Annotated in this window: 64 protein-coding genes (2 of these 64 only partly in view); 63 read left to right on the forward strand and 1 reads right to left on the reverse strand. The window is 42.4% G+C overall.

From position 1 onward, the window contains the following. The 8 genes from BLT18_RS00835 to rnc all read left to right on the forward strand — a co-directional run. On the forward strand, positions 1–284 hold the 3' portion of the coding sequence (locus tag BLT18_RS00835; protein WP_091270314.1) for a DegV family protein. 577 nt of this gene lie to the left of the window's left edge; only the last 284 of its 861 coding nucleotides appear in the window; its start codon lies off the left edge, out of view; the stop codon is at positions 282–284. Between the two features lie 152 nt (positions 285–436). Further along, on the forward strand, positions 437–2482 hold the full coding sequence (gene recG / locus BLT18_RS00840) for an ATP-dependent DNA helicase RecG (protein WP_091271114.1): 2046 nt from the start codon (positions 437–439) through the stop codon (positions 2480–2482). A 91-nt stretch (positions 2483–2573) separates the two neighbouring features. After that, positions 2574–3128 (forward strand): transcription factor FapR, encoded by a 555-nt coding sequence (gene fapR, locus BLT18_RS00845; RefSeq protein WP_091271116.1) that lies wholly within the window; start codon positions 2574–2576, stop codon positions 3126–3128. A 29-nt stretch (positions 3129–3157) separates the two neighbouring features. Further along, positions 3158–4147: a phosphate acyltransferase PlsX gene (gene plsX, locus BLT18_RS00850; protein ID WP_091270315.1), complete on the forward strand. Its 990-nt coding sequence runs from the start codon at positions 3158–3160 to the stop codon at positions 4145–4147. A gap of 3 nt (positions 4148–4150) precedes the next feature. Beyond that, complete coding sequence (fabD, locus tag BLT18_RS00855) at positions 4151–5098, forward strand: ACP S-malonyltransferase (RefSeq protein ID WP_091270317.1); 948 nt, start codon at positions 4151–4153, stop codon at positions 5096–5098. Beyond that, positions 5099–5842, forward strand: coding sequence for a 3-oxoacyl-[acyl-carrier-protein] reductase (fabG, locus tag BLT18_RS00860; protein ID WP_091270319.1), 744 nt, complete (start codon positions 5099–5101; stop codon positions 5840–5842). 102 nt (positions 5843–5944) lie between these two features. Further along, complete coding sequence (gene acpP / locus BLT18_RS00865; protein WP_091270321.1) at positions 5945–6178, forward strand: acyl carrier protein; 234 nt, start codon at positions 5945–5947, stop codon at positions 6176–6178. A gap of 148 nt (positions 6179–6326) precedes the next feature. Continuing rightward, positions 6327–7118, forward strand: coding sequence for a ribonuclease III (gene rnc, locus BLT18_RS00870; RefSeq protein ID WP_091270323.1), 792 nt, complete (start codon positions 6327–6329; stop codon positions 7116–7118). Positions 7119–7157: 39 nt separating this feature from the next. Here rnc and BLT18_RS00875 read toward each other — a convergent pair whose 3' ends face one another. Next, complete coding sequence (locus tag BLT18_RS00875; RefSeq protein ID WP_091270325.1) at positions 7158–7382, reverse strand: DUF1128 domain-containing protein; 225 nt, start codon at positions 7380–7382, stop codon at positions 7158–7160. A gap of 219 nt (positions 7383–7601) precedes the next feature. On the opposite strand from BLT18_RS00875, the gene smc reads away from it, so the two are divergent. The 55 genes from smc to BLT18_RS01150 form a co-directional block, all read left to right on the forward strand. Further along, a complete protein-coding gene (gene smc, locus BLT18_RS00880) occupies positions 7602–11174 on the forward strand; it encodes a chromosome segregation protein SMC (protein ID WP_175487319.1) in 3573 nt (1190 codons plus the stop codon). A gap of 20 nt (positions 11175–11194) precedes the next feature. After that, positions 11195–12220, forward strand: a complete 1026-nt coding sequence (ftsY, locus tag BLT18_RS00885; RefSeq protein WP_091270328.1) for a signal recognition particle-docking protein FtsY — start codon at positions 11195–11197, stop codon at positions 12218–12220. Between the two features lie 97 nt (positions 12221–12317). Beyond that, positions 12318–12662 (forward strand): putative DNA-binding protein, encoded by a 345-nt coding sequence (locus BLT18_RS00890; protein ID WP_091270329.1) that lies wholly within the window; start codon positions 12318–12320, stop codon positions 12660–12662. After that, positions 12662–14008, forward strand: coding sequence for a signal recognition particle protein (ffh, locus tag BLT18_RS00895; RefSeq protein WP_091270331.1), 1347 nt, complete (start codon positions 12662–12664; stop codon positions 14006–14008). Before BLT18_RS00890 ends, ffh begins: the two co-directional genes overlap by 1 nt. A gap of 95 nt (positions 14009–14103) precedes the next feature. Further along, positions 14104–14376: a 30S ribosomal protein S16 gene (gene rpsP / locus BLT18_RS00900; protein ID WP_091270333.1), complete on the forward strand. Its 273-nt coding sequence runs from the start codon at positions 14104–14106 to the stop codon at positions 14374–14376. A gap of 37 nt (positions 14377–14413) precedes the next feature. After that, the gene (locus tag BLT18_RS00905) at positions 14414–14644 is read left to right on the forward strand and encodes a KH domain-containing protein (RefSeq protein ID WP_091270335.1); all 231 of its coding nucleotides are present in this window, start codon (positions 14414–14416) and stop codon (positions 14642–14644) included. A gap of 280 nt (positions 14645–14924) precedes the next feature. Continuing rightward, the gene (locus BLT18_RS00910) at positions 14925–15338 is read left to right on the forward strand and encodes a YlqD family protein (RefSeq protein ID WP_091270337.1); all 414 of its coding nucleotides are present in this window, start codon (positions 14925–14927) and stop codon (positions 15336–15338) included. After that, a complete protein-coding gene (gene rimM / locus BLT18_RS00915) occupies positions 15322–15837 on the forward strand; it encodes a ribosome maturation factor RimM (RefSeq protein WP_139184699.1) in 516 nt (171 codons plus the stop codon). Before BLT18_RS00910 ends, rimM begins: the two co-directional genes overlap by 17 nt. Next, positions 15837–16520 (forward strand): tRNA (guanosine(37)-N1)-methyltransferase TrmD, encoded by a 684-nt coding sequence (gene trmD / locus BLT18_RS00920; RefSeq protein WP_091271118.1) that lies wholly within the window; start codon positions 15837–15839, stop codon positions 16518–16520. The genes rimM and trmD overlap by 1 nt, the downstream gene beginning before the upstream one ends. 156 nt (positions 16521–16676) lie before the next feature. After that, the gene (rplS, locus tag BLT18_RS00925; protein WP_091270341.1) at positions 16677–17021 is read left to right on the forward strand and encodes a 50S ribosomal protein L19; all 345 of its coding nucleotides are present in this window, start codon (positions 16677–16679) and stop codon (positions 17019–17021) included. Between the two features lie 178 nt (positions 17022–17199). Beyond that, positions 17200–17775, forward strand: a complete 576-nt coding sequence (gene lepB / locus BLT18_RS00930) for a signal peptidase I (protein WP_091270342.1) — start codon at positions 17200–17202, stop codon at positions 17773–17775. Then, positions 17772–18650 carry a ribosome biogenesis GTPase YlqF gene (gene ylqF, locus BLT18_RS00935; protein WP_091270344.1) on the forward strand — a complete coding sequence of 293 codons (879 nt, stop codon included), beginning with the start codon at positions 17772–17774 and terminating at the stop codon, positions 18648–18650. The genes lepB and ylqF overlap by 4 nt, the downstream gene beginning before the upstream one ends. Before the next feature lie 45 nt (positions 18651–18695). After that, positions 18696–19469, forward strand: a complete 774-nt coding sequence (locus BLT18_RS00940; protein ID WP_091270345.1) for a ribonuclease HII — start codon at positions 18696–18698, stop codon at positions 19467–19469. Between the two features lie 74 nt (positions 19470–19543). Further along, positions 19544–21358 carry a hypothetical protein gene (locus BLT18_RS00945; RefSeq protein ID WP_091270347.1) on the forward strand — a complete coding sequence of 605 codons (1815 nt, stop codon included), beginning with the start codon at positions 19544–19546 and terminating at the stop codon, positions 21356–21358. Beyond that, a complete protein-coding gene (locus tag BLT18_RS00950; RefSeq protein ID WP_091270349.1) occupies positions 21355–21657 on the forward strand; it encodes an EscU/YscU/HrcU family type III secretion system export apparatus switch protein in 303 nt (100 codons plus the stop codon). The genes BLT18_RS00945 and BLT18_RS00950 overlap by 4 nt, the downstream gene beginning before the upstream one ends. A gap of 16 nt (positions 21658–21673) precedes the next feature. Then, positions 21674–21850 carry a hypothetical protein gene (locus tag BLT18_RS18060; protein WP_175487320.1) on the forward strand — a complete coding sequence of 59 codons (177 nt, stop codon included), beginning with the start codon at positions 21674–21676 and terminating at the stop codon, positions 21848–21850. Positions 21851–22529: 679 nt separating this feature from the next. Then, positions 22530–23690, forward strand: a complete 1161-nt coding sequence (gene sucC / locus BLT18_RS00955) for an ADP-forming succinate--CoA ligase subunit beta (RefSeq protein ID WP_091270351.1) — start codon at positions 22530–22532, stop codon at positions 23688–23690. A 19-nt stretch (positions 23691–23709) separates the two neighbouring features. Then, the gene (gene sucD / locus BLT18_RS00960; protein ID WP_091270352.1) at positions 23710–24627 is read left to right on the forward strand and encodes a succinate--CoA ligase subunit alpha; all 918 of its coding nucleotides are present in this window, start codon (positions 23710–23712) and stop codon (positions 24625–24627) included. A 417-nt stretch (positions 24628–25044) separates the two neighbouring features. Continuing rightward, the gene (dprA, locus tag BLT18_RS00970; RefSeq protein ID WP_091270356.1) at positions 25045–25923 is read left to right on the forward strand and encodes a DNA-processing protein DprA; all 879 of its coding nucleotides are present in this window, start codon (positions 25045–25047) and stop codon (positions 25921–25923) included. Between the two features lie 275 nt (positions 25924–26198). Continuing rightward, positions 26199–28271: a type I DNA topoisomerase gene (gene topA, locus BLT18_RS00975; RefSeq protein WP_091270357.1), complete on the forward strand. Its 2073-nt coding sequence runs from the start codon at positions 26199–26201 to the stop codon at positions 28269–28271. Between the two features lie 81 nt (positions 28272–28352). Beyond that, positions 28353–29651, forward strand: a complete 1299-nt coding sequence (gene trmFO / locus BLT18_RS00980; protein WP_091270359.1) for an FADH(2)-oxidizing methylenetetrahydrofolate--tRNA-(uracil(54)-C(5))-methyltransferase TrmFO — start codon at positions 28353–28355, stop codon at positions 29649–29651. Between the two features lie 71 nt (positions 29652–29722). After that, complete coding sequence (locus BLT18_RS00985) at positions 29723–30640, forward strand: tyrosine recombinase XerC (protein WP_091270361.1); 918 nt, start codon at positions 29723–29725, stop codon at positions 30638–30640. 24 nt (positions 30641–30664) lie between these two features. Beyond that, positions 30665–31201, forward strand: coding sequence for an ATP-dependent protease subunit HslV (gene hslV / locus BLT18_RS00990; RefSeq protein WP_091271119.1), 537 nt, complete (start codon positions 30665–30667; stop codon positions 31199–31201). A 44-nt stretch (positions 31202–31245) separates the two neighbouring features. After that, the gene (hslU, locus tag BLT18_RS00995) at positions 31246–32637 is read left to right on the forward strand and encodes an ATP-dependent protease ATPase subunit HslU (RefSeq protein WP_091270363.1); all 1392 of its coding nucleotides are present in this window, start codon (positions 31246–31248) and stop codon (positions 32635–32637) included. A gap of 22 nt (positions 32638–32659) precedes the next feature. Next, entirely contained in the window at positions 32660–33436 is a 777-nt protein-coding gene (gene codY, locus BLT18_RS01000) for a GTP-sensing pleiotropic transcriptional regulator CodY (protein ID WP_091270365.1), read from the forward strand. 553 nt (positions 33437–33989) lie between these two features. Continuing rightward, entirely contained in the window at positions 33990–34385 is a 396-nt protein-coding gene (flgB, locus tag BLT18_RS01005) for a flagellar basal body rod protein FlgB (RefSeq protein WP_091270367.1), read from the forward strand. Between the two features lie 3 nt (positions 34386–34388). Further along, positions 34389–34856, forward strand: coding sequence for a flagellar basal body rod protein FlgC (flgC, locus tag BLT18_RS01010; RefSeq protein WP_091271121.1), 468 nt, complete (start codon positions 34389–34391; stop codon positions 34854–34856). Positions 34857–34874: 18 nt separating this feature from the next. After that, positions 34875–35183, forward strand: coding sequence for a flagellar hook-basal body complex protein FliE (gene fliE, locus BLT18_RS01015; protein ID WP_091270369.1), 309 nt, complete (start codon positions 34875–34877; stop codon positions 35181–35183). 42 nt (positions 35184–35225) lie between these two features. Further along, positions 35226–36815, forward strand: coding sequence for a flagellar basal-body MS-ring/collar protein FliF (fliF, locus tag BLT18_RS01020; RefSeq protein ID WP_091270371.1), 1590 nt, complete (start codon positions 35226–35228; stop codon positions 36813–36815). Positions 36816–36827: 12 nt separating this feature from the next. After that, positions 36828–37841: a flagellar motor switch protein FliG gene (gene fliG, locus BLT18_RS01025; RefSeq protein ID WP_091270372.1), complete on the forward strand. Its 1014-nt coding sequence runs from the start codon at positions 36828–36830 to the stop codon at positions 37839–37841. Next, on the forward strand, positions 37834–38643 hold the full coding sequence (fliH, locus tag BLT18_RS01030) for a flagellar assembly protein FliH (RefSeq protein ID WP_175487323.1): 810 nt from the start codon (positions 37834–37836) through the stop codon (positions 38641–38643). The genes fliG and fliH overlap by 8 nt, the downstream gene beginning before the upstream one ends. Then, positions 38630–39934 carry a flagellar protein export ATPase FliI gene (gene fliI / locus BLT18_RS01035; RefSeq protein ID WP_091270376.1) on the forward strand — a complete coding sequence of 435 codons (1305 nt, stop codon included), beginning with the start codon at positions 38630–38632 and terminating at the stop codon, positions 39932–39934. The genes fliH and fliI overlap by 14 nt, the downstream gene beginning before the upstream one ends. 11 nt (positions 39935–39945) lie before the next feature. Next, the gene (gene fliJ / locus BLT18_RS01040; RefSeq protein ID WP_091270377.1) at positions 39946–40389 is read left to right on the forward strand and encodes a flagellar export protein FliJ; all 444 of its coding nucleotides are present in this window, start codon (positions 39946–39948) and stop codon (positions 40387–40389) included. Between the two features lie 22 nt (positions 40390–40411). Next, a complete protein-coding gene (locus tag BLT18_RS01045) occupies positions 40412–40981 on the forward strand; it encodes a MotE family protein (RefSeq protein WP_091270382.1) in 570 nt (189 codons plus the stop codon). 10 nt (positions 40982–40991) lie between these two features. Then, positions 40992–42416, forward strand: a complete 1425-nt coding sequence (locus BLT18_RS01050) for a flagellar hook-length control protein FliK (protein ID WP_175487324.1) — start codon at positions 40992–40994, stop codon at positions 42414–42416. A gap of 9 nt (positions 42417–42425) precedes the next feature. After that, positions 42426–42938 carry a flagellar hook assembly protein FlgD gene (gene flgD / locus BLT18_RS01055; RefSeq protein ID WP_091270385.1) on the forward strand — a complete coding sequence of 171 codons (513 nt, stop codon included), beginning with the start codon at positions 42426–42428 and terminating at the stop codon, positions 42936–42938. A gap of 59 nt (positions 42939–42997) precedes the next feature. Further along, positions 42998–43792, forward strand: coding sequence for a flagellar basal body rod protein FlgG (gene flgG, locus BLT18_RS01060; protein WP_091270387.1), 795 nt, complete (start codon positions 42998–43000; stop codon positions 43790–43792). Positions 43793–43849: 57 nt separating this feature from the next. Next, complete coding sequence (locus tag BLT18_RS01065; RefSeq protein ID WP_091270389.1) at positions 43850–44065, forward strand: flagellar FlbD family protein; 216 nt, start codon at positions 43850–43852, stop codon at positions 44063–44065. Further along, positions 44065–44493, forward strand: coding sequence for a flagellar basal body-associated protein FliL (fliL, locus tag BLT18_RS01070; protein ID WP_091270390.1), 429 nt, complete (start codon positions 44065–44067; stop codon positions 44491–44493). The genes BLT18_RS01065 and fliL overlap by 1 nt, the downstream gene beginning before the upstream one ends. Positions 44494–44523: 30 nt before the next feature. Next, positions 44524–45516 (forward strand): flagellar motor switch protein FliM, encoded by a 993-nt coding sequence (fliM, locus tag BLT18_RS01075; protein WP_091270392.1) that lies wholly within the window; start codon positions 44524–44526, stop codon positions 45514–45516. Further along, positions 45509–46750 carry a flagellar motor switch phosphatase FliY gene (fliY, locus tag BLT18_RS01080; protein WP_091270394.1) on the forward strand — a complete coding sequence of 414 codons (1242 nt, stop codon included), beginning with the start codon at positions 45509–45511 and terminating at the stop codon, positions 46748–46750. The genes fliM and fliY overlap by 8 nt, the downstream gene beginning before the upstream one ends. A 25-nt stretch (positions 46751–46775) precedes the next feature. After that, entirely contained in the window at positions 46776–47138 is a 363-nt protein-coding gene (locus tag BLT18_RS01085) for a response regulator (RefSeq protein WP_091270396.1), read from the forward strand. 7 nt (positions 47139–47145) lie between these two features. Beyond that, the gene (locus tag BLT18_RS01090; RefSeq protein ID WP_175487325.1) at positions 47146–47820 is read left to right on the forward strand and encodes a flagellar biosynthetic protein FliO; all 675 of its coding nucleotides are present in this window, start codon (positions 47146–47148) and stop codon (positions 47818–47820) included. Beyond that, a complete protein-coding gene (gene fliP, locus BLT18_RS01095; RefSeq protein WP_091271122.1) occupies positions 47820–48500 on the forward strand; it encodes a flagellar type III secretion system pore protein FliP in 681 nt (226 codons plus the stop codon). The genes BLT18_RS01090 and fliP overlap by 1 nt, the downstream gene beginning before the upstream one ends. Positions 48501–48524: 24 nt before the next feature. Further along, the gene (gene fliQ / locus BLT18_RS01100) at positions 48525–48794 is read left to right on the forward strand and encodes a flagellar biosynthesis protein FliQ (protein WP_091270400.1); all 270 of its coding nucleotides are present in this window, start codon (positions 48525–48527) and stop codon (positions 48792–48794) included. Between the two features lie 6 nt (positions 48795–48800). Continuing rightward, entirely contained in the window at positions 48801–49580 is a 780-nt protein-coding gene (gene fliR / locus BLT18_RS01105; RefSeq protein ID WP_091270402.1) for a flagellar biosynthetic protein FliR, read from the forward strand. Position 49581: 1 nt separating this feature from the next. Then, positions 49582–50664 carry a flagellar biosynthesis protein FlhB gene (gene flhB, locus BLT18_RS01110; RefSeq protein WP_091270404.1) on the forward strand — a complete coding sequence of 361 codons (1083 nt, stop codon included), beginning with the start codon at positions 49582–49584 and terminating at the stop codon, positions 50662–50664. A gap of 32 nt (positions 50665–50696) precedes the next feature. Next, entirely contained in the window at positions 50697–52733 is a 2037-nt protein-coding gene (gene flhA, locus BLT18_RS01115) for a flagellar biosynthesis protein FlhA (RefSeq protein ID WP_091270406.1), read from the forward strand. Then, on the forward strand, positions 52730–53848 hold the full coding sequence (gene flhF / locus BLT18_RS01120; protein WP_091270408.1) for a flagellar biosynthesis protein FlhF: 1119 nt from the start codon (positions 52730–52732) through the stop codon (positions 53846–53848). Before flhA ends, flhF begins: the two co-directional genes overlap by 4 nt. Further along, complete coding sequence (locus BLT18_RS01125) at positions 53841–54719, forward strand: MinD/ParA family protein (protein WP_091270409.1); 879 nt, start codon at positions 53841–53843, stop codon at positions 54717–54719. The genes flhF and BLT18_RS01125 overlap by 8 nt, the downstream gene beginning before the upstream one ends. Then, positions 54716–55777, forward strand: a complete 1062-nt coding sequence (locus tag BLT18_RS01130; protein ID WP_091270411.1) for a protein-glutamate methylesterase/protein-glutamine glutaminase — start codon at positions 54716–54718, stop codon at positions 55775–55777. Before BLT18_RS01125 ends, BLT18_RS01130 begins: the two co-directional genes overlap by 4 nt. Before the next feature lie 25 nt (positions 55778–55802). Continuing rightward, the gene (locus BLT18_RS01135; RefSeq protein ID WP_091270413.1) at positions 55803–56438 is read left to right on the forward strand and encodes a chemotaxis protein CheC; all 636 of its coding nucleotides are present in this window, start codon (positions 55803–55805) and stop codon (positions 56436–56438) included. Next, complete coding sequence (locus BLT18_RS01140; protein ID WP_091270414.1) at positions 56435–56935, forward strand: chemotaxis protein CheD; 501 nt, start codon at positions 56435–56437, stop codon at positions 56933–56935. The genes BLT18_RS01135 and BLT18_RS01140 overlap by 4 nt, the downstream gene beginning before the upstream one ends. Further along, the gene (locus tag BLT18_RS01145; RefSeq protein WP_091270416.1) at positions 56935–57282 is read left to right on the forward strand and encodes a hypothetical protein; all 348 of its coding nucleotides are present in this window, start codon (positions 56935–56937) and stop codon (positions 57280–57282) included. Before BLT18_RS01140 ends, BLT18_RS01145 begins: the two co-directional genes overlap by 1 nt. Positions 57283–57295: 13 nt before the next feature. Continuing rightward, positions 57296–57671 carry the beginning of a FliA/WhiG family RNA polymerase sigma factor gene (locus tag BLT18_RS01150; RefSeq protein WP_091270417.1) on the forward strand. The gene runs 395 nt beyond the window's last position, so only the first 376 of its 771 coding nucleotides appear in the window; its start codon is at positions 57296–57298; its stop codon lies off the right edge, out of view.

Consider the following 57671-nt stretch of genomic DNA (forward strand, 5'->3'; position numbering starts at 1 on the left):
TGCTTAGTTTGTCAGAAGATGGCCAAGTGTACCCGTATTTTAAAGCCAGAGGACGAAAGAAAGCATTGGCAGCCATTCGTGAAGCTGTGAATGAGCAGTACGGCAGCAAGCCGGTTCACATTGGCATCTGCCACGCGAATGCCTTAGAAAGCGGAGAGGAATTGTTAGAAAAAACAACGTCCTCCCTTCAAGTAGAATCAACAACTATTACAGAAATCGGTGCAGTAATTGGTTCTCATGTGGGACCTGAATCGGTAGCGGTGACAGTTATGCCCGCAAAGTAAACATGGGGCTGTCCTAGATAATATTTATAGGACAGTCCCATGTTTCATGCAGTGTAAGTGTTTACCAGTTCAGTTAGCGGCAGGAGGATGAAAAATGGATACCGGAAGGAAAGAAGGATGGGACATGAAGGAGAGTACTCCGGTGAATGAAGGTGTCTAAAGAACTAAAAAAACCGATCTCCATGTTAAAAGGGGTAGGGGAAGAAAAAGAGAAAGATTTGCAGCAATTAGGAATTGAAACAGTATCTGATTTGCTGCAGCACTTTCCTTATCGATACGATAACCATGAAGTGGAACCGATAGAGCAGCTTCGGCATGATGATCATGTAACAATTGCAGGTACTATTCAAACAGAGCCGGCTATTCGTTTTTACGGCAAAAAAAAATCAAGAATGACAGTTCGTATTCTTGCTGACAATATCCTTATCACCGCGGTATTTTTCAATCGAGCATTTTTAAAAAACAGGCTGAAGCGCGGGGAAATGATTACGGTGTCGGGAAAGTGGAACAAACATAAGCTGACGATTACGGTGCAGGATTTTAAACAAGGAGAGCCCGATCCAACTCAGGAGCTTCAGCCGGTATATTCGGCAAGCGGCAGCGTGTCTGTCAAGCAGCTGCGCCGATACATGAAAACAGCTTTGAGCGAATACAGTGACCTTGTCCAAGAAATTCTTCCTCTGTCATTTCTGTCAGCTTATAAGCTGCCCAACCGAAAGCAAGCATTATCTGCGATTCATTTTCCCAGGAACAAGCAGCAGTTAAAGCATGCACGGCGGCGTTTTATTTATGAAGAATTTCTGCTATTTCAATTGAAAATGCAAGCTTTTAAACGGCAGGAACGTTACAGCGCTGGAGGTCACTATCATGTGTTTAGCGATGCAGAGTTAATAGAATTTATTAACGAGCTTCCATTTGTGTTAACCGGCGCCCAACGAAAAGCCGTCAAAGAAATCACCAATGATTTACAAGAGCCGCTTCGAATGAACAGGCTGCTGCAAGGGGATGTTGGTTCGGGGAAAACCGCTGTTGCTGCTATTGCTATGTACGCTGTTTATCTAGCAGGGAGCCAGTCGGCTTTAATGGTTCCGACAGAGATTTTGGCGGAACAACATTATCAAGGCTTGCAGGAGTTGTTTCAGCATACCGGTATCGAGATTGTGTTGTTGACTGGGTCAACCAAAGGAAAAGCAAGAAAAGAAATAACAGCGGCGGTTGAACAGGGAACTGCTCATATTGTTATAGGCACCCATGCTTTGATTCAAGAAGATGTTGCATTTCGGCGCTTAGGACTTGTCATTACTGATGAACAGCATCGTTTTGGTGTAGAACAACGTCGGGCACTTCGTGATAAAGGCTATGAAGTAGATGTTTTATTTATGACAGCGACGCCAATTCCGCGGACACTTGCTATTACTACATTTGGTGATATGGATGTATCCGTTATAGATGAACTTCCATCCGGGAGAAAACCAATTGAAACGTACTGGGTCAAGCATCAAATGCTTGAACGGGTGCTGCGATTTATTGGAAAGCAAATAAACAGCGGCAGGCAGGCTTATGTTATTTGTCCGTTAATTGAAGAATCGGATAAGCTGGATGTACAAAATGCCATTGACGTGCATGCGCAGTTAGCACAATATTTTGCGGAAAATAATGTAGGAATTTTGCATGGAAGGCTTACGGCGCAGGAAAAAGAGCAAGTGATGGAGCAGTTTGCTAGTAATGATGTGCAAATCCTTGTATCAACAACGGTCGTTGAAGTAGGCGTAAATGTTCCAAATGCTACTGTCATGCTCATCTATGATGCCGATCGGTTCGGTTTGTCCCAGCTCCACCAGTTAAGAGGACGTGTAGGGCGCGGCAGCTACCAGTCATACTGTATTTTACTAGCAGATCCAAAAGGAGAAACAGGAAAAGAGCGAATGCAGATTATGCAAGAGACAGAGAATGGTTTTGCTTTATCAGAAAAAGATCTGGAGCTGCGTGGTCCTGGTGACTTTTTTGGCAAAAAGCAAAGCGGTTTGCCAGATTTTAAAATAGCCGATCCTGTCCATGATTACAGAGCATTGGAGACAGCAAGGCAGGACGCAGCTTCACTTATTCAAAGTAAAGAATTCTGGAGCGCTTCTTCGTATCAACATTTACGGGAAATCGTTCAACAAAGCGGTGTTATAAGCGGAGAGAAGCTGGATTAGTTCACAGATTGCCAGAAAAATGCTTGAAAACAAAAAACTGGAGATATATACTACTTTTAGTACCTAGTCATAGAAGCGGATGGTGTTAGGATTGAAACGCAGTAAACGAGAGCGGCAGCAGCAGCTAAAAGAAAAAATAGCCAATGACCCTTTTATTACCGATGAAACGCTGGCGGATATATTTGGTGTGAGCGTACAAACCATCCGTTTGGACAGGCTTGAATTGTCGATTCCAGAACTGCGGGAGCGGATTAAGCATGTGGCAAGAGAACATCTTGATGAGGTGAAAGCACTGCCTTTAGAAGAGGTCATTGGAGAAATTGTGGATTTGCGCTTGGATGAAGAAGCAATATCCATTTTAGACATCGGAAAAGAGCATGTTTTTTCCCGAAATGGTATTGCAAGAGGACATTACTTATTTGCCCAAGCTAATTCCTTGGCTGTTGCTATTATTAATGATGAATTGGCATTAACGAGCAGAGCCAATGTTCATTTTACGAGGCAAGTTAAAGAAAGCGAAAGAGTTATTGCCAAAGCCACCGTCCAAGAGACAGGAAAAGTGAAGACGGTAGTCGAAGTGGCAAGCAGGGTTAATCAAGAAATTGTATTTCAAGGCGAATTCGTTATGTTTCGTTCTCATAGATAAAGTAATTTCATATAAAGGAGAAAACATTCATGAAAATTGTCATCGATGCAATGGGGGGAGACAATGCCCCGAAAGCACATGTGGCAGGTGCGATGGCGGCAGTACGCTCTTTTAAAGATATTGAAATTGCATTAGTAGGTGATGAGCCGAAAATTCGCGAGCACTTAACGAAAGCAGAGAATATTTCTGTATTACATACGGAAGAAAAAATAGAAGATGAGGACACACCAACGCAAGCGGTTCGCAGAAAGAAAAACGCTTCGATGGTGTTAAGTGTACGTGAAGTACGGGAGGGACGTGCTGATGCGTGCATTTCATCTGGAAATACGGGGGCATTGATGACAGCGGGGCTCCTTCATGTTGGACGGATTGATGGAATAGAACGCCCGGCGCTGGCACCAATGCTTCCAACCATTGATGGAGAAGGTTTTCTTCTCTTAGATGTGGGAGCGAATGTTGATGCTAAGCCAGAACATTTGCTGCAAAATGCGTATATGGGTTCTGTTTATATGGAGAATGTCAAAAAAGTGCAGCGTCCAAAAGTTGGTCTGGTTAACGTTGGAACAGAAGACGGAAAAGGCAATGAGTTAACAAAAGCAGCATTTACCTTATTGCAAGAAGCCCCTGTCCATTTTGTCGGCAACGTAGAGGCCAGGGATTTATTAAATGGTGTATGCGATGTAGCTGTTTGTGATGGGTTTTCTGGCAACTTAGTATTAAAATCAATTGAAGGGACAGCAGGTACGTTATTTTCGATATTAAAGCAGGAGTTAACATCAAGCTTCACGAATAAAATTGCAGCTGGAATGTTACGCTCAAGTTTTATGAATATCAAAGAAAAAATGAGCTATTCACATTATGGCGGAGCCGGCTTATTTGGATTGAAAGCTCCCGTAATCAAGGCGCATGGCTCATCTGATCATACGGCTGTTTATCATGCTATCCGCCAAGCTAGACAAATGGTTCACGAGCATGTAACAGAGGTGATTAGCGAGGAAGTGCGTAAACAGGAGGAATAAGAGATGTCGAAAACAGCATTTTTATTTCCAGGACAAGGATCACAATTTGTCGGGATGGGAAAAAGTATTTATGAAACGCACCCACAAGCAAAAGAAACGATAGACAGTGCCGATGAGACGCTGGGCTATTCATTGTCTGCACTTATGTTTAATGGACCGGAAGAAGACTTAAAGCGGACAGAAAACGCACAGCCTGCTCTTTTAACGATGAGTACGGCACTATGTGAGCTCGTCCAAAAACAAGGGATTACAGCAGACTACACGGCAGGGCATAGTTTAGGGGAATATTCCGCGCTCGTTGCAGCGGGTGTTATCCCATTTGAAAAAGCGGCAGAGCTTGTCCATCAGCGCGGTTTGTTTATGGAAGAGGCGGTTCCTGCTGGAGTAGGAACGATGGCTGCAGTGATGGGAGTAGAAAGAGATGAGTTGAAAAAAATAACGGAGCACGTATCACAAACAAGCGAGCCTGTACAGTTAGCCAATTTAAATGCGCCGGGACAAATCGTTATCTCCGGTGAGAGAGAAGCAGTGGAAAAAGCCGGGGAAATGGCAAAAGAACAAGGTGCTAAGCGGGTGATTCCGCTGCAGGTGAGTGGTCCATTTCATTCCACGTTAATGGAACCGGCAAAAGAAAAATTAGCAGACGTTTTGGAGCCAGTACCATTTCAAGCGGCGGGTGTGCCAGTGATTACGAATGTTTCAGCAAAAGAAGAAACGTCTGCGGCAGAGTTGAAAAAGCAGCTGGTTAATCAAGTAACGTCACCAGTTTATTGGGAGGATACAGTGCGACGGCTGCTGGAGTTAGAAGTAACGAATTTTATTGAAATCGGGCCGGGCAATGTATTAAGCGGTTTGGTGCGCCGTGTGCAGAGACGAGGTATCAATGTCTTTGCTGTACAGGATGAAGAATCCCTTCATAAAGCAGTGAAGAAAATAAAGGAGGAATCCTAATTGTTACAAGGAAAAACAGCACTAGTGACCGGTGCTTCACGAGGAATCGGCAGAGCAATCGCAGAAGAGCTGGCGAAAAATGGTGCTAACGTGGCTGTGAACTACGCTGGCAGTGCCCAAAAAGCAGAAGAAGTAGTGGCTGTTTGCAAAGAATATGGCGTTGAATCATTTAGTATACAAGCAGATGTGTCTAATGAAGCTGATGTGAAAGACATGTTAAAAAAAGTAATGGATACATTTTCTCGTATAGACATATTAGTGAACAATGCGGGAATAACAAGGGATAACTTGACTATGCGTCTAAAAGAAGAAGATTGGGACGCTGTGTTAGATACGAATTTAAAAGGCGTCTTTCAATGTGCCAAAGCAGCTGCCCGGCCGATGATGAAGCAGCGCGGCGGTCAAATTATTAATATTGCCTCTGTCGTTGGTGTGCTGGGAAATGCTGGCCAGGCAAACTACACAGCAGCAAAAGCTGGCGTGATAGGTTTAACGAAATCACTGGCCCGAGAGTTTGCGCCGCGCGGTATACGAGTCAATGCGGTGGCTCCAGGGTTTATCGCAACAGATATGACGGATGAACTTGGTGAAGACGCGAAAACGGCATTATTGGAACAAATACCTCTCGGTGCATTAGGTGAGGCTGAAGATGTTGCCAAAACTGTTCGGTTTCTTGCTTCTGACGATGCCAAATACATGACCGGCCAAACATTGCATGTCGATGGCGGTATGGTCATGCCATAAGCTGAACAAAACCTTACAGGCAAAACTAGCAAATAGCGGTCATTTCTCTTATAATGACAATTAGCTAAGAAGTGAACAATCTTATAAAGGAGGTGAAAGGAAATGGCAGATACACTAGAACGTGTAAAAGGCATCGTGGCTGATCGTCTTGGGGTGGAAGAGTCAGAGGTAACAAAAGAGGCTACTTTCAAAGACGATTTAGGTGCTGATTCACTTGATGTTGTTGAGCTCGTCATGGAGCTTGAAGATGAATTTGATCTAGAAATTTCTGATGAAGAGGCAGAAAAAATCTCTACTGTTGCTGATGTGGTTAACTACATAGAAGCACAGCAATAATGGCTACATTGTAAAAGAGGCCGTTACAAAGGCTGTTTTAGGTATTAGACCTTTAAACGGTCTCTTTTTTCTTTACGTGATACAGACAAGGGGATTCCTCTCTGAAAATACGTGATATGATACTGGGAAGAAAAACGGAGGACCTGCTATGGCACACTCATCTCATAAACCATTGAAAAAGCATTCGCAATCACGCGGACGCAGATCAAGAAAAAAATTAGTGCTTACAGAAGAACATCGTCAAAAGCTGCAGCACATGTTGGCGAAGCTTGATCTACATTTTAAAGATGACAAACTTTTAATACAAGCTTTCACCCATTCATCCTATGTGAATGAGCATCGGATACGCTCGGTTCATGATAACGAGCGTTTGGAATTTTTAGGAGATGCTGTATTGGAACTAGCTGTTTCCCAGCACCTTTTTAAACGGTTTGCTACGATGAGCGAAGGAGATATGACAAAATTGCGCGCGGCTATTGTATGTGAAGCTTCGCTTGCTAATCTAGCAGAAGAGCTCCATTTTGGAGAATTAGTATTTCTTGGAAAAGGCGAAGAGATTACTGGCGGCAGGAAACGCCCTGCGCTATTAGCAGATGTATTTGAAGCATTTGTTGGTGCTCTGTATCTCGATCAAGGCATCGAAAAAGTCTATGTATTGTTAGAACAAACCGTATACCCGAAAATTGATGACGGTGCTTTTTCTCATATGATGGATTTCAAAAGCCAATTACAAGAACATATTCAGCGTGATAACATGGGGACGATTTTTTATGAAATTACAGATGAAATTGGTCCAGCTCACAGCCGCGAGTTTGTCTCTGCCGTGTATTTAAATGACAGTGTATTAGGAGAAGGAAGAGGCCGCTCCAAAAAAGAAGCAGAACAGCATGCTGCACAGCAAGCATTGTCGAAGTTAGAACCAAAAGGAAAAGAAGAGTAAGAAGCCACGCGCATGATACGCGTGGTTCTTTTCACGAGATTAAGACTTTTTTAACTTTCCCAATTCTGAGATAATCGCATCCATTTCACTAACACTAAATTGGTTTTTACTTTGGACCATCTCGTAAAGGTCTTTAATTTCTTCATAGTTGTTTAAATCAAAGCTGTTGCTTTCCATGGCAGCCTTATTCACAACTTGCAGTTTTGCTGTAATTTCACCAACCATAAATTGTAAATTTTCTTGGGACTTTTCTTCTAAATTCACTCTTATTTCCCCGCCTTTACATAAATATATTTTATGATGTCTCTACTAGTCCACATCTTATTGTAGGGGTTTTTTTTAAAATGCGCAAACGGGCGGTGAAATCCATGGCTGTGATTCTTCTTTGGGGATGGCAGGTGTGGTAAAATAGGATAGCCCCCTTCAGAGTGCTGTACGAATGTGCAATAACACCCAAGAAATTAAATGGAGGAGGATACAGGTTTGTTCCTCAAACGATTAGAAGTAAAAGGTTTTAAATCTTTTGCCGAAGAAATGAATATAGAATTTGTTCCCGGAGTGAATGCCGTTGTCGGCCCGAATGGAAGTGGAAAAAGCAATATTGCTGATGGCATCCGCTGGGTGTTGGGAGAACAATCGGCACGAAGTCTGCGTGGAGCAAAAATGGAAGATGTCATATTTGCAGGCAGTGATACACGACGTTCTCTAAATCTTGCAAGTATTACGGTAGTACTCGACAATACGAATGATGAACTCTTGCTGGGATTCAGCGAGGTAAGTATTACACGAAGGCTCTACCGCTCTGGCGAGAGTGAATACTTAATGAACCAAAAGCCGTGCCGGCGAAAGGATATCGTAGAGCTGTTTATGGATTCTGGACTGGGAAAAGAAGCATTTTCCATTATTGGGCAGGGGCGTGTTGAAGAAGTGTTGTCCAGTAAACCTGTGGAAAGGCGGGCAATTTTTGAAGAAGCAGCCGGTGTCGTCAAGTATAAGCAGCGAAAACAGCAGGCTGAGAAAAAACTGACAGAAACACGCGATAATCTTTACCGTGTTGAAGACATTTTATCTGAGTTGGAAGGACAACTAGAACCATTAAAACAACAGGCGTCGGCAGCAAAAGATTACTTAACAAAAACAGAAACCTTGAAAGAGTATGAAATCGGGGCGCTTGTTGAAGAAGTCACAATGAAACATCAGGTGTGGACCGCGCTTCACGAGGAAATAGAAAACATAGAAAAACAACAAACAGTTTCTGACAAAGAGCTTAAACAACAAGAGGAAAAACGAAAAGAATGGCAGCAAACCATAGAGAATATGGAAAAAAATATTTCTGCTGTACAAGATGCCCTGGTTGCTGCAAGTGAACAGCTTGAAAAGGAAGAAGGGCACCGCCGCCTGCTAGAAGAGCGAGGGAAAAACGCAGGGGAGAAAAAAGCAGAGTGGGAAAAGAGGCTTTGGGAAACGGCGGAAAAAAACAAACATACAAAACAACTGCTCAAACAACAAAAACAACAGCTGAAACAGAGTACAAAAAAAGTAAAAGAATTAAAAGAGAAGCTCAAAGAAAATCAATCGCAATGGCAATACTATGTGGCAAGCAAACAGGAAGAAATCGAATCGTTAAAAAGTGAATACATTGAACGTTTAAATGAACAGGCAGCGATTCGAAATGAAGAAAGGCACATTGAAGACCAGAAAACACAATTTGATCAACGATTTCAATCGTTACAGGTAGAAAATGATCGCTATCTCAAAGAACGAAAAACGATTGAAGAGCATGTTGAAACATGGAATACCTATACAGAAAAGCTCGCAAAAGAATACGAAGAGATGAAACAATCGTATCAACAGCTGCAAAAGCAGTGGCAGCAAGCCGCAGAAGAGTCGGACCAGCAGGAAGAAAAACTGTATGAAGCTTATCGTTATTTAGATAAAACGAAATCCCGCGTTAATGTATTAGAAGAGATGGAATCAGACTATACAGGTTTTTTCCATGGTGTAAAAGAAATCCTTAAGGCTCGAAATACCAATATAAAAGGAATTATTGGCGCTGTCGCCGAGTTAATCAATGTACCTTCTTCTTATGTCACAGCAGTAGAAACAGCGCTTGGCGGTGCACTGCAGCATGTTGTGACCGAAACGGAAAAAGACGCAAGACATGCCATTCAATATTTGAAGACGAATAAAAAAGGCAGAGCAACGTTTTTGCCGGCAGACGTCATACGCCCGAGAAGCTTGTCACATGCTGTAAGGGAAACGTTAAAGGCACAACCGGGTTTTGTAGCCGTCGCCTCTGAAGCAGTAGAAATAGAGCGGGCTTATCAACATATTACGGATAATTTGCTTGGACAGGTTGTGATTGCTGAAACGTTAGAAGCGGCAAACAAGATGGCACGGTTATCACAATATAAAGTGCGCTTTGTTACGCTGGATGGGGATGTCGTCAATCCGGGTGGTTCGATGAGTGGCGGAGCTGTAAAACAACAAAAACATCAACTGCTCGGACGTCAGCAGGAGTTACAAGAATTAAAACGTAAATACGCAGTGATGCAGGAAAAAACAGCAGCCTTGGAAAAAAAAGTGCAACAGCTGAAAGAACAGCGTGATAAGCTGCACCGCGAGTTAGACTCCTGCCGTCAACAGGAAGAAAAAGCTCGCACGAAATTAGAAGAAGCCAATGAAGAACGCCGCAAAAAAGAAGCAGAATTGGCGCGCTCCCATTCACGGCTGTCGCTTTTTGACAGGGAATCGGCTTCTTTAAAAGAAGAACTGAATAAATTGAATCAGCGCCAGCAAGTGTTAGAGGAGAATAAAACGTCTCTTTCCGGGAAAATTGCCGAACTAGAACAGAAGATTGCAACTCTGGAGTCTTCTGAAAAGCAGCGTGGAGAAAAACTAGAAGAACTAAAAGAATGTGCCAATGAGTGGAAAATAGAACTAGCCGCATCACAGGAAACAATGTCTCATGAACAGTCAGAAGTGAAACGAATCGAATCACAGGACCAAGAGGAAGAACAATTCATTCGCTCGCTGGAAAAAGACATTCGCCTGCTTAATGAGCAGCTTTCTTCGATTGATGGCGGGGATGATGCAGCAGCGGTCGATATCGATGAGTTAAAAGAGAAGAAAGCACAGCTAACGGCACAGCTTGCCTCCCTTCGTCGTGATAAAACAGAGGCAGGACAAGAGCTCGAACATTTGAAATTACGTATTCAACGCATGACGACAGCCTTTAATGAGCAGCAGAACCACTTGCATGAACAACAAGTGGAACTCAACCGTTTAGATGTGGAACTAGATACTAAATTACAAGAGCTGCAAGAAACACACGAGTTAAGCTTTGAACGTGCCAGGCAGCATTATTCTCTTTCTATCGATATAGAAGAGGCCAAACAAAAAATAAAGTTATTGAAGATGGATATTGAAGAACTGGGCACAATCAACCTTGGTTCCATTGATGAATTGGAACGTGTCAGCGAACGGGTGTCTTTTTTGACTGCACAAAAAGACGACTTGCATAAAGCGCAAGAATCATTGTTTGCTGTAATCCAAGAAATGGATGAAGAAGTGAGACGTCGTTTTTCTGAAACATACAGTGTAATTCGGAAGCACTTTCAAGAAACATTTGTAGAATTGTTTGGTGGTGGTGATGCTGATCTTCTTCTCACAGAGCCTGATGACTTGCTTGAGACAGGAGTAGACATTATGGCGCGTCCGCCTGGGAAAAAGCGTCAGCACTTGTCGTTATTATCAGGCGGGGAAAAAGCATTGACCGCTATTGCTTTGCTGTTTTCGATTGTCAAAGCAAAGCCGGTGCCGTTTTGTGTACTCGATGAAGTAGAGGCAGCACTTGATGAAGCAAACCTTGTGCGGTTCTCCGAGTACTTGCGCCGGTTTAGTGAAACGACGCAATTTATTGTTATTAGCCATCGTAAAACAACAATGGAAGCGGCTGATGTGTTATATGGTATTACGATGGAAGAGTCCGGTGTTTCTAAGATGGTTTCTGTTCGCTTGGAGGAAACGGCTAAACTGTTGGAGGAAACGACATAACAAATGAAAGGAGCAGCTGTATGGGTTTTTTTAAGAAACTAAAAAATAAATTCACAACGCAAACCGAAACGGTGACGGAAAAATTTAAAGAAGGGTTAACAAAAACGCGCGATTCGTTTGTTGGCCGAATGAATGAGTTGTTTGCACAATACCGAACCGTTGATGAAGATTTTTTTGAAGAGCTGGAAGAAATTTTAATTGGGGCAGACGTTGGTGTGTCCACTGTCATGGAATTGATTGATGAATTAAAAGATGAAGTGAAATTGAGAAATATAAAAGATTCCAAAGATATTGCACCTGTCATTAGTGAAAAGCTAGCTGAAAAACTGGATAAAAGTGGAGAAGATACAAAACTTAATATGCAAGATAATCAAATGACAGTGATTCTTTTTGTCGGTGTAAACGGGGTTGGCAAAACAACAACAATCGGTAAAATGGCACATTCCTTTAAACAAGAAGGCAAACGTGTTGTTATGGCTGCAGGTGATACGTTTCGTGCTGGTGCAATTGAACAGCTCGAAATATGGGGAGAACGTGTTGGCGTAGATGTAGTGAAACAGCAAGAAGGCTCTGACCCTGCAGCGGTGATGTATGATGCCATTCAATCCGCACGTGCTAAAAAAGCAGACGTATTGCTTTGTGATACGGCAGGAAGGTTACAAAATAAAGTGAACTTAATGAAAGAGCTGGAAAAAGTTAAACGCGTGATCTCGCGCGAAATACCGAATGCTCCACATGAAGTGCTGCTCGTATTGGATGCAACGACAGGACAAAATGCAATGACACAGGCAAAAACGTTTGGTGAAGCCACAGATGTTACAGGAATTGTGTTGACAAAACTCGACGGAACGGCAAAAGGCGGGATCGTTCTTGCTATTCGTAACGAGCTGAACATACCGGTAAAACTGGTAGGCTTAGGTGAAGGGATGGATGATTTGCAGCCATTTGATGCTGATCAGTTTGTGTATGGTCTGTTTAAAGAATTAGTAGAAGCAGAAACAGGGGAAGATGCAGAGGAAGAAGCAGACAATTCTTCCGTACGTTAATACATTCGTAAAGATATTTTCTTGACACTGCCACGAAATTTTAGTATGATTTTTGTTTGTAAAGGGATTGCACTTAACATTAAGAGGGTGAACGATCATGCTTGAAAAAACAGTACGCATGAACGCTTTGTTTGATTTTTATCAGCCCTTGTTAACGTTAAAACAACAGAAGTACATGGAGCTTTACTTTCTTGACGATTTTTCACTCGGAGAAATTTCCGAACACTTCCATGTCAGCCGTCAGGCCGTGTACGACAACATCCGCCGGACGGAGGCAATGTTAGAAGAGTACGAAGAAAAGCTTGGTTTGTACCACAAATATCAAGAGCGGAGAAAACATTACCGAGAGTTAAGAAAGTATGCGAAAGAAAGCTCTCCTTCCCCTGGTCTGATGAAAACAATACATGAACTGGAAAAATTAGAGGAGGAGGGGACGACGTAATGGCATTTGAAGGCTTGGCGGAAAGGCTGCAAGCTACCTTTGATAAAATGAAAAGCAGAGGGAAAGTTTCGGAGTCCGACGTCAAAGAAATGATGCGCGAAGTACGGCTTGCCTTGCTTGAAGCAGACGTTAACTTTAAAGTCGTGAAAAAGTTTGTCAACGCTGTAAAAGAGCGGGCAGTTGGACAGGAAGTAATGAAAAGCCTCACTCCAGGTCAGCAAGTTATTAAAGTAGTAAATGAAGAGCTGACCGCATTAATGGGCGGGGAACAAAGCAAAATAGCGCAAGCACAAAAGCCCCCAACAGTTGTTATGATGGTTGGTTTACAAGGTGCGGGGAAAACAACGACGACAGCGAAGGTGGCTAATTTTCTCCGCAAAAATAATAACCGCAGCCCTTTAATGGCTGCAGCTGATATTTACCGTCCGGCAGCGATTGACCAGCTCCACACATTAGGAAAGCAGCTGGATATGCCAGTGTTTTCATTAGGTGATAAAGAAAAGCCGGTAGAGATTGCCAAAGGGGCTGTAGCACAGGCGAAAGAAGACCATCAAGATTATGTATTAATTGATACAGCTGGTCGTTTGCACGTTGATGAAGAGCTGATGGGAGAGCTTCAAGATATAAAAGAGGCGGTAAATCCTGATGAAATTCTCCTCGTTGTAGATGCAATGACTGGTCAGGATGCTGTTAATGTTGCAGAAAGCTTTAATGAACAGCTTGGTCTTACTGGAGTCGTTCTAACAAAACTAGACGGCGATACACGAGGCGGGGCAGCGCTGTCTGTTAAATCTGTAACGAATACACCAATTAAATTCGCTGGTATGGGAGAAAAGGTAGATCAGCTCGAACCGTTTCATCCCGAGCGAATGGCCTCGCGTATTTTGGGAATGGGAGACGTTCTCTCATTGATTGAAAAAGCGCAGACCAATGTGGATGAAGAACGTGCGAAAGAATTAGAGAAAAAAATGCGTTCTGCAGATTTAACTTTTGACGACTTTCTCGAACAGCTTGAGCAGGTAAGAAGTATGGGTCCTCTCGATGAATTGCTGGCGATGATTCCTGGTGCCAATAAGAAAGCAATGAAAAACATTCAAATTGATGAGAGTCAAATCGGCCGTGTTGAAGCCATCGTACGCTCCATGACAGCGTACGAAAAGCAAAATCCTTCTGTAATGAATGCCAGCCGCAAACGCAGGATTGCAAAAGGCAGCGGCACAACAATTCAAGATGTCAATCGTCTGTTAAAGCAGTTTGAAGACATGAAGAAAATGATGAAACAAATGACGTCAATGCAAAAAGGCAAGAAAAAAGGCAAAGGCGGCTTTCAGCTTCCTTTTATGTAGTGAAAAGGAAAAAGCCTTTACAGGAACGTAAATTCCTATTATAATGTGCTATTGTGTGAAATTATTTTTGCAACTAATGATGGAGGTGTCTATAAATGGCAGTAAAAATTAGACTAAGACGTATGGGATCAAAGAAAAAACCTTTTTATCGTGTGGTAGTGGCAGATTCTCGCGCTCCGCGTGACGGCCGCTTCATCGAGGAAATCGGAACATACAACCCGTTAAAAGATCCTGCTGAAGTAAACCTTAATGATGAGAAAGCTTTAAAGTGGATGCTTGACGGAGCAAAACCTTCCGATACAGTTCGTAACCTTTTCTCTAGAGAAGGCCTCATGGAAAAGCTTCATAACGCGAAGAACGAACAGTAAGTCGTGTTATCATTTTAATGAAGGCGGGGGACAAGCAGTGAAAAATCTTGTGGAAACCATTGCCCGTGCTCTTGTGGATTATCCAGACAGCGTGCGTGTTGAAGAACAGCAACAAGAAAATACCCTCGTCTTAACGTTGTCTGTTGATGAGAATGACATGGGAAAAGTGATTGGAAAACAAGGTCGAATTGCACATGCGATACGTTCGGTGCTGTATGCTTCAGCAACTCACCAAAACAAGCGTGTTCGCCTTGATATTGTAGAATAAGAGCAGACAGAGAAAGGTGAGGATACTTATATCCTTGCCTTTTTTTGGACTCTATGAAAAAAGTGTTGTCAAGCAGGCAGCTGTTGGTTGTTTTAGGCAGGAAGATTTCCGTCTGAAGGGGAAAACGCGAGCAGATGGGAGAAAAAATTGCCTGAGTGCAAAAAACTTATGCTCGTTGTATACGTCCACTTTGTCCAAAAGAATTTTTAGGAAACCGTTGTACGAATGGGTGCTTTTTCATTGGTTGATTCTTTGGTTGTTTCCTTAAATGAGGTGAATCATGCGAGTCATAAAAAAAGTGAAAGTGAAACAAAAGCTGACAGAGGCTTGGAAAGAGAAAATGTGGACAGACTTGGAAAATGACAAGCAACGCTTTGAAAAAGAAATTGACCAGCTGCGTTTTCAACTGCAAAAACAATTAAAAGCTGCAGAGGCGCCGCACAAAAAAGCGCAAGTGAAAGAACGATTTGAAAAGGAAATAAAAAAACGGAAAGAAAAACAACATCGAGCTAAATTTCAACAGTCGCAGCTAAAACAGCTGCCACTTGGTTCTGAAATAGTAACTGGTGAAGTAGATGCGATTGAAGAGATACAGCCAGGTGATGCATGGCCTGTTGCTGAACAAGAAATTATAGTAGAAGAAGGAAAAATCGTTTCTATTCGTAAGGCGGATGATAATAATGGAATGGTTTAACGTTGGAAAAATTGTCAATACACATGGTGTTCGCGGTGAAGTAAAAGTGCTGTCTGTTACCGACTTTGAAGAAAAACGCTTTGCCAAAGGCGCCGTTCTTTATTTCGAGAAGGGCGCTGAAAAAGAGAAAGTTACCGTCAAGGATGTGCGCTACCACAAACAGTTCCTATTATTAACGCTCCATGAGTACACATCATTAAATGATGTGGAAAAGTGGAAGGGTGCATCAATCGTTATTCCTGAAACGGATTTAGAAGAATTAGAAGAAGGTGAATTTTATTATCACCAAATCATCGGTTGTGATGTGTATAGTGAAGAAGGCGAACAACTGGGAAGGATCAAAGAAATTCTCACCCCGGGAGCCAATGATGTGTGGGTAGTAAAACCTGCACGAGGTAATAAAGATATTATGATTCCTTATATCGATGATGTCGTAAAAGATATTGATATCGAAAACCAAATGGTTACCATTCACGTCATGGAGGGATTATTGTCATGATGAGAATGGATTTTCTCACGTTGTTCCCGGAAATGTTTCCGGGAGTACTGCAGTCATCTATATTAAATAAAGCCGCCGAGAAAGAGTCAGTACAGTTTAACGTGCATAACATAAGGGATTTCTCTGTCAATAAACACGGCAAGGTAGATGATTATCCATATGGAGGCGGAGCAGGCATGGTGTTAACACCACAGCCAGTGTTTGATGCAGTAGAACACGTAAAAGGTGCGGCCAATGTTGTTTACGCACCGCGTGTTATTTTGCTTTGTCCGCAAGGAAAGCCATATAAACAGGCCGATGCAGAAAAGCTGGCAAGTGAAAAACATCTTATTTTTATCTGCGGCCATTATGAAGGGTATGATGAAAGAATACGGGAACACCTCGTTACAGATGAATATTCCATTGGTGATTTTGTGTTAACTGGCGGTGAACTAGGAGCAATGGTGATGGCAGATAGTATTACAAGGCTGCTGCCGGGTGTGTTAGGCAACGATGAATCGGCAGAAAAAGATTCCTTTTCACAAGGTTTGCTTGAACACCCGCATTATACAAGACCGGCTGATTTCCGGGGATATCAAGTGCCTGATGTCTTATTGTCGGGCCATCATGAAAACATTGAAAAATGGAGAAAAGAACAAGCTGTAAAACGCACAAGGGAAAGACGGCCTGACTTAATCGACTAACCAATGCTGCTTCAAGAACGGAAAAAAGATCGATAGACTTGTTGCTTATACACATAGCTTGTGATATGATTTACGTTGTGGCGTTAAAGCCGTTGATTACGATGTTCCGCTGCTCGATAGATGGCAAGAGCATTTGGAGAAAGGGAGGCGAATACGATGCAAGACCTTATTCGCGAGATTACGAAAGATCAGTTGAAAACCGATCTTCCTGCTTTTCGTGCCGGAGACACTGTACGTGTTCACGTAAAAGTTGTTGAAGGTTCTCGTGAGCGTATTCAGGTATTCGAAGGTGTCGTTATTAAGCGTCGCGGTGGTGGAATCAGCGAAACATTTACTGTACGTAAAGTATCTTACGGCATTGGTGTGGAGCGTACGTTCCCGGTGCATTCCCCGCGTATCGACAAGATCGAATTGAAGCGTCGCGGAAAAGTCCGTCAAGCGAAGCTTTACTATCTTCGCAACTTGCGCGGAAAAGCAGCACGCATCAAAGAAATTCGATAAAACGGAAATTAAAAAGACTGTGGCGGACCCACTCCGCTGCGGTCTTTTTTACATCATATATAAAAGAAAGCAGAAATTAGATGCAGGTTATAGAAACATAGATGTGGCGAAAAGGACACGAAATATGATAAGAATCATTGGCTTGTTGGGATGAAAAGCTGAAGAGGCGATGATAGAAATGTTTCAGTTGAATAGACGCGTAAAAGAAGGGCTGCGGCTATTACTAATTGCTGTCACGATAGGAGTCCTTACACGAACCTTTTTAATTGCGCCAATGATTGTAGACGGTGAGTCGATGGAGCCGACATTGCAAGATAAGGATCGTCTTATTATTAATAAAGCAAGCTATTGGTGGCAAGAACCAGAACGGTTTGATGTTGTTGTGTTTCACGCAACAAATGAAAAAGACTACATAAAACGAGTGATTGGCGTGCCTGGGGACACACTATATTATGATGAAGATTTACTTTATATCAATGAAAAGAAAATACAGGAGCCATATTTAAAGCCGTTAAAAAACGATTTGACAGAAGGCTTGCTGACCGATAATTTTCGTTTAGAAGATGTTACTGGCGTCAAAACGATACCAGAAAATCACGTATTTGTGCTTGGAGATAACCGTCGGCACAGTTTTGATTCAAGAAGCATCGGGTTAGTAGAAATGGAAGATATTGTAGGAGAAGCAGTCTGGACATTTTGGCCCTTCTCTTTTTTTAACGAACACGGTGATATGGAAAGGAATGTAGACAGATGAGTATACAATGGTATCCAGGACATATGGCAAAAGCAAAACGTCAAGTATCAGAACAGTTAAATAAAGTCGATATCGTTATTGAACTTGCTGATGCCCGGATTCCTTTTTCCTCTAGAAATCCAATGTTAGAGGAGATGGTCGGCAATAAACCACGGCTTATCGCATTGACCAAAAGTGATATGGCTGATGCAGCAGTTACGGACCAATGGATTCAGGCATTTCAGCAAGCAGGTTTTGAAGCTGCAGCTATTCACGCGCTGAAAAATAAAGGTGCCAAGCCGATTGTTGACAAGGCCAAACAACTTACTGCTCCAATGTTTGAAAAAATGGCTAGAAAAGGGATTCGTAAACGAGCTATCCGTGCGATGGTAGTTGGTATTCCAAACGTTGGAAAATCAACGGTAATTAACCGGCTGGTTGGGAGAAAAAGTGCCAAAACAGGGGATACGCCAGGGGTAACGAAAGCACAGCAATGGCTGAAAGTAGGAAATGACATGGAACTGTTGGACACACCCGGCATCCTTTGGCCGAAGTTTGATCCTCCAGTAATTGGTTACCGCCTTGCTGCTACTGGAGCAATTAAAGATGAAATTCTCGATGCAGAAGAAGTTGCTTTGTTTACGCTTAATGTTTTAAAAGAAAGATATCCGAAGGCATTAAAGGAACGTTATCGTTTAGATGATGCACGTGTAGAAGGCGGTATGGAGCTGTTTGATGAAATTGGCAGAAAAAGAGGCTGTCTTCAAGCAGGTGGATACATTGATTACGAAAAGGCAGCAGACATTATATTAAGCGACCTTCGAACACAAAAGTTTGGCCGTGTCACTTTAGAAACACCGCAAGATATGGAAGATATCTTGCAGGAAACAACTTAAATAACATCTTTGAGCAACCGATAGTAATAGATAAGGAAGATGAAAATGAATGAAAAACAAGAAACCATTGCCCAAATACAACAAAAATTAAAGAGCGGATCTTTCGATACACATTGGATGGAGCGGCTGCGTCAAGACGAGCGCAAAGGTGTACAAAAACTTCTTTCACAATACGACAAAAAATTGGCCTTTATCGAGCGGCAACAACAAGAATATGCGCTGATTACACGTTATGAGAAAGAGTGGCAAGCACAAGGCTACCGTTATATAGCAGGAGTCGATGAAGTAGGAAGAGGACCGCTTGCCGGGCCAGTCACAGCAGGGGCTGTTATTTTACCGGCTGATACAACATTTCCTGGATTGACAGATTCAAAGAAGCTAAGTCGAGAAAAAAGGGAAGCGTTCTATCAAGAAATTACGGAAAAAGCAGTCGCTTACCATGTGGTACATATAGCAGCTGAGCACATTGACTCGATGAACATTTATCAAGCATCGATTGCGGCTATGGAAAAGGCTGTACAAGGTTTGCAAGTGAAAGCGGATGCGGTATTTGTTGATGCGTTGGCACTGAGTCTTCCTGTCCAACAGTTGTCCTTGACAAAAGGGGATGCAAAAAGTGCTTCGATTGCAGCGGCATCTGTGTTGGCAAAAGTGGAGCGTGACTACTACATGACAACGATGGCGAGCCGTTATCCGGAGTATGGGTTCGACCAGCATATGGGTTATGGAACAAAACAACATGTTGAAGCATTGAAAAAATACGGGGCAACGGCTGAACACCGTCAAAGTTTTGCGCCTGTAAAAGCTTGCCTACGATAACTATAACGTGCTCTACTTATTGCAGCAATTAACTTGCACACCGATATATTTTGGGTAAGGAGGGAGGCCTTCGTATGGGACAATCACTGTTTGCATTATCTTCTGCTCCAGCACCTTTATCGCCTGTGCGTGGACGTACTCTGTTTTTTAAAAAGGGGCAAATGTTTGAAGGAACTGTCTTAAAACTTTTTCCCAATCAAACCGCTCTGCTGCGGATGGGTTCGATGAATGTGACAGCCAGGTTAGAAGCTGCGCTTGCAGCGGGAAATCATTATTTATTTCAAGTGAAACAAAACGAAGGCGTTCCTCGTCTCAAAGTTTTACAGGCTGGCCGTGCTACATCTAATCAGTCACCAGGAAGTGTGCAGACAAGCAGTGCGTTAGAAGCGATGGGGTTAGCTAATAATAAGCAAAATAAGGCGATGCTTGAGATGTTGTTAAAAGAAGAAGTGCCTTTTTCCAAAGAGTTGATTACAAAAGGGGGACACATTCTTCAAAGAGCGGATACGTTTCACGAGCAAGGAGTGCATGTATTAAGCAACATGTATAAACAGCAGCTTCCGCTCACTGAGGAAGTATTCCAAGCGCTTTATCAAGCAGAAAAAGGAGTGCCGCTGTCACAACAACTGCAAGGATTGAAAACACAGCTTGAGCGCGCGAGCGAATCGAGGGCAACGTCTTCCTTACAGCAGCAGTCAAACCAGGCGGTGTACCAAAGCCTGATGGCAACACTAGAAGCAGGAGTGCTAAACAATAAAGGTATGCAAGAAGCCGCTCCTGTTTATATTCAGCAATTATTACACTTATCTGCCTTAGAAAACATTTCTTCAACATTAAAACAAGGCGCAGCAAGTTTAATGACAAAGGCAGGCGTAGTCCCGGATTCATTCGGGTCTGATGCGTGGCTTGCTTCTTTTCAAGCGATGGTTATAGACCAAAGGAATCGCGAAATCGTACAAAACATATGGCCGCATATGTCCGCCAAAGAAGGAATGCCTCTGCATACACTTGCGCCGAATGAATTCTACCACACATTAATGACACAGTTTTCTATGCAAGAAGGGAAAGCAGGCAGCAAGCAGCTTCAACAGTTGTTATCGTTATTTTACCAAGCTGCCGGAAAAACGCCAGATGCAAAGCTTCTGTATAATAGTATGCTGCACGCAGTGCCTCGATGGCAGGATATGATGTTATCAACATCTGAGAAACAAGCGTATACGGTGTTGTTGCAAGGGTCTTTTATGAACACGTCGTCTGACGAAAACAGTATGTCGTTTGTTGCTAAACAAATAACACAACTATTACAGCAAATCGGTATGCACCATGAAAGGGATTTACGCCAAGGTGTACCTCTGTCCCGTGAAGAAGCTGCAGTGTCTTCTTTAAAGCAAACACTGCTTGAATATACCCCTTATCTGTCTTCTGACGTAAAAAACAGCGCTGAAACATTGCTGGCTCGGCTGACTGGCCAACAAATATTAACACAACATCAAGAGGGGCTGGTTCACCAATCACTTGTACAGCTGCCGCTGCTCCTTGGGCATCACCGCACAGATTTAACCATACAATGGGAGGGCAAAAAGCAGGATAATGGCAGCATTGATCCAAACCACTGTCGTATTCTGTTTTATTTAGAGCTCGAACATTTAGGAGAAACCATTGCAGATGTACAAATACAACGGCGGTACGTGACGGTGAACGTGCTGAATGATCATCCAAAACCGGAGTTTTTGCTCGAACTTTTGCAGCCATTTTTACAAGAAAAACTATCTGAACACCATTATTCTCTAACATCTGTTAACTGGAAAGAACGACGAAAAGAAGCTTCGTTCAAGCCAGCGCCTTCTTCAAAGACAGCCGTCCGACAAGGAGTGGATGTGAGGGTATGAAAGAGACACAAAAACATGTGAAATCAGCTATTGCTCTTGGATATGAGGAAGAAACAGAGACAGCACCATCAGTGAAAGCCAAAGGCAAAGGCTATGTGGCAGAAGAGATTATTAAACGGGCTAAAGAACACAACATTGCTATTCAAGAAGATCCATCACTTGTGGAGTTATTATCTAAACTGGAGCTGCACCAGACGATTTCAGCCGAATTATACGAAGTCGTTGCAGAAGTGTTTGCCTTTTTATACCGCATCGATCAGCACACGTATGAAAATGGAAAGTCCGGAAATAATAGATAAAAAAAGAGGTGTGTGTATGGGCAAGCAGCAACCCTTTATCAAACGGGCAAAAAAGAGTCAATTTATGGAAGAGGCAGGTCATGAACTTGGTTTTTTTCGGAATATCGAAGAAATTAAGTCCTTAGCTTCGATCGGAAAATGGTGGGAAAAAGAGAAAGATGCAGATGAGAAAACAAAAAAAGACGATGAATAAGGCATATACGCGGCTGAGACAACAGTATAGAATCATAGATAGATCCGAACGATTTGTTGGAAATCAGTTCGGATTATTTGTTTATAAAAGTGAATTTCATCGTTGTTCCGTCAATATACTTTGTGTTATTTGGACACGATCTCAGTTAATTTGATAACGAAAAGGTCTTTACCACAAGGCTATTCGGCTCATGGAGCTGCCGCTCAGTCCAGCGTGTATTGACCTGTTTACATAAAATATACGTTCATGCACTATTGTTCGGCTTTTGAGCAGGCTGTTTTTAGTTTTGTCTCAGCCTCTGTTTTTTGGTTTCTTCAAGTTTGCAGGAGTTATCCATAACCCCCCTTTCTAGCCAGCTGGTTCTTCAAAATTGATTGCTGCAGGCTGCGTTTTAAGCTCATCGCAACACATCCTCTGCTGTTTCTGCAGGCGTCTTGCTTGACCATCATGAACGAAGTGACAGGTGAGAAAAGCGTAGCTTGCTGTCGAATCCTTATGGCGGAATAGAAAAAGATTTTTATAAACTTTTGAAGAATTGTTGAATTTTAAGGGATTTTTTTATACGATAATTGATGTGTGCGAAACAATGGCCGCAACACAAGCCAATGATTCCACCCAATCCTTGCCGCAGATAAACTGCATGGTATTCGTATCGAATCGTTAGGAGGATGGAGAGAACATGAATATTCATGAGTATCAAGGAAAAGAGCTCCTCAGAGAATATGGAGTTTCCGTTCCAAACGGGAAAGTTGCTTTCTCTGTTGAGGAAGCTGTTGAAGCTGCAAAAGAACTTGGGTCTGATGTAAATGTAGTAAAAGCACAGATTCATGCAGGAGGCCGCGGAAAAGCTGGCGGTGTAAAAGTAGCCAAGAATTTGGATGAAGTACGTACATATGCTGATGAAATTCTTGGTAAAACACTTGTAACACATCAAACAGGATCAGAAGGTAAAGAAGTAAAGCGTTTACTTATTGAAGAAGGCTGCGATATTCAAAAAGAATATTATGTTGGTCTTGTTCTGGACCGCGCTACATCTAGAGTTGTCATGATGGCTTCTGAAGAGGGCGGTACAGAAATCGAAGAAGTAGCGGAAAAGACACCTGAAAAGATTTTCCGCGAATATATTGACCCGGCTGTTGGTATGCAAGGATATCAAGCACGCCGTCTTGCATTTAACATCAACATTCCAGCAGAACTTGTCGGAAAAGCTGCTAAATTCATGCTTGGATTGTACAAAGTATTTACGGAAAAAGACTGCTCGATTGCAGAAATTAATCCACTTGTTACAACTGGTGACGGCAATGTCATGGCGCTTGATGCGAAGTTGAACTTTGATTCTAACGCGCTGTACCGTCAAAAAGACGTATTAGAATTTAGAGATCTTGATGAAGAAGATCCAAAAGAAATTGAAGCGTCGAAATATGATTTAAGTTATATTGCGCTTGATGGAAATATCGGCTGCATGGTAAATGGCGCTGGTTTGGCGATGTCTACGATGGATATTATTAATTATTACAACGGTCAGCCAGCCAATTTCTTAGACGTAGGCGGCGGTGCAACAGCAGAAAAAGTAACAGAAGCCTTCAAAATTATTCTTTCCGATGAACATGTAAAAGGAATTTACGTTAATATCTTCGGTGGAATTATGAAGTGTGACGTCATTGCAGAAGGCGTAGTTGAAGCGACAAAACAAATTGGTCTTGAAATTCCGCTGGTTGTGCGCCTGGAAGGAACAAACGTAGAACAAGGTAAGCAAATTTTAGAACAGTCCGGACTCAATATTACAGCTGCCGACTCTATGGCAGACGGGGCACAAAAAATTGTATCTCTAGTGAAATAGAAAGGCGGGACGAAGAGTAATGAGCATCTTTATTAATAAAGATACAAAAGTGATTGTACAGGGAATCACTGGTTCGACTGGTTTATTCCATACACAGCAGGCTGTAGAGTATGGAACGCAGATTGTCGGCGGTGTTACTCCTGGAAAAGGCGGCACAGAAGTAGAAGGTATTCCTGTATTTGACACTGTAGAGGACGCTGTGGAAAAAACAGGCGCCAATGCATCGGTGATTTATGTGCCGCCTGCCTTTGCTGCTGATGCGATTATGGAAGCAGTAGATGCAGAAGTTGATTTGGCGATTTGTATTACAGAAGGTATTCCGGTATTGGATATGCTGAAAGTAAAACGCTTTATGGAAGGCAAGAAAACACGCCTTGTCGGACCAAACTGCCCAGGTGTTATTACACCAGAGGAGTGCAAAATTGGTATTATGCCAGGCTATATTCATAAAAAAGGTCACGTTGGTGTGGTATCTCGTTCCGGCACACTTACGTACGAAGCCGTTCATCAGCTTTCCACAGCTGGTGTCGGTCAATCTACAGCCGTTGGTATCGGGGGAGACCCGGTAAATGGTACGGACTTTATTGACGTGTTAAAAGCATTCAACGATGATGATGACACAGAAGCTGTTATTATGATTGGGGAAATTGGCGGTACCGCAGAAGAAGAAGCAGCTGAATGGATTAAAGCTAATATGAAAAAGCCAGTTGTTGGCTTCATTGGCGGCCGTACAGCACCTCCAGGAAAGCGTATGGGACACGCAGGTGCGATTGTTTCCGGCGGCAAAGGTACTGCAGATGAAAAGATTTCTACTCTTGAAAAATGCGGAGTCAGCGTAGCAGATACACCAGCAGATATTGGTGATACGCTAATTGCTTCATTGAAAGACAATGGTATCTATGATAAATGCAAAACGCATGATGCCGTCAAAAAATAAACAATGACAAACAGGACAGGGAAGGGCCTGTCCTGTTTTTTTACTGTTCTGTGAGGTTTTTTAGGGTTATCAATCTCCCTTTTAGCCGGGTGCTCTTCTGGCTCACTTCTTGCTGTGGATAACGCTTTAAGTTCACCGGGAATACCATCACAATCGAGTTTTAAATGCTGTTTTTCCCTCAAGTGTCTCCTCTGATTGCGCCATCTCCTGGTCATAAATGAGAAAAACTCACCTTGCCGATGGGCTCCAAGAATGGGTGTCCGTCACCTTCGCTGAACTTCCTTCTTTACAGGGCGCTTATGCTTTTCTTAACCTTTCATTCTTTACCGAAGAGAAATATTCCTAATGTACAAACCAGCTATGTCCTCAACATTTGTATGAACCCTTGTTTTATATTCATTATAGAGGGAGGAACGTATGACATTAACTGAGAAACTTCTATTATTACATGAAGCACCTGCTATGACATGGAAAAGACTGATGGCTGTCTATCAGCAGGACTCTACGTTTCAGCTGCCGTTTCATATGCCCCCGCATCACCTTTCCCGCTTTTTTCACTTAAATCCCCGCCAAGCTGCATCTCTCTATCGTTTTTTGCATTCACGTTCTCCTTCAGAAAAGCTGCATCACTATAAAAAAGCCAATATCCACGTTTTGACTCCTTTTCACCCACAATTCCCTGAACGTCTCAAACAGATGCACGATCCTCCCTGGATTTTATATGCAAAAGGCAACCTCGACCTTCTTCACGCAGCAAACAGCTTAGCAGTCGTAGGAACAAGAAAACTGACTGAATACGGAAAAATGGCGATGCGAGTGCTGCTTCCGCCATTGCTAGAAGAACGTGTGACGATTGTGAGCGGTCTTGCTGCAGGTACAGATACGTATGCTCATATGTTAGCCGTACAACATCATGGCACAACGATTGCTGTGTTGGGCTCTGGCTTTGACCACATTTACCCAAAAGGCAACATGCAGCTTGCGGGCATTTTAGCAGCAAAACATTTGCTCATCAGCGAATATCCCCCCGATCTCCCACCAAGAAAATGGCATTTCCCAATGCGGAACCGCCTTATTAGTGCTCTTTCTGATATAACGTTTATCACGGAAGCAGGAAAGCGCAGCGGTTCATTAATTACAGCACATCAAGCACTCGAACAAGGCCGTGATGTTCGTGTTTTGCCGGGATCTATTTTTTCTCCTATGTCTAAAGGAACCAATGAACTACTATCTGAAGGAGCCGCTTTGGTTGCGAAAAGCGAAGATTTATGGTGTGATAGATGGAAGAAATTATGAATATGTCTGTATCATACAGGCAGAATCCTTTCACTGCATACAAAAAATCTAGACATTTTGGGTAGACAGGGCACATAAACTGTGAAAAAATGATTGTGATTTGTTTCCCAAATAAACAGCGATGTGATTTTTCTTTTAGCGGAAGAAAAGAGAGACAGTAATATAGATAGTTCGGTTTGTTATAAAAAAGAATGTATACAATTTGACAAAGTACCTTAAACTGAATGATAATATTTAAAATTCTTTCAATAACAAAGGGGGAGGAAACAAGAGATATGGCAGATTATTTAGTAATCGTTGAATCTCCCGCTAAAGCAAAAACAATCGGTAAATATCTTGGGAAGAAATATATCGTCAAAGCTTCCATGGGCCATGTTCGCGATTTGCCGAAAAGTCAAACGGGAGTTGACGTCGAACATAATTATGCCCCAAAATATATAACGATTCGAGGGAAGGGGCCTGTTCTAAAAGAACTAAAAACGGCGGCAAAGAAAGTAAAAAAAATTTATCTGGCTGCCGACCCCGACCGTGAGGGAGAAGCAATTGCCTGGCACTTAGCGTACAGTTTAGGAATTGATGCAGACAGCGAATGCCGGGTTGTCTTTAATGAAATTACAAAAAGTGCGATTAAAGATGCATTTAAAGACCCAAGGCCTATTAATATGGACTTGGTTGATGCTCAGCAAGCCAGGCGGGTACTTGACCGCTTAGTTGGTTACAATATCAGTCCGTTGCTTTGGAAAAAAGTAAAAAAAGGACTGAGTGCTGGCCGGGTGCAGTCTATTGCTGTAAAAATGATTATTGACCGTGAAAAAGAAATCAAAGAGTTTGTTCCAAAAGAGTACTGGAGCATTGACGGATCTTTTACGTATAACAAAGAAACATTTGAAGCGAAATTTTATGGTATGGATGGGAAAAAGAGAGAGCTCGGCTCAAAAGAAGAGGTTGACGAGGTTCTCTCGCGCTTAAAAGGCAGCGAATTTTCGATAAAAAAAGTAACGAAAAAAGAACGGAAGCGAAATCCTGTCCAGCCGTTTACGACATCATCTCTTCAACAAGAAGCAGCACGCAAACTGAATTTCCGAGCAAAGAAAACAATGATGGTGGCTCAACAGCTTTATGAAGGGGTCGACATTGGTAAAGAAGGCACTATTGGTTTGATTACGTATATGAGAACCGACTCGACCCGTATTTCCAACACCGCCAAAGAAGGAGCAAAGGCTTATATTGAAGAGAAGTTTGGAGAGGAATATACGCGCAAAGGTAAGCGCGCAGATAAGCAAAATAATAATGCACAGGATGCACATGAAGCGATTCGCCCCACGAGCGTAGAGAAAGACCCAAAAGGTATTAAACAGTATTTAAGCCGTGATCAGTATCGGTTGTACAAATTAATTTGGGAAAGACTCGTAGCAAGCGAAATGGCACCGGCAGTGATGGACACGATGTCTGTCGATTTAGAGAATAACGGTGTCACATTCCGTGCTAACGGTTCTAAAATTAAATTTCCTGGTTTTATGAAAGTATATATTGAAGGCAGAGATGATGGAAAAAAAGAAAAAGAAAAATTTCTTCCTGATTTAAAAGAAGGCGAGACTGTTCAAAAACAAAAGCTGCAAGAGAATCAGCATTTTACTCAGCCGCCGCCTCGTTACACGGAAGCACGTCTTGTAAAAACAATGGAAGAAATGGGCATTGGCCGTCCATCTACGTATGCTCCAACATTGGATACCATTCAACGAAGGAATTATGTAGCACTTGAAGACAAACGCTTCATTCCAACAGAGCTCGGAGAAATTGTATTAGAGCTGATGGCAGAGTTTTTCCCAGAAATTTTAGATGTGGAATTCACCGCTAAAATGGAAAACGACCTTGACTATATTGAAGAAGGGCGCCAAAATTGGATTCAGATTATCGATGAATTTTATCAAGGATTTGAAAAACGCCTTAAAGTGGCAGAAGAAGAAATGAAAGAAGTAGAAATTCGGGATGAGCCGGTCGGTGAGGATTGTGAGAAATGCGGAAGCCCGATGGTATATAAAATGGGACGATATGGAAAATTTATGGCGTGTTCGAATTTTCCAGACTGCCGTAATACCAAGGCGATTGTCAAAGAAATCGGTGTGAAATGTCCTAAGTGTAAAGAGGGGAACATCGTTGAACGAAAAAGTAAAAAACAGCGTAAGTTTTATGGCTGCGACCGTTACCCTGAATGTGATTTTGTATCATGGGACAAACCGATTGCGCGGCCGTGTCCAAAATGCAGTTCTCTCTTAGTAGAGAAAAGAACGAAAAAAGGCGTCACCGTTCAATGTACCGAATGCGATTATAAAGAAGAACCGAACTAACAATATATTTGTGAAAAAGATCCCCTTGATAAAAGGGGGTTTTCCTATGTTCGTTGCGAAACCTAAAGGAGGAATCATCGTATGTCAGTAGAAGTAAATGTCATTGGAGCTGGTTTAGCTGGCAGTGAAGCAGCTTGGCAGCTTGCCAAACGGGGAGTGCAGGTGAACCTTTACGAAATGAGGCCAAACAAACAAACGCCGGCACACCACACCGATAAATTTGCAGAGCTCGTTTGCAGCAATTCCCTGAGAGGCAACAGCCTGGCTAATGCAGTTGGTGTTTTAAAAGAGGAAATGCGCCAGCTGGATTCGGTCATTATTCGAGCAGCTGATGCATGTTCTGTTCCTGCAGGAGGGGCTCTTGCTGTAGACCGGCATGAATTTGCAGCAAAAGTAACGGAGCTAGTTAAAGGACATGATAATGTTCGTGTGCATGAAGAAGAAATTCAAGAAATTCCAGAAGGACCGACTATTATCGCAACGGGACCTCTTACAACAGAAGGCTTATCTGAAAACATTCGAGAATTAAGTGGTGAAGACCACTTGTATTTCTATGATGCAGCGGCGCCGATTATTGAAACCGACAGCATTGATATGAACCAAGCGTATGTAAAGTCCCGCTATGATAAAGGAGAGGCAGCTTACATTAACTGTCCAATGACAGAAGAAGAATTTGATCGTTTCTATGAAGCACTGGTAGAAGCCGAAACAGTTCCATTAAAGGAGTTTGAAAAAGAAATATTCTTTGAAGGCTGTATGCCAGTAGAAGTTATGGCAAAACGCGGCAAAAAAACATTGTTATTCGGCCCGATGAAACCGGTCGGACTTGAACATCCGGAAACAGGCGAGCGTCCACATGCAGTTGTACAGTTACGTCAAGACAATCAAGCGGGTACACTTTATAATATTGTAGGGTTTCAAACGCACATAAAGTGGGGGCCGCAAAAAGAAGTGGTTCGTATGATTCCTGGCTTAGAAAATGCTGAAATTGTCCGCTATGGGGTGATGCATCGCAATACGTTTATTAATTCGCCGAATTTGCTTGAGCCGACGTACCAGAGCAAAAAGCGGGAAGATCTCTTTTTTGCCGGACAAATTACAGGAGTTGAAGGATATGTAGAATCAGCCGCAGCAGGTCTGATTGCAGGCCGAAACGCCGCACGTTTGAGAAAAGGAGAACCGCTGGAAATACTGCCAGAAGAAACAGTGATTGGCGGCCTCGCGCAATATATTACGACGGCGAACCCTGATAATTTTCAGCCGATGAATGCAAACTTTGGTTTGCTGCCGCGTCTTCCTGAAAAAATAAAAAATAAAAAAGAACGAAATGAGAAATTAGCTGAGCGAGCATTGGGAGCCATTCAGAATTTTGTGAAGTAATCGTTAACTATCTTGCCTGTGATAACCTGCTATGTTAGAATTTAGTAGCTTTTGTGTAAAGGATGAAAAAAATGGCTGCAACCAAGTACACGTTTTCGGAGCTAGCCCGCGCATTCAAAAGATATTTGCAAGTGGAGAAAAATGCGTCCGAACAAACAATAAGGGCGTATGAAAAAGACTTGCAGGACTATCGTGAGTTTTTGGCAGCTGAAGGCTTAGCAAGCCCGCTGCAAGCAGATTCTTACGTCGCACGGACATATTTCAGCCATTTATACAATAAAGCGTATCAACGTGCGACTGTTGCGCGAAAAGTTTCTGCGTTACGTACGTTTTACAAGTATTTAAAACGAGAAGAGTATGTAGAAACGAACATTTTTGCTGTCTCGAGCCTGCCAAAGAAAGAGTCCACGCTGCCGCGCTTTTTATATGAGGAAGAATTGCTGCAGTTGTTTCATGCCTTTGATATCCAAAACGTGTTAGAACAAAGAGATCTTGCGATTTTTGAGCTGCTCTATGCAAGCGGCATTCGAGTAAGCGAATGTACTCGTATAGAGTTAGATGACATTGATGAAGAGTTATCAACGTTATTGGTGAAAGGAAAAGGTAATAAACAGCGCTATGTCATGATTGGAAGTTTTGCGTTAGAGGCGATTGCTTATTATAAAAATAATGCCAGAAAAAAGCTGTCAGCCAAAAAACAGGCAGCGAAGACAAATGCACTGTTTTTAAATAACAATGGCGGTCCGCTTACTGAAAGAGGTATTTGTTACACTGTTAAAAAGCGGGTGAAGGCTATCTCTCAAACATTAAATATTTCGCCTCACGATTTGCGGCATACCTTTGCCACTCATTTATTAAACAATGGTGCTGATTTGCGCACGGTTCAGGATTTATTAGGCCATGAGCACTTATCTACCACGCAGATTTATACACATGTCACCAATGACAGATTGAAACGTGTGTACCAAACAGCCCATCCAAGAGCTTGAAAGAGAGGTTGATGACACATGGATATGTCCTTTCATGCAACAACAATTTTTGCCGTGCAGCATAATGGTAAAGGAGCCATGGCTGGTGATGGTCAAGTAACATTCGGGCAGGCGGTCGTCATGAAGCATACAGCCCGAAAAGTCCGAAAGATTTATAACAATCAAGTTCTTGCTGGTTTTGCTGGTTCGGTTGCGGATGCTTTTACACTGTTTGACATGTTTGAAGGAAAACTGGAGCAGTGGAATGGCAATCTGCAGCGGGCTGCGGTAGAATTAGCTAAAGAATGGCGTAGCGATAAAATGTTAAGGCGTCTGGAAGCAATGCTTGTTGTGATGAACAAGGAAAGTTTATTGCTTGTCGCTGGCACAGGTGAAGTAATTGAACCTGATGACGGAATTATTGCGATTGGATCTGGCGGTAATTACGCATTGGCTGCAGGTCGTGCCCTGAAAGAGCACGCAAATCACTTAGAAGCGAAACAAATCGCTGAAGCAGCTTTAAAAACAGCTGGAGATATTTGTGTGTACACAAATGACCAGCTCGTTGTAGAAGAACTGTAAAAAAACCTGTCATGTAATTTAAAAAAGAAAGGGGATTATGCTAAATGGAAACCCCGCTTACGCCGAAACAAATAGTAGAGAAACTTGATCAATATATTATCGGACAACAGGAAGCAAAACGCTCTGTGGCTGTGGCTCTTCGCAATCGCTACCGAAGAAGTAAGTTAAGTGAAAGCCTGCGAGAGGAAATTACTCCGAAGAACATATTAATGATAGGACCGACTGGTGTTGGGAAAACAGAAATCGCTAGACGGTTAGCAAAACTTACCGGTGCGCCATTTACGAAAGTGGAAGCAACCAAGTTTACTGAAGTTGGCTATGTTGGCCGTGACGTGGAATCGATGGTGCGTGATTTGGTTGATACTTCTGTCCGCCTTGTGAAAGAAGAAAAAATGCAGGATGTGCGCCAGCAGGCGGAACAAGAAGCAAACAAAAAACTTGTCAAACTGCTCGTGCCAAAAAAGAAAAAACAACAAAATTATAAGAATCCGTTTGAGATGATATTTCAACAGCAGCAACAAGATACAACAGAAGACACCCAAGAAGAAGATCAGTCTGTTGTGCAAAGACGGAAACAGGTGGAACATCAACTTGCACTTGGAGAATTAGAGGATTCCATGGTTACGATTGAAGTAGAAGAACAAGCGGCAAATATGATGGATATGTTTCAAGGCTCAGGGATGGAACAAATGGGTATGAACATGCAAGAAATGCTTGGCAGCATGATGCCGAAAAAGAAAAAGAAGCGGCGCCTTCCCGTTCAGGATGCGAGAAAAGTATTAACTGAACAAGAAGCCCAAAAGTTAATCGATATGGATGAAGTCAGCCAATTAGCTGTTTCAAAGGCAGAGCAGCTGGGTATCATCTTTATAGATGAAATTGATAAAGTAGCGGGAAAACAGCAAAATAGTGCAGATGTCTCACGAGAAGGTGTTCAGCGCGATATTCTTCCTATTGTGGAAGGTTCCACGATTACAACAAAGTATGGACCGGTGAAAACCGATCACATTTTGTTTATTGCTGCTGGTGCTTTTCATATGTCGAAACCATCAGATTTAATTCCTGAACTTCAAGGCAGATTTCCGATTCGTGTAGAATTAAACAGCCTCGGCCCAGCTGAATTTAAACAAATATTACAAGAGCCTGATCAAGCGCTGTTAAAACAATACCAGGCTTTATTGAAAACGGAAGGTATAAATGTGGAATTTTCTGACGATGCTGTTCATAAACTCGCTGAAATTGCTGAGGATGTCAATCAACACACCGAAAATATTGGTGCAAGACGGCTTCATACATTGCTAGAGAGACTGCTCGAAGACTTATCCTTTGAAGCTCCAGATATCACTATGGAGACAATTACGATTACACCAGAGTATGTGGAAGAAAAACTAGCAACCATCGCGAAAAATCGGGACATGAGCCGTTATATCTTATAAGAAAAACAGGAGGAAACATAAAATGGATTTGTTACAAAAAAGCCGAAAAATCAATGACATGTTGCAGAAAACAGCAGGAGATCACGTAAACTTTAAGGACATGGCTGAAACGCTTCGAGATGTGATTTCAGCAAATGTATTTGTTGTCAGCAGACGCGGGAAATTATTAGGATATGCCATCAAGCAGGAGATTGAAAATGAACGTATGCAAGAAATGTTAGAGCAAAGACAGTTTCCTGAAGAATATACGTCAGGATTGTTTAAAATCGATGAGACATCTTCTAACTTGGACGTTAATAGTGAATTCACAGCATTTCCAGAAGAAAGCAAAGAATTGTTCAGCTCTGGTTTGACAACGGTTGTACCAATTATCGGCGGTGGTCAGCGGTTAGGGACACTCGTTTTAGCAAGGCTGAACGATACGTTTGAAAATGATGATCTTGTGTTAGCAGAGTATGGTGCGACAGTTGTTGGCATGGAAATTCTTCATGAGAAAACACAAGAAATTGAAGAAGAAGCACGCAGTAAAGCTGTTGTGCAGATGGCAATCAGTTCCTTGTCTTACAGTGAACTTGAAGCAGTAGAGCATATATTTGAAGAACTAGAAGGCAATGAAGGTCTGTTAGTAGCCAGTAAAATTGCTGATCGTGTCGGGATAACACGTTCTGTGATTGTAAACGCGTTAAGAAAGCTCGAAAGTGCCGGTGTTATTGAATCCCGTTCTCTTGGGATGAAGGGAACATATATTAAAGTATTAAACGATAAATTTTTATATGAATTAGAGAAAGTAAAAGCATAATTTTATACAGAAGAGACGATAAGTAAGAGAAAGATGAATAAAATCTTTCTCTTTTTTTTTGGCTCTACAATATTTGATTTAGAACCTTTTCATTTGCTGTTATAAATACGTGCTAGAGTGCCTGCTAACAATATGTGAATATGGCAGGGGTGTATATCTGCGATAAAACCAAAAAAATCATGACAAAAGGATTATATGATGAATTTGTGAAGAGCTAGTCGATTTACAAAAAATTTAATAAAAATGGCTTAACAATTGGTTTGTACTGGGGTTACAATGACATATGGATTGATGGATATCATTTCCTTAAAAAGAATATATATCCTCCAATGGGTCTATAGTCGTATTAAAAAGAAGCGGCATGGAAAGAAAAAATAGAAAAACAACAAGAATTTTTTGACAAGGTTAGACAAATCCCGTTAATTTTTATACAATTTAGGCATGAAAGACTAAAATAACCATTAATTTTTGATAGGGAATGATAGCGGAATCGAGAAAATTCGACTTAAGTATGAAAAGTTTCAGATTTGAATAGGAAAAAAGAGGTGTGAATATGGGACTGTTTGACTCTGCTACGTTTCAACAGCTAGAGAATGGCTTGAAAGGGGCGGCCTTACGGCAAAAAACGATTGCAAATAATATTGCGAATGTAGACACACCAAACTATAAAGCAAAACGCGCCAATTTTAAGCACACATTAACCAATGCGCTGCAAGAACAGACGATACAGGCGAATCGGACCAACCCGCGCCATTTCGAGTTTAGTGGTCAGTCCAGTAAACCATTTTTTTCAACACACAGCCAGACGATGTATCATCACAATGGCAATAATGTGGATATTGATAAAGAAATGTCTCAGTCAGCAAAAAATCAAATCTATTACAATGCATTAACAGATCGTATAAGCAGCAAGTTTAACAGTTTAAAAACAGCAGTGAGAGGAAGATAAATGTTGGGACTATTTGATGGGATAAATATATCGGCTTCTGCTCTTACAGCACAACGTTTGCGTATGGATGTTACTTCTGCGAATCTAGCAAATGCTGATGCGACGAGAGGACGTCTTGTAGATGGAGAATGGGAACCGTACCGAAGAAAAATGGTCACAATGTCTCCAAAGCAATTGGATTTTTCAAGTATGCTGTCACAAGCAAAAACAGAAGCGTCAGCTGCTGGTTCTCATGGTGACGGGGTGCAAATTAATCGTATTGTGGAAGATCAAACGCCATTTCGGCAGGTTTATCAACCTGACCATCCTGATGCGGGTGACGATGGTTTTGTAGAAATGCCAAATGTCGATCCGTTAAAAGAAATGGTTAATATGATGGGGGCGACTCGTTCATACGAGGCAAACATTACGAGCATGAATGCATCAAAAAATATGATGTTAAAAGCACTTGAAATCGGTAGAAGTCAATAAATTGAAGGAGGTCAGCCGATGAATAATTATGTGACAAACAGTCTGCATAATCATGCTTTTTTTGAAAAAACACAAGAGAGTACAAGAAAAACGCCGGCTCAAGCACAACAGTCATTTAAGAACGCGCTAAATGATGCACTGAACGAGGTGAATAAAGCACAGCATGCATCCAATGAAATGACATCGAAGTTAGCAGCTGGTGACGTGGAGGATCTTCACGAAGTGATGGTTACAGCGGAAAAAGCAAGTGTCACACTTCAAACAACGATTGAAATAAGAAATAAAGCACAAGAAGCTTACCGGGAGATCATGCGGATGCAAGTATAGCACACCCGCCTGGTCAGGGAGTTTTTGCAGTCGGGAGGACCCATGAAAGAGAAGGTTTTGCACATAAAGAATCAAACACTAGACTATTGGAGCAATCGAACAAATGTACAAAAAGGACTTATCATAGGATGTTTTATTCTCTTTTTCCTCATTATTTCCCTCGTTATTTTCTTTGGAACTCGCACAAATTATGCTCCGCTTTATTCTGATTTAACAGCTGAAGAAAGCGGTCAAATCAAAGAAACGCTGGATGCAAGGGGGATTCCTTCAGAGTTAACAGATAACGGATCAACCATTCGTGTTCCTGAAACACAAGTTGATTCTTTAAAAGTCGATTTAGCTGCGGAAGGAATACCTGAAAGTGGTTCTATCGATTATACATTTATTGAAGACCAAATGGGATTTGGCATGACAGATAATGAGTTTAATGTTATGGAAAGAGCTGCCATGCAGACAGAGCTTGAAGGCCTTATCCAAAATATAGAAGGGGTAAATGCCGCAAACGTAATGATTACGCTGCCTGAAGAGTCGACCTGGGTAGCTGAAACGAACGAACAAGCGTCTGCGTCAGTAGTCATCGGCACAAGCACAAACGTCATGGATCAGCAGGAAGTTCAAGCTTTGTATCACCTTGTATCCAAAAGCGTCCCAAACCTCTCTGTAGATAATATTGTCATTATGAATGATAGATTTGAGCATTTAGATTATGAAAATCAAGATGCTGCTCAATCAACATTAAATGCATACGAAGAACAGCGCAGCATTCAGGAAGATATTGAAAAAGACCTCCAGTCACAAATTCAACAGATGTTAGGCACCATCATGGGCCGGGATAAAGTCATTGTTTCAGTAACGACAGATATAGATTTCACACAAGAAAATCGAGAAGAAGCACTGATAGAACCTGTTGATGAAGAAAACATGGAAGGAATCGAAGTCAGCGCGGAACGAATTACCGAAACATATGAAGGAGAGATGGCCGAAGACGGCGTGCCAGGAGCTGGAGAAGAAGATGTTGTGAATTATCCGGCAGGTGCAGGATTTGGGGACGGGGATTATGAGCGTACAGAAGAGAGAATCAATAACGAAGTGAATCGAATACATAGAGAAATTGTAGAAAGTCCATATAAAATTCGTGATGTAGGTATTCAAGTAATGGTCGAACCACCCGACCCAGAGGATCCTGCGTCACTTGACCCGCAAATTATGAATGATGTAGAACAAATTTTAAGTACAGTGGTTACAACAAGCATCGATGAAACATATTTAGAAGATGTAACACAAGAAGATATTATCAATGAAAATATTGTGGTCTCTTCTCACTCCTTTGACGGTAAAATGGACATCGATCCAACCGAGCAGGATACAATTCCTTTATGGATGTATATTATCGCAGGTGTATTAGCTGCAGCAGTCATTATTTTGCTGATGATGCTTGTTAGACGCAGGCGGGAGGAAGAGAGCAGCGAAGATATTAATATGGACGAAATCGTAGCCGAAGAAGAAATTCCAGAACTGCAAGGTGACGAAGACAGCGAGCAAGCAACAAGACGTAAGCAATTAGAAAAACTAGCACAGGAAAATCCTGAAGAATTTTCGAAACTACTTCGGACCTGGCTGTCCGATGATTAGGAGGTTGTCGTTGTGGCGCAATCAAAAGATGCATTAAGCGGAAAACAGAAAGCAGCGATGCTCCTGATTTCTCTTGGCCCCGACGTTTCCGCACAAGCATATAAGTATTTGAGTGAAGAGGAGATTGAAAAATTAACTCTTGAAATTGCAAACGTTCGTAAAGTTGACAGTAATACGAAAGAAGAAGTGCTGGAAGAATTTTATCAAATTGCTGTTGCCCAAGATTATATTTCACAAGGCGGTATAGGCTATGCCAAAAGCGTACTGGAAAAAGCGCTGGGCGAAAATGAAGCTATGCAGGTCATTAACCGGCTGACATCAACATTACAAGTAAAACCGTTTGATTTTGCGAGAAAAGCAGATCCGTCTCAGATATTGAATTTTATCCAAAATGAACATCCACAAACGATAGCATTGATTTTGTCGTATTTAGAGTCGGTGCAAGCCGGCCAAATACTGTCGGAACTTCCAGAAGAAGTGCAGGCCGATGTAGCTAAGCGTATTGCAGAAATGGACAGTACGTCGCCGGAGATTGTAAATGAAGTAGAAAGTGTCTTGGAACAAAAGTTATCGGCAACAGTCACGCAAGACTACACAGAAGCGGGAGGGATTGAATCTGTTGTAGAAGTGTTAAATAGTGTAGACCGCTCAACTGAACGGAGAATTCTTGACTCTTTAGAAGTTCAAGACCCTGATTTAGCAGAAGAAATTAAAAAGCGTATGTTTGTATTTGAAGATATCGTTACACTTGATAATCGTTCCATTCAACGTGTCATCCGTGACGTGGAAAACGAAGATTTGCAGCTGTCTATGAAAGCAGCAAGTGAAGAAGTTAAAGAGCTGGTATTTAGCAATATGTCACAGCGGATGGCTGAAACATTCAAAGAAGAAATGGAATTCATGGGACCGGTGCGCCTTCGTGATGTCGAAGAATCACAAACGAGAATTGTCTCTGTGATTCGACGTTTAGAAGAAAATGGTGAAATCGTCGTAGCCCGCGGCGGAGGAGATGATATTATTGTCTAGGCTGATTAAAGCAGCTCACCAAAGCCCGTCACTAACACTAGAAAAAAAGCCGATTCAGCTAAGACCGGTCGGGCAAAAACAAGAGGCGGAAACAAATTTTCCCGATGCGAAAGAGCAAGTGGTGCGAACGAAAGAACAGCGTCTTCAACAAAAATATGAGCAGATAGAAAAACAGAAACAAGAAATAGAGAAAATGAAACAAGAGGCGCAAGCAGAAGTAAATCAAGCGCGCAAGCTTATCAGCGAAGAAGAACAGGCATCGAAGCAACGGATTGAATCAGCCTTTGAGAATGCGAAGGCAGAAGGATACAACAAAGGGTATAAACAAGGTGAAACAGCCGGACAAGCTTCATATGACAAAGCCGTACAAGAAGCACAAGATGTCATACGTGCTGCAAAAGCAGCTTATAACGATTATGTAACAAAAGCAGAACCAGTCATACTAGACTTAGCATTTGAGGTGGCTAACCGCATCGTTTATACATCGCTGCAAAAGAATGATGATACATGGACAGACATTGTGAAAAATGTGCTGCAAGAAGTAAAAGACCACGAAGAGGTTACTGTTTATGTGTCCGCCTCTCGATTCTCCCAAACCAATCATGAACGGATGGAGCTAGAGTCACAGCTGCCGCACTCCAAGGAGTTAATTGTTTTGCCAGACAGCCAGCTGGATGACAATCAATGCATTATTGAGACCTCTTACGGCCGTGTGGATGCGTCCATAGACAGTCAGCTGCAAGAACTGAAAACAAAGCTAGAAGAAGTTTTGCAAGAGGGTGGAACGAATGAAAGCAGCTGATTTAATCGAAGTCGTCAAAAACTTAAATCCATATAAACAATTTGGCAAAGTTACACGCGTGGTAGGGTTAACGATTGAATCGCTTGGGCCTAAAACAGCAATTGGAGATATCTGTTTGCTTTATCCACATGAAAAGCAAGAACCAGCAATGGCAGAAGTGGTTGGTTTTAAAGAGGAAAAAGTGCTGCTTATGCCTCTGCGGCAAACATTTGATATCGGCCCAGGCTGTTTAGTAGAAGCAACGAGAAAGCCACTGCAAGTAAAAGCGGGTCAAGCTATTATTGGGAAAGTACTCGATGGAAGCGGGCGTCCGCTTGATGGAGAGCAGCTGGCGGAAGGGTTGACATCTGTTGCAACAGAAACCGCACCTCCTAACCCTTTACTGCGTCCGCGTATCGATACTCCTCTGTCACTTGGCATTAAAGCGATTGATGGGCTCTTAACAGTGGGAAAGGGTCAGCGCGTTGGAATCTTTGCGGGCAGCGGTGTTGGGAAGAGTACGTTGTTGTCGATGATTACAAGACATTCTGAAGCAGATATCAATGTGATTGCATTAATTGGAGAGAGAGGGCGGGAAGTGAAAGACTTCATTGAAAGAGATCTTGGTGAAGAAGGTATGAAACGTTCCGTACTTGTCGTTGCCACATCGGACCAGCCGGCGCTTATGCGCATAAAAGGAGCGATGACAGCCACTGCGATTGCCGAGTACTTTCGAGATCAAGGTATGCATGTCAATTTAATGATGGATTCAGTAACTCGATTTGCGATGGCGCAGCGTGAAATTGGCTTAGCTATTGGGGAACCGCCGGCAACGAAGGGGTATACACCATCTGTGTTTGCATTGCTTCCACGTTTATTAGAACGTTCTGGCACGAGTGAGAATGGGTCCATTACTGCTTTTTACACAGTACTGGTCGATGGCGATGACTTAAATGAGCCTATTGCTGATGCCGTTCGGGGGATATTAGATGGCCACCTTGTTTTGGACCGGAAATTGGCCGACAAAGGCCATTACCCGGCTATTAACGTTTTAAAAAGCGTCAGCAGAGTGATGGGAGACATTGTACATAAGAGCCATCGTCAGGCTGCAGAGAATTTTCGTCAATATTTGTCTGCGTATCGTGAATCAGAAGACTTAATAAATATTGGTGCATATAAAAAAGGTTCATCGAAAGCTATAGACCAAGCAGTGAAACTTTACCCGGCGATGAATCGTTTTTTACAGCAGTCCAATGATGATACACATCCTTTTGAAGAAACAATAAACCTGTTAGAAAAGCAGTTTACATAAGGAGAAGGTCCATGTCTTTTCAATATTCTTTTCAAAAGATTTTAGAAGTCAAAGAAAGCGAAAAAGCTGCAAAAGAACAAGAATATCAGCGTACGGTGACGCAATTTGAGGAAAAAGCTACAAAACTGTATGAACTGTTAAAACAAAAAGAAACGATGGAGGCAGCAAATAAAAGCAAAGTAAAAACAGGAATGACAATTCAAGAGCTGCAAACAAACGAACAGCTTGTCCTTCAAACAGATCGAGCTATTCAGCACATTCAACAGCAGACCAGCCAGGCTAGAAATGCGATGTACCAAAAAGAGCTGGAACTGCAAAGTGCATCTGTAGAATGGAAAAAGTACGATAAAGTCAAGGAGTGGCAAGAGCAGGAATATTGGCAAGAGTCGAAAAAAAGAGAAGAAGAACAGATGGATGAATTATCTCAACAACGATTTGTGCTGCAGCAATTATAGATAAAGAATTAGGTGAGAGAATATGCCAAAACAAACAAAGGGAAGGAAAAACAGCAAATGGCAAGGATTTTTGCTGTTGGTTGTTATTCCTATTGTATTTGCCGTCGTGATGGCCGGAATACTTTTATCGTTTGCTGGTGTTCACGTCATAGATCTGGGAAGAAGCGCAGCACAATCTGTGCCTGTTCTTTCATCTTTTACAGAAGAAGAAAATGAAACAAAGGAAGTTAATGAAGTACAAAAGCAAGCAGAAGAATTAGCAGGAAAAGAGCAGGAAATAAACCGGCTTGCTTTAGAGTTGGAGGAAAAAGAAAAAGCAATTGCTCAATTAGAAGAAGCGTTAGAGGAGGCAGAACTGGAGCTGGAAGCAGAAAGAACAGACCGCGAGCAAACAAGCATAGAGTTACAAGAGCTGGCAGAAGTGTATGACAATATGTCGACAGGGGCAGCTGCTGATATTTTGTCCGAACTTGAAATGGAAACGGTGCTTCGGCATATGGCAGAAATGGATTCCAAAGCAAGAGCTGCTATTATCGGCAAGATGGAGCCCGAACGCGCAGCAAATGTGATGAATGCATTGGAAGGGAGGTGAAAAGCCAGCGATGCCGATGATTCCAGGAATGATACATACACTGCAGTCTGTCTCATCTGAACCTGCGCGAAACCAAAAACAAGCAGCAACAGAAGAGGGGAAGAGCGCTTTTTTTCAAGTGCTCAGTCAAATGCTTGCTTCTTCTGAACAAGAGCAAAGTATATCAGCAAAAGAGGAACCTTTGTCTCCAGAGGCACTTTTGAATATGTTTAAACATAGTGAAGAGCTTGTTCATTCGTTTTCTGAAGAATTGCATCAATTGTTTGAACAATCATCTACGTTTTCTTGGAGTAATGAGCTAGGCGAATTGTTTCAGCAGCTGCCGCTGGAATTGCAAGATATAGCTGGGCAGTTTCAACAAAATGATACACAAGAGGTACTCGATCATATTATGAGCGCGTTCGCTGCATCCGCCACAGAAGGCAGTCATAATGTGACCAGTCAACAACACGTCAGTGAAGTGCTGGCTGGATGGCTTGCGGTCGTAAACCAAATGGAAGCAAACGGACAGAATCAAATACCTGCAGACGAGCCGCTGTCAAAAGCAGTTGATTCTTTAGCAGCTGCTCTTATGCACAAAGACACAGAGGCGGTTCAAAGCAAGCAGGTTGTCGAACAGCTGCGGCAGTCGCTGCATGCGAATACGGCGGGAAAAACACCATCGCTCGAGCAATTATTGAGTGTGCTGCGCAGCCTGGAAGGAAGCAACGTATCTCCTTTCCCTTCATTGCAGCAAGCAAACATCAGTCGCGCACAACGGATAGAACAGCTTTTATTATCTAGCGGCAGCTCACAAATGCGAGGACAAACTTTTTCTTCACTACCATATGCAAAAGAGCAAACAGATTATCTGCAGCAGCTCTTGCAGCGAGATGGACAGACAAAAGATCCATCATACAGTCCATTCAATAACACCAGCAGCAACTCTTGGCAGAGGACAGATGGAACATTGACGAATGTGCAGCAAATGGCAGTCCACGTGGGAGAACAAAAAAGTGAGCATGCAAGAGGCCAAGAGTTTGTGCGCCAATTTCAAAACGTTTTAGGGAAAAGTCAATTACAAACATTGAAAAATGGGACACAAGAATTGTCTATGAAACTTCATCCTGAACACCTTGGACGTGTGGATGTGAAACTCGTTCAACAAAACGGACAAATGACAGCCCAGCTGTTAACTACAACAAAAGCAGCCAAAGACATGATAGAGCAGAGCCTGCAACAGCTGCGTCAGGCATTTGTACAGCAAAATATAAGTGTAGACCGTATTGATATTTCACAGCAGCAGCTTTCCTATTTACAACAAGAAAGCGAAGAGAAACATCACGAACAAAGGGAACGCAGCCGAAAAGACAGCCATGAACAAAACCAACCCGAAGAAGATCACGATGCGTTTCAGGACATGTTAGACGAGCTGACTTTTCATGAACAAGTGTAGGTGATAAATGTGAGCAATTCCATTCAAGAGACATACGCCTTGCCGTCAAAGCAAGCACCAGTTGTTAAAGAAGAAAGCGCCGGCATGTTAGGAAAAGATGATTTTTTAAAAATACTGATGGTACAGCTGCAAAATCAAGATCCGTTAAACCCGATGGACGACAAAGAATTCGTTTCACAAATGGCACAGTTTTCCTCTTTAGAACAAATGACGAATATGTCAACACAGCTTGAACAGTTTGTTCAAGCGAACCAAAACGGCTCACTCGTTCAACATAGTGAATTGATTGGTGAAAATATTATTTGGGAAAGAACCATTGAAACAGACGGATTAGTAACTGGCACTGAAGAAGAGATAGGTACCGTCACGTCTGTGAAACGAGACGGCGACGGCAACATTCGGCTGCTGTTAGAAGATAACCGCTGGATTAACAGCGGCCAGCTTGTACAGGTAGGCAATATCGCGGCAGAAGAAGAGGAAAACAGCGAAGAAGTGGATAACACAGAATCTTCTCAAGAGTAGAGAAGAACAAATAACAGCTTCAGCAAGGACAGAATGAAAGAAAAGGGAGAGATGAGAATATGCTTCGGTCTATGTATTCTGGAATTTCCGGTATGAAAAACTTTCAGCAGAAACTTGACGTAACCGGCAATAACATTGCAAATGTGAACACATTTGGGTTTAAAAAAGGAAGAGCGACGTTTAAAGATATGGTCAGCCAGCAAATTGCTGGTGCTACTGCTCCAACAGATGTACGTGGTGGTGTGAATCCGCGTCAAATCGGATTAGGAACACAATTAGGAACAATTGACACAATACACACGCAAGGCAGTTTGCAAAACACGAACCGTGAGCTTGACTTAGGAATTTCCGGTGACGGTTTCTTCCAAGTTGCAGATGAGGATGACCAAACCTTTTATACGAGAGCGGGCAATTTTTATTTGGATGAAGAAGGAAATATCGTCAATGGTGACGGTTTTTATTTAGTAGGAGAGGACGGCGATGTTCCTTTAAGCATCCCAATAGAAGCAGAAAGCTTTAGCATTGGTGAAAATGGACAAATATCATATATCGAGGATGGAGATTTGGAAGAAGGTAGTCAAATAGCATTGGCTCAATTCGATAATCCAGAAGGCTTAGAAAAGGCAGGTGACAATTTATATCAAGCGTCAGCTAACTCGGGGGAGCCAGCAGAGGAATTGCCTGGTGAAGGTGGGGCAGGAATATTAGTTCCAGGAACGCTTGAAATGTCGAACGTAGATCTCTCCGAAGAATTTACGGAAATGATTGTGGCTCAGCGCGGTTTCCAGGCTAATACACGCGGCATTACAACCGCCGATGAAGTCCTGCAGGAACTCATGAACTTAAAACGATAGTGCTGATTTTCATTAAAGGAGGTATGAACCGGCCGGTGTCCGGTTCATTCAATACATATGATTGAACTAACCAAGCTGAACGGCGATACGTTTTTATTAAATGTTTCTTTCATTGAGCAGGTCGAAGCTTTACCAGATACGACCCTTACGCTTCATAACGGGAAGAAAATGGTCGTTAAAGAGGATGTCAAAGAAGTGAAACAGACCGTCAATGCGTTTTTTCGAAGAATTGGCCTAATGGGAATAGCGATTAGGTATGAGGAGGACAAGTGATGTTTCAAAACAAAATGATGAATACGATGTTTGTCATCATCTTAACGATGACTCTCGTTGGAGTTGTAGTATGGATGCTTCTTCATCACTTTTCCACCTCGGAAGCGGGAGCAGAACCGACGATTGATGAAATTATTGAAAACTCATGGCAGACTGAGGAAATTACAACGAACCTTGCAGATAATCATTATCTACGAGCACAATTTCAAATTCATGCAGATTCAAAGAAAGCAAGAGAAGAGCTTGAAAAGCGTGATTTTCAAGTGAATAATATCATTATTCATCAGTTGGCGAACATGTCATCGTCAGATATTGATAGTGAGGAAGGGATACAAGAGCTGGAGACAACGGTACGCTCGCAAATCAATGAAACGATGCAAACGGGTGATGTAATCCGTGTGTATACAACGAAACGAATTATTCAGTAACGGCTGCTTTCGTGAAGGCAGGTGAGACAGGTGGCCGATGTTTTATCGCAAAAGGAGATTGACTCTCTATTATCTGCTCTTTCGACAGGGGAAATGGATGTAGATGAGTTAAAGAAAGAAGAATCCGAAAAGAAAATAAAAGCATATGATTTTAAGCGGGCGCTCCGCTTTTCCAAAGATCAAGTGCGAAGTCTATCACGTATTCACGAAAATTTTGCACGACTATTAACAACCAGTTTGTCAGCACAGCTTCGCACGTTTGTGCAAATTTCGGTCGCTTCTGTGGATCAGCTTCCTTATGAAGAATTTATCCGCTCCATACCAAAGATGACGTTGTTAAATATTTTTGAAGCCTATCCGCTTGACGGCCGCTTGTTGATGGAAGTGAATCCAAACATTGGCTATGCGATGCTTGATCGATTGCTCGGCGGCAAAGGAGCGAGCCACAACAAAGTAGAAAGTTTAACGGAAATTGAAACGAAAATTATGACGCAGATTTTTCAACGTATGCTGGAGACATTTCAAAACGCTTGGGAGTCGGTGATAGAGATAGATCCCGTCATGCAGGACATTGAAGTGAATCCACAGTTTATTCAAATGGTTTCTCCAAACGAGACGGTCGTTGTTATTTCGTTATCAACGACGATCGGAGAGACAACGGGTATGGTAAACATTTGTCTGCCCCATGTCGTGCTCGAAGAAATATTGCCGAAGTTATCCGTTCATCATTGGATGCAGACAAAGAAAAAAGAACGAGATGAAACGGAAGTAGAGGCACTCGAGCAGACAGTCAAATCCGCACCGATTCTTGTGGAAGCTGTTCTTGGAAGAGCCAGCATTTCCATTGAGGAGTTTTTGCACTTATATCCCGGAGATGTCATCGAATTAGACCAAAGTATTTATGATCCGTTGCTAGTAAAGGTCGGTGGCCGGCCTAAGTATAACGGTCAGCCAGGACAATGGAAAAACAATATGGCTGTCCAAGTGACAAACGAATTGGAAGAGGGGGATAACAATGAATGATGATATGCTCTCTCAAGAAGAAATCAATGAGCTGTTAAAGAGTATCGGCGGCGATGATGAACAAAAGGGGCCTGATAATGCGAAAGAGCAGGCAGCGGGAGCGCCGCTGTCCAGCCAGCCGTCGTTGAACATTGAAGACTACTTGGATGAAATAGAGCAGGATGCACTTGGTGAAATAGGAAATATTTCGTTTGGCAGTGCAGCAACAGCGTTGTCACAATTATTAAATCAAAAAGTAGATATTACAACACCAGTTGTATCACTTATTTCACAAGGTGAACTAGATAAAGAGTTTCCAAAACCGCATGTTGCCGTCCATGTTCAATACACAGACGGCTTTGAAGGTACAAACTTGCTTGTTATCCGTACAACGGATGCAGCAATTATAGCGGATCTAATGCTTGGAGGAGATGGAGTCAACCCATCAGAAGAGTTGAGTGACATGCACATTAGTGCTGTACAGGAAGCGATGAATCAAATGATGGGATCTGCGTCCACATCCATGTCCACTATTTTTAATAAACGTGTTGATATATCTCCACCCGGCATAGATCTGTTAGATGTAAAAGAATCACGTGGTACAGGGAATATTCCCGAGGCAGACATGCTTGCCAAAATTTCATTTCGCTTAAAAGTTGGTAATTTGATTGATTCTTCCATTATGCAGCTCGTTACGATTCCATTTGCAAAACAAATGGTACATGATTTGATGTATGCCCCAGAGGAAAAGGAGCAGCAGCCAGTACAAAAGCAGGAAGAGGCGCCTGCAGCTGATGGTGCTGCTTTGGGGGAACCGGCAGCAAAACAAGCAAAGCATGAACCATCGAACACATACCCACCGGCCAGCTCATCTCCACGCCCATCCAGTGATAACCAAGTATTGGGCAGGGAACAACCAGATGGGGAGCGGGCTAAAAATGTTCAAGCGGCCCAGTTTTCTTCGTTTGAAGAGCCATCTTTAAATGAAACAGAATCAAAGAATTTAAACATGCTGCTTGATATACCACTATCCGTCACGGTCGAATTGGGACGGACAAAACGGTCGGTACAAGATATTTTACAATTGTCGCAAGGGTCTATTATTGAACTGGACAAATTAGCTGGCGAACCGGTAGATATTTTAGTGAACCAAAAATTGGTTGCAAAAGGGGAAGTTGTTGTTATTGATGAAAACTTTGGCGTACGGGTTACAGATATCGTCAGCCAAGCCGAAAGAATTAAAAGACTGAAATAAGATATGGCCGAGGAGGAAAACAGTTATGGCAAGGTCTGTATTAATTGTTGATGATGCATCGTTTATGCGCATGATGCTCAAGGATATTTTAGAAAAAAATGATTTTACCATTGCAGGAGAAGCAAAAGACGGACAGGAAGCAGTTCATTTGTACAAAGACACATCACCTGACTTGGTGACGATGGATATAACGATGCCGGAAATGGATGGGATTGCTGCATTAAAGGAAATTAAGGCAATGGATGCAAATGCTAATGTCATTATGTGTTCTGCCATGGGACAGCAAGCAATGGTTATTGATGCCATTCGAGCTGGAGCCAAAGACTTTATTGTTAAACCATTTCAAGCGGACCGTGTACTTGAGGCTATTCAAAAAACATTGGGATGATTTCATTATGAGCATGTCAAAAGTAAAAATTGCTGTATGGTTTAGTGTGTGGTTGTTGATGATTGCAGCCACACCAATGGCTGCAGAAGAAGAAAATCGTACTATTAAAGAAGCACTGGAAAGCGATGAAGAAGCAGTGGAGGAAGCAGACGTCGCAGATAGTGAAAGAGCGGTAGTGGACGGGGAAACTGATGGCGGCACAGAGCTGCAGCTGACAGAAGAAAAAAGTGTATTTTTCATTCTTTTGCAACTAATAGCTGCTTTGGCTGTCGTGATTTTCATTATGTATGCTCTCTTGAAATTTATTAATAAACGTACGATGCAGTATCAGTCCAATCGCGTTGTACAAAATATCGGGGGCGTGCCGCTTGGCCAGCAAAAATCTGTGCAGTTGATTCGAACAGGAAATCGCCTGTTCGTTATCGGTGTTGGAGATACGGTTACATTAATTAAAGAAATTGATCAGCAAGAAGAAATCGATGAACTGCTGTCTGCTGCAAATATTCATGTGAATACAAAAGCGCCGCAATCGGCAGTGACAAAATTGTTCAAGCGTTTCTTGACAAAAGATCAGACGCCGCAGGTGGACGCTTCTTTTCACCGTGTTCTCGAACAACAGCTTAGGGAATTGACGAAAACGCAAAAGCAAGCCCGTCAACACATAAAGGGGTCTCGAAAATGATGATATTTTTTATGCCAGGCATTGATACGGGCGGCCTTTTTAGCAATGACCCAGCTGATCTTAGTACAACGCTCCAATTAATTATACTTATTACTATTATTTCACTTGCTCCAGCTATTTTAATATTGATGACGAGTTTTACGAGAATCTTAATTGTTCTTTCGTTTGTTCGAATGGGTCTGGCGACGCAGCAGACGCCCCCAAACCAAGTGCTGATTAGCTTGGCGCTGTTTATGACATTCTTTATTATGGCGCCTGTTTTTTCAGAAGTGAACGACGAAGCAGTAACACCAATGTTAGACGGTGAATTAAGCCAAGAAGAAGCGTTTGATGCAGCATCACAGCCGATGAAGGAATTTATGGCAGAGCACACACGGGAGAAAGATTTGTCCCTGTTTATGGGCTATGCTGGCATGGAACGGCCGGAAACATTAGATGATGTTCCCTTAACAGCGTTGATTCCTGCTTTTGCTATCAGTGAATTGAAAACTGCCTTTCAAATTGGTTTTCTTATTTTTGTTCCGTTTTTAGTAATCGACATGATTGTAGCGAGTGTACTTATGTCGATGGGGATGATGATGCTTCCGCCAGTCATGATTTCTCTTCCATTTAAAATTTTATTATTTGTTCTGGTCGATGGTTGGTATTTAATTGTGGAATCGCTTCTGATTAGTTTTTAAATCGTAGTAAAGAAGGTGATACATATGTCGGCGGAAACAGTCATTAGTCTCGCAGAAAATGGAGTCTGGACAGTTTTTTTTGTAGCAGGACCGCTTTTAGTTGTCGCACTTGTTCTCGGTTTTGGTGTGGCCATTTTTCAAGCCACGACACAAATCCAAGAGCAGACACTGGCGTTTATTCCGAAAATATTAGGGGTGCTTGCATCGCTGGTGATATTTGGCCCCTGGATGTTGTCTCAACTTGTTCATTTTACGTACCAAATTTTAAACAACCTCCATGAATTTATAGGGTAGAGAAATATGAATACAGAGTGGTTAAATCAGTTACCTGTCTTTTTGCTCGTCCTCATTCGTGTCATAGCGTTTTTTACCAGCATGCCTCTTTTTACTTATCGGACAATTCCGGCGTCATTTAAAGTAGGTCTTGCCATATTTTTTGCATTTATTATGATGTTTACGCTGGATGCGCCAAGTCTTGAAATGAACAGTACATATATACTGCTGATTTTTAAAGAGATGCTGGTAGGCCTAAGCATTGGTCTTTTAGCCGGAATGATGGTATACGCTGTGCAAGTTGCCGGTATGTTTTTAGATATTGCCTTTGGCTTTTTAGTAGCCAATGTGATTGATCCGCAAACAGGGGCGCAGAGCCCGTTAATGGGAGGATATTTGTATACACTTACGCTTTTGTTTTTGCTTGCTGTAGACGGGCATCATCTTATGATGGACGGCATGTATTACAGTTATCAATTTATTCCAATAGAACAGCTGACGCTTCCTTTCGGGGAAGAAGCGGTAGCACAGCATGTGTTATCTGCGTTTAGCACAATGTTCATGATTGCTTTTCAAATGAGTTTTCCCATTGTTGGATCTTTGTTTCTAATTGATGTAGCACTTGGGATGATGTCGCGTGCTGTTCCGCAAATGAACGTGTTTGTTGTCGGGCTGCCGCTGAAAATTTTTGCTGGGCTGCCTCTTTTGGCATTAACGATGCCAGCGTTTTTTATGGCAGCGGATCATCTTTTTGATGAAATGTTTACGGCGATGCGTACGTTAATGGAATTGTTTGGGGGAGCATAAGGTGAAGCAGCGTATTGATCTGCAGTTTTTTGCGCAAGAAAAAACAGAAAAAGCAACACCCAAAAAACGTCAGGATACAAGAAAAAAAGGACAGGTCCCGAAAAGTACCGATGTTAATACAGCATTAATTCTCCTAGCTGTCTTTTTATTTCTATTTCTCTATGGAAAAGTTCTTGGCAATCATTTGTTTTCGACAATGGAGCATGTGTATAAGGAGTACATATTGCAAGACGTTACCGAACATGCCATTCCTGCTATGTTTAAAGAATTAACGATGGAGTCTGTATTAGTCATGCTTCCCATTCTTCTTATCGCTTTGATTGTCGGGATGGGGGCTTCGATGCTGCAAGTAGGGTTTATGTTTACTCCTGAAGCGATTAAATTTAAATTAGAAAAAATTAATCCATTGAAAGGCCTGAAACGAATATTTTCATTGCGCGCATTGGTCGAATTTCTAAAATCAATGCTGAAAATTACACTCGTCGGGCTGCTTGCTTCTTCAATTATTTGGTTTAGTCTCGATTCATTGATGTTGTTGTCGCTAAAAAGTGTACAGGATGGTTTTTTCGAAGTGGCAAGGCTTACTGGCATTATAGGTGCACTCACTGCTTGTCTGCTTTTATTTCTTTCGATACCGGATTATATTTATCAAAAATATGATCACGAAAAGCAAATTCGTATGTCAAAACAAGATGTCAAAGATGAACAAAAGAAAATGGAAGGCGACCCGCAAATTAAATCTAAGCGAAAGCAAAAGCAAATGGACATGGCCATGCAGCGGATGATGCAGGAAGTGCCGGAAGCTGATGTGGTCATTACCAATCCAACGCACTTTGCCATCGCTCTGCGCTATGACGAAGAGAATATGGACGCTCCTGTCATTACAGCCAAAGGAGCAGATTTTATAGCGTATCGGATAAAGACGGCAGCGAAACAAAACGAGGTTGTTCTAGTGGAAAATAAACCGCTCGCCCGGGCGTTATATTACCAGACAGATATTGGCGATAAGGTTCCAGAAGAACTATTTAAAGCAACAGCAGAAGTGCTGGCCTATGTATATCGTTTGAAAAATAAACTTGTGTAAAAATTGTGGTTGAAACATAAAGGAGTATCTATATGGGAGCAAGAGAGTTTTCTGTACTATTTGGCGTTATATTAATTGTTATTATGCTTATTATTCCGCTTCCTACGGTCATGTTAGACATTTTAATCATCATTAATATTTCTCTTGCCCTCGTGATTATTTTGGTGTCGATGAACACAAAAGAACCGCTCGAATTTTCCATCTTTCCTACGCTGCTCTTACTGGTTACACTGTTTCGTTTGGGGTTAAATGTGTCAACCACGCGCTCGATATTAGGAAATGCAGAAGCAGGTAATGTGATTGATACGTTTGGGAACTTTGTTATCGGAGGAAGCGTACTCGTAGGGTTTGTTGTTTTCTTAATTTTAATCATTATTCAATTTGTTGTCATTGTAAAAGGGGCGGAGCGGGTATCAGAAGTTGGTGCACGTTTTACGCTTGATGCCATGCCGGGAAAACAAATGAGTATTGATGCTGATTTGAATGCGGGAATGATATCGGAACAAGAAGCCAAAGAACGGCGCGAAAAAATTGAACAAGAAGCAGATTTTTATGGCTCTATGGATGGTGCAAGTAAATTCGTAAAAGGGGATGCGATTGCAGGTATTGTTATCGTCATTATTAATATGATTTTCGGCCTCGTCATTGGAATGGTTGAACACGGTATGGGTGTTGGAGAAGCTGCCGGCACCTATACACTTCTGACGGTTGGAGATGGATTAGTAAGCCAAATACCAGCTCTGTTAGTGTCTACGGCAACGGGAATTGTTGTGACACGGGCCGCTTCTGAAGGAAATCTTGGATATGATCTCACAAAACAGCTGTTTGCCTTTCCGACGATGTTGTTTGTGGCAGCGGGAGCAATATTTTTACTTGGGGTGTTTACACCGATTCAAATGGTGTTAACGACAGTTATTGCTGCAGTACTTGCTTCGCTTGGATATTTTCTAAAGCGCACGGAAGAAAAGGCAGGCCGAGAGGAAGAGGAACCTGAAGAGGCAGAAGAAGAAGGGGAGATGAAATCACCTGAGAATGTGGTGAACTTACTAACCATTGACCCGATTGAATTTGAATTCGGGTATGGCTTAATTCCTCTAGCAGATGCTAATCAAGGCGGCGATCTGCTCGACCGGGTCGTGATGATTCGACGCCAGCTGGCACTCGAAATGGGAATGATTGTTCCTGTTATACGCATTCGTGATAATATCCAGCTGCAGCCAAATGAGTATGTTATCAAAATGAGGGGAAATGAAGTAGCCGGTGGAGAATTGCTGTTGGATCATTACATGGCAATGAGTCCGGGAGTCGAAGATGAAAGTATTACGGGTGTTGAAACGATAGAACCAGCATTTGGACTGCCGGCACTGTGGATTGGTGAAGAAATGAAAGAGCAGGCAGAGCTTGCGGGTTATACGGTAGTTGACCCGCCATCGGTTGTGTCGACACATTTAACGGAAGTGATTAAGGCACATGCTCATGAGCTTGTGGGCCGGGAAGAAACAAAACAGCTTGTGGATCATCTAAAAGAAAGTTATCCAACGCTTGTTGAAGAGGTGACGCCAAACCCACTTGGATTAGGAGAAATACAGAAAGTATTATCAAATTTATTAAAAGAGAACGTGTCGATTCGCAACTTGCCGGCTATTTTTGAAACACTTGCAGAGTACGGGCCGTTAACAAAAGATATGACATTAGTAACAGAATATGTACGACAGTCACTGTCGAGACAAATAACGAAGCAATATGCCTCTTCAAATGAACCATTGTATGTCATTACATTAAGCGGAGCAGCTGAGAAAAAAGTAGCCGATTCTGTTCAGCATACCGAACACGGGAATTATTTGGCGATGAATCCAGAAGACTCACAAAAGCTAGTTGAGCGCATTGGAAAAGAAGCAGAACGGCTCTCAGAAATGGGGAGTGTCCCTGTGCTGCTTTGTTCACCCGCAGTAAGAATGTATGTTTATCAATTAATTGAACGCGTGTTTCCGCAAGTTTCCGTATTATCATACAACGAATTAGAGCCGACAGTAGAGGTTCAAAGTGTAGGAGTGGTGAACGTCGAATGAAGGTGAAAAAATTTACAGCAAGCAGTATGCCGGAAGCCATGGAGAAAATCCGGAAAGAACTTGGAGAGCGCGCGGTGATTCTTCATTCTAAACCTGTCCATACAAATGGCGTGCTTCGTTTTTTGAAAAAGACAAAGTTAGAAGTGATAGCAGCTCTTGATGAACAACAAGCAGGCTCCAGCCAGCCTGTCCATCGAACAGCTGTATCTCCGCCGCCAATGAAAGAAAATAACACGCATACGCTAGAAAAAGAGGTGCGGGAATTAAAAGCGATGATAGCCTCTATTCAACAACGGGAGGAGAGTACAAAAAAAGGCTATCCTGCCCCTGTCCAAGCGATGGATCAACACTTAAAAGAGCAGGAAGTGGCAGAGTCGGTGCGTTTGCGTGTCATAAAAGAATTGCTTGCAAAATGGTATAAAAGTAAGGATGCAAACGATGAATTCGTCAAACAGTGGACAAAGGAGTGCATCACGCAATTGCTGAATGAAGCGAGCGAATGCGGGCCAAGTGATTCATCGAAACGAATTATTAACCTTGTTGGTCCGACAGGTGTCGGCAAAACTACAACGATGGCAAAACTGGCAGCTTTTTATCAGCTGGAGCAGAGCAAGTCCATTGCGTTTATCACGACGGATACATATCGGATTGGTGCAGTGGAACAGCTAAAAACGTATGCAGATATTTTAAATGTTCCTATGAAAGTGGCCTATTCGTTGGAGGACTTTCAACAAGCTAGACAAGAATTGAAAGACCGCGATTATATTTTTGTTGATTCTGCTGGACGGAACTTTCGCAACCCCTTGTATGTAGAAGAGCTGCAGAAGATGATTGATTTCGATGAGGGAATGGCAACCTATCTAGTATTATCTCTTACATCTAGATATCAAGATATGAAAAACATCTATAAACAATTTTCAATCATTCCTATTGAAAAATTTATTTTTACGAAAATAGATGAAACAAGTTATGTTGGAAATCTTATTAACTTGCCTGCTAAAACAAATATAGGAGCTGCCTATATTACCAATGGTCAAAGCGTCCCTGATGACATAGAAGCAGCTGATCCGAAGAAAATGAGCGAATGGATAACAGAGGGGGATAATGATGAGTGACCAGGCACAGCACTTGCGGCACGTGGTAAAAAAGCAGCGCGGTGTGAATAAACGACATACCAGCGTCGTAGCCGTTATTAGCGGAAAAGGCGGAGTTGGAAAGTCGAATGTTTCGTTAAACTTTGCTTTAGCTCTTCAACAACAAGGCAAAAAAGTACTGCTGTTTGATTTAGATATTGGTATGGCCAATCTTGACATATTAATGGGTATTACTCCGCAAGGACATATTGTTGATGTGCTTGAACACAATAAAACAATGTTTGACATCATGGAAAAAGGACCTGAAGGTGTGTCGTTTATTGCAGGTGGTTCTGGCCTTGCCGGTATTTTTTCGATGTCTTCATCTAAACGAGAACGATTCTCCCAGCAAATGGCTCTTTTAGACGGCTTGTTCGACATTATTATTTTAGATATGGGTGCTGGAGCAAGTGAAGATAGTTTGCAATTTATTTTGTCTTCTCATGAAACTTTGTTAGTAACCACACCGGAGCCCACTGCCATTATGGATGCGTATGCGATGTTAAAGTATATTCATCAACAAAACCCGCGGCTGCCAAGCTCTATTGTTGTTAATCGAACAGATTCTAAAAAAGAAGGCATGCAAGTTGCAGCTAACTTAGAGCGGGCTGCCGCACGCTTTTTGCAAAAAAACACCTCATATCTTGGCAGTATTCCTTATGACAAACATGCAGTAAAAGCGGTGAAGCAGCAGGAAGCATTTGTTTTATCTTATCCCCAATCACCAGCAGCCAAAGCAATGCGTGTGTGTGCCAACACGTTTCTTGGCCAGAACAAGTCTTTGACTCCACCTCGTTATGCAGAATTCCTTCAACAGTTAAAAGGTTTTTTTAAAAGGGGTGGAACGGCATGATACGTGTCTTAGTTGTCGATGATTCTGCTTTTATGCGTAAACTGATTTCTGATTTTTTAAATGAACAGCCAGACATACGTGTCGAAAACACCGCAAGAAATGGAAAAGATGCACTACGTAAGCTGTCCAAAAAAACATATGACGTGGTGACACTAGATGTGGAAATGCCTGTTATGGATGGAATAGAGGCATTAAAGCAGATAATGGCAGCACACCCTTGTCCCATTGTTATGGTGAGTTCTCTGACACAATCAGGAGCCAAACAAACGATAGAAGCACTAGCAGCTGGTGCTGTTGACGTTGTGGCAAAACCTTCGGGAGCCATTTCACTTCATCTTCACGAAGTAAAAGATGATCTCGTTCACAAAGTAAAAGCAGCAGCTCGTGCGAACATACATGCATCAACCCGAAAATACGAACCGGCTGAGCAAACTTCGCGTCACGCAGACAAAAAGTCAACTTCATATGCTCGTCAAGAACATATCGTTGCGATTGCTGCTTCGACTGGTGGCCCGAAAGCGTTGCAGCAAATATTGCCGCGTTTAAAACCAGGTTTTCCAGCTCCCATTTTTGTGGTACAGCACATGCCGCCGGCTTTTACTAAATCATTGGCGGAGCGTTTGAACCGTCTCAGTGCTATTACGGTAAAAGAAGCAGAACATGGTGAAACTGCCGAAAAAGGCACAGCATATATTGCGCCTGGCGGATATCATTTGCAGGTGAAAAGGCATGGATTCCACTTAGTGAATGATATTGTCAGTACACCACCGCTGCAAGGAAACCGTCCTTCTGCGGATATATTATTTTCTTCTTTGTCTTTACTGAATGATTACCAAACGAGCGTGCTTGTCTTGACTGGGATGGGTAAAGATGGAAGCAAAGGGCTTTTACAAATGAAACGGCGCCAGCATGATGTTCTTTCTGTCAGCGAATCAGAACGAACAGCTGTAGTATATGGGATGCCGAAAGCAGCAGCGGAAACAGCGGGGACAGATTATCAGATGGACCTTGATTATATGGCATCATTTTTAAACAAACAGCATGGTGAAAACGAGTGAGTATCCAAAAAAGGGGGAAGACAAGATGGAGGAAAGCCACGATTTGCACCCGTTTCAACTTGATATTTTACAAGAAGCGGGGAATATTGGAGCAGCCCATGCTGCCACCTCTTTATCGAAGCTTTTGGATCGGAAAATACAGATGGATGTGCCGTTTGTCCGCACCGTTATGCTGCAAGAAATGGAAGCGTTGGTGGGTGGGGCGGAAACGTGTGTAGCGGCAGCCTTTATGAAAATTTCTGGAGATGCGCCGGGGCGGATGTTTTTGGTTTTTCAGCAAGATGAAGCCAAAGAGCTGGCTGCTTATTTAACGGGAAAGTCGCTCGATTACCCAATCCTGTTGATGGATGAGATGGGTGTATCGTCTTTGCAGGAATTAGCCAACATTCTCGCGGGTGCTTATTTGTCTGCGATTGCTGATTTTACATCTATTTGGATGCAGCCCTCTCCGCCGTTGTTAGCAATTGATATGGCTGGGGCTTTATTAAGTGAAGGGATTGCTGAACTTTTTCAATCCAGTGATGCGGCATTGGTGATTGATACGGTGCTTAACACAACAAAAGGAAGTAAAGATATCACAGTAGCAGGAAAAGTTTTCTTTGTGCCAGAACCAGGAACATTTGCAACGATATGCCAGGCATTAGGAGATGGCCTCTTATGAATCAAACGAATGCACGGCTGATAACCGTTGGAATGGCAGAATGGAAACATACGAAAGCACCGTCGTGCCTGCGCACATGTGGTCTTGGATCGTGTGTTGGTATTGTGTTATATGAAGAACAGCAAAAGGTGGCAGCACTTGCTCACATCATGCTTCCAGATTCAAGCTTAGCTCGCAATAAAGCAATCAAACGATCTAAATTTGCTGACACCGCTGTAGAGGATATGATTACATATTTCATAAAAAGCGGATGCCTGAAGCGGCGCATAAAAGCAAAAATAGCGGGAGGGGCTCAAATGTTTTCCGTTTCTACCAGTCATAACGTGATGAAAATTGGTGCGCGAAACATAGTGGCAGTTGAAGCCGTGCTAAAACAACATAGCATCCCCGTTATTGCCAGAGATGTAGGGGGCCATAAAGGTCGTACGATAACGTTTCACGTAAGCAGCAGTGATCTTCACGTGAAAACGCTGCAGCAAGGCGAGGCGGTTATTTAATGAATGGGAATACGTGGAAGATGAATGCGGTGACAGCTAGTGCTGGCTTTCTCTTATTTTTTGCGTTGAGTGTGCAAGTAAACCTGATCATGACAGCATTTATTCGCGCCCTTGCTGCTGGCAGCCTGCTTTTTATCTTAACGTACCTGTTTCGTTGGGCGTTCTCTGTCATTACAATGGATTCATCTGCCCAGATGAAAGAAACGGGTCAAAAAAGTATTTCAATAGAAGAAGAGGTGCCTGAAAATGGGAAAGAAGGGGCCGGAACAAAAAGAAAAAGCGAGGATGGTCTTCAAGAGGAAGTACAAGCGGCTTCTCGTTATATAAAAGAGAAGCTGAACGAATGAAAGGAGGCAGCATATGTCACGTTCAACGGCACATCCCCACCAACACTTGTGGAATAAATGGATAAAAGAAGGTGACGGGCAGGCTGGTGATCAATTAGTAGAAAAATATATGCCGCTCGTTCATTATCATGTTCAGCGTATTCAATTCCATCTGCCAAAAAGTGTGATAAGAGAAGACCTCATTAGCCATGGATTAAATGGTTTATATGATGCTATGAAAAAATTCGATTTTTCTAGAGATTTAAAGTTTGATACGTATGCTTCGTTTCGTATTCGCGGTGCCATTATCGATGGCTTGCGACAGGAAGATTGGATGCCGCGTTCTTTAAGAGAAAAGGCTAAAAAAATTGAAGAAACGACAGAAGAGCTTGAACAAGAATATGGCCGTC

Origin of the sequence: Alteribacillus persepolensis (assembly GCF_900099605.1) — a bacterium.
Classification (GTDB): Bacteria; Bacillota; Bacilli; order Bacillales; family Marinococcaceae; genus Alteribacillus; species Alteribacillus persepolensis.

Coding starts and splice junctions, on each gene's coding strand:
- plsX (WP_091270315.1), top strand. CDS start 3,158: ATGAAAATTGTCATCGATGCAATGGGGGGAGACAATGCCCCGAAAGCA.
- fabD (WP_091270317.1), top strand. CDS start 4,151: ATGTCGAAAACAGCATTTTTATTTCCAGGACAAGGATCACAATTTGTC.
- acpP (WP_091270321.1), top strand. CDS start 5,945: ATGGCAGATACACTAGAACGTGTAAAAGGCATCGTGGCTGATCGTCTT.
- rnc (WP_091270323.1), top strand. CDS start 6,327: ATGGCACACTCATCTCATAAACCATTGAAAAAGCATTCGCAATCACGC.
- ftsY (WP_091270328.1), top strand. CDS start 11,195: ATGGGTTTTTTTAAGAAACTAAAAAATAAATTCACAACGCAAACCGAA.
- BLT18_RS00890 (WP_091270329.1), top strand. CDS start 12,318: ATGCTTGAAAAAACAGTACGCATGAACGCTTTGTTTGATTTTTATCAG.
- ffh (WP_091270331.1), top strand. CDS start 12,662: ATGGCATTTGAAGGCTTGGCGGAAAGGCTGCAAGCTACCTTTGATAAA.
- rpsP (WP_091270333.1), top strand. CDS start 14,104: ATGGCAGTAAAAATTAGACTAAGACGTATGGGATCAAAGAAAAAACCT.
- BLT18_RS00910 (WP_091270337.1), top strand. CDS start 14,925: ATGCGAGTCATAAAAAAAGTGAAAGTGAAACAAAAGCTGACAGAGGCT.
- trmD (WP_091271118.1), top strand. CDS start 15,837: ATGAGAATGGATTTTCTCACGTTGTTCCCGGAAATGTTTCCGGGAGTA.
- rplS (WP_091270341.1), top strand. CDS start 16,677: ATGCAAGACCTTATTCGCGAGATTACGAAAGATCAGTTGAAAACCGAT.
- lepB (WP_091270342.1), top strand. CDS start 17,200: ATGTTTCAGTTGAATAGACGCGTAAAAGAAGGGCTGCGGCTATTACTA.
- ylqF (WP_091270344.1), top strand. CDS start 17,772: ATGAGTATACAATGGTATCCAGGACATATGGCAAAAGCAAAACGTCAA.
- BLT18_RS00940 (WP_091270345.1), top strand. CDS start 18,696: ATGAATGAAAAACAAGAAACCATTGCCCAAATACAACAAAAATTAAAG.
- BLT18_RS00945 (WP_091270347.1), top strand. CDS start 19,544: ATGGGACAATCACTGTTTGCATTATCTTCTGCTCCAGCACCTTTATCG.
- BLT18_RS00950 (WP_091270349.1), top strand. CDS start 21,355: ATGAAAGAGACACAAAAACATGTGAAATCAGCTATTGCTCTTGGATAT.
- BLT18_RS18060 (WP_175487320.1), top strand. CDS start 21,674: ATGGGCAAGCAGCAACCCTTTATCAAACGGGCAAAAAAGAGTCAATTT.
- sucC (WP_091270351.1), top strand. CDS start 22,530: ATGAATATTCATGAGTATCAAGGAAAAGAGCTCCTCAGAGAATATGGA.
- sucD (WP_091270352.1), top strand. CDS start 23,710: ATGAGCATCTTTATTAATAAAGATACAAAAGTGATTGTACAGGGAATC.
- dprA (WP_091270356.1), top strand. CDS start 25,045: ATGACATTAACTGAGAAACTTCTATTATTACATGAAGCACCTGCTATG.
- topA (WP_091270357.1), top strand. CDS start 26,199: ATGGCAGATTATTTAGTAATCGTTGAATCTCCCGCTAAAGCAAAAACA.
- trmFO (WP_091270359.1), top strand. CDS start 28,353: ATGTCAGTAGAAGTAAATGTCATTGGAGCTGGTTTAGCTGGCAGTGAA.
- BLT18_RS00985 (WP_091270361.1), top strand. CDS start 29,723: ATGGCTGCAACCAAGTACACGTTTTCGGAGCTAGCCCGCGCATTCAAA.
- hslV (WP_091271119.1), top strand. CDS start 30,665: ATGTCCTTTCATGCAACAACAATTTTTGCCGTGCAGCATAATGGTAAA.
- hslU (WP_091270363.1), top strand. CDS start 31,246: ATGGAAACCCCGCTTACGCCGAAACAAATAGTAGAGAAACTTGATCAA.
- codY (WP_091270365.1), top strand. CDS start 32,660: ATGGATTTGTTACAAAAAAGCCGAAAAATCAATGACATGTTGCAGAAA.
- flgB (WP_091270367.1), top strand. CDS start 33,990: ATGGGACTGTTTGACTCTGCTACGTTTCAACAGCTAGAGAATGGCTTG.
- fliE (WP_091270369.1), top strand. CDS start 34,875: ATGAATAATTATGTGACAAACAGTCTGCATAATCATGCTTTTTTTGAA.
- fliF (WP_091270371.1), top strand. CDS start 35,226: ATGAAAGAGAAGGTTTTGCACATAAAGAATCAAACACTAGACTATTGG.
- fliI (WP_091270376.1), top strand. CDS start 38,630: ATGAAAGCAGCTGATTTAATCGAAGTCGTCAAAAACTTAAATCCATAT.
- fliJ (WP_091270377.1), top strand. CDS start 39,946: ATGTCTTTTCAATATTCTTTTCAAAAGATTTTAGAAGTCAAAGAAAGC.
- BLT18_RS01045 (WP_091270382.1), top strand. CDS start 40,412: ATGCCAAAACAAACAAAGGGAAGGAAAAACAGCAAATGGCAAGGATTT.
- BLT18_RS01050 (WP_175487324.1), top strand. CDS start 40,992: ATGCCGATGATTCCAGGAATGATACATACACTGCAGTCTGTCTCATCT.
- flgG (WP_091270387.1), top strand. CDS start 42,998: ATGCTTCGGTCTATGTATTCTGGAATTTCCGGTATGAAAAACTTTCAG.
- BLT18_RS01065 (WP_091270389.1), top strand. CDS start 43,850: ATGATTGAACTAACCAAGCTGAACGGCGATACGTTTTTATTAAATGTT.
- fliL (WP_091270390.1), top strand. CDS start 44,065: ATGTTTCAAAACAAAATGATGAATACGATGTTTGTCATCATCTTAACG.
- fliY (WP_091270394.1), top strand. CDS start 45,509: ATGAATGATGATATGCTCTCTCAAGAAGAAATCAATGAGCTGTTAAAG.
- BLT18_RS01085 (WP_091270396.1), top strand. CDS start 46,776: ATGGCAAGGTCTGTATTAATTGTTGATGATGCATCGTTTATGCGCATG.
- BLT18_RS01090 (WP_175487325.1), top strand. CDS start 47,146: ATGAGCATGTCAAAAGTAAAAATTGCTGTATGGTTTAGTGTGTGGTTG.
- fliP (WP_091271122.1), top strand. CDS start 47,820: ATGATATTTTTTATGCCAGGCATTGATACGGGCGGCCTTTTTAGCAAT.
- fliQ (WP_091270400.1), top strand. CDS start 48,525: ATGTCGGCGGAAACAGTCATTAGTCTCGCAGAAAATGGAGTCTGGACA.
- fliR (WP_091270402.1), top strand. CDS start 48,801: ATGAATACAGAGTGGTTAAATCAGTTACCTGTCTTTTTGCTCGTCCTC.
- flhA (WP_091270406.1), top strand. CDS start 50,697: ATGGGAGCAAGAGAGTTTTCTGTACTATTTGGCGTTATATTAATTGTT.
- flhF (WP_091270408.1), top strand. CDS start 52,730: ATGAAGGTGAAAAAATTTACAGCAAGCAGTATGCCGGAAGCCATGGAG.
- BLT18_RS01125 (WP_091270409.1), top strand. CDS start 53,841: ATGAGTGACCAGGCACAGCACTTGCGGCACGTGGTAAAAAAGCAGCGC.
- BLT18_RS01130 (WP_091270411.1), top strand. CDS start 54,716: ATGATACGTGTCTTAGTTGTCGATGATTCTGCTTTTATGCGTAAACTG.
- BLT18_RS01135 (WP_091270413.1), top strand. CDS start 55,803: ATGGAGGAAAGCCACGATTTGCACCCGTTTCAACTTGATATTTTACAA.
- BLT18_RS01140 (WP_091270414.1), top strand. CDS start 56,435: ATGAATCAAACGAATGCACGGCTGATAACCGTTGGAATGGCAGAATGG.
- BLT18_RS01145 (WP_091270416.1), top strand. CDS start 56,935: ATGAATGGGAATACGTGGAAGATGAATGCGGTGACAGCTAGTGCTGGC.